Below are 57671 nucleotides of genomic sequence, written 5' to 3' on the forward strand. Positions count from 1 at the left end.
TATCTCTCCCCTCTTTTAAACTGCTTTCAAAAGGATGATCTGGATGTAATATAAAATCTTGAACGCAAATACCAGGTGAAAGTTGTACTATTTTATAATTCTTGAAATGTAAAAAATCCTCAAAAACAAGGGAATCAACTGCTACATCAAGTGGTTTATTTTTTACTAATTCAAGCAAATATTTAGCCCCTTTCGCTGTAACAGTATATCCAGCACATCCTGATTGTTTTACCGTAATGGGATAAACATTTCTATCACATTTTACAGATTGTGGTTTTTTTAAGAACATTTTGCCATTTGCTTCTAATTTTAAAACATGAATATCATCAGAAATATAATCAATTTCTAATAATTCTTTGGCATTTTCCCCTAGATGAATGTCATCTTCAAAAATATTGATATAGTTTAAATTATTCTCTAAGGCTAAATTCCACAAGACAATATGACTTAATGCACAACCAATTTCTCCATCTGATAACTTGGCTTGAGGAGAACGATCTAATGTAATATTAAATTTTTTAGCGGTTTCTTCAATAAGGTCAGGCGTGATAGCATCAAAGAATGCAAAGGGAATATTCTGCTTACCGAATTCTTCGGTAATGTGTTTTCGGCGTTTTTGTTCGGTAGTTAAACTGATAACATAATTGTGCTGAGCTGCATTATGCATAATAAGTAACCCAAATAAATAAAAAGGTGGAACAGTATAATATAAAAAGTGCGGTGAAAAATCATAGAAATTTTAACCACACTTTTCTCTCTAAAATTAAATATTATTTGCTAAACGATATTCAACCAAATCTTCAATGGTAAGCACAGAATAACCAAATTTCTTTGCAAATTCTACAATATCGGGGGTGCGAGCCATTGTGCCATCGTCGTTAGTAATTTCACAAATAACACCTGCTTCTTTAAATCCTGCTAAACGCGCTAAATCAACGGACGCTTCAGTGTGTCCGCGGCGAGTAAGTACGCCACCATTTGCTGCACGAAGTGGAAATATATGACCAGGACGATGCAAATCTGTTGGAAGTGCATTATCCGCAATCGCCATTTGAATAGTAGTTACTCGGTCTGCGGCAGATACGCCTGTAGAAACACCTTTCGCGGCTTCGATCGTTACAGTGAAAGCCGTTTTGTTTACGCTATTATTGTGTTCTACCATTGGCGGTAAATCGAGTTGTTGGCAACGTTCATCGGTAATACATAAACAAACGATACCACTGCCATAACGAATTAATTTTGCCATTTGTTCTGGCGTGATTGTTTCTGCTGGGAAAATTAAATCGCCTTCATTTTCACGATCTTCATCATCTAAAACTAATACGCCATTTCCCTTTTTGAAGGCATTAATTGCTTTAAGTACGCGTTCTTCAGCGGTATTGCCGAATGGAGATAAAATTGACTGATTCATAGTAATTTCCTAATTTGAGATTTCAATTAAATACCAGAATCAGGGCTGAGAAATGCAAATAAAATGAACGATTTGGGAACCCAATTCGTTTTATTCTCTTTCATCCAGACTTTACTGTCGGCTTTGGAATTTCACCAAATCTGCTGACTTTAAAAATGAATGTCAGGACAATTTCGCAGGGAAAATTTGCCAAAAATTGACCGCACTTTTAAACGCTCGTGGGCTTTACCACCGGTAGGGAATTTCGCCCTGCCCTGAGAATGCGTGCTAAGTATAACGCAAAATACCTAGGCACTAAATCAGAACGTGAAAAATATTTTCATTTATCCTACAATAAACACACTCAATTCTTACGCTATCAAGAGCGGATTATGTCAAAAGCAAAAGAAAAAAAAGTCGGTGTCATTTTCGGGAAATTTTATCCTGTACACACAGGTCATATAAATATGATTTATGAAGCGTTCAGTAAAGTCGATGAACTACACGTTATCGTGTGTAGTGATACGGAGCGCGATTTGAAATTGTTTTACGATAGTAAAATGAAACGTATGCCAACCGTGCAAGATCGTTTGCGTTGGATGCAGCAAATTTTCAAATATCAAAAAAATCAGATTTTTATTCATCATTTAGTTGAAGACGGTATTCCAAGTTATCCAAATGGCTGGCAATCTTGGAGTGAAGCGGTTAAAACCCTATTTCATGAAAAACATTTTGAACCTTCAATCGTATTTAGTAGCGAACCTCAAGATAAAGCACCTTACGAAAAATACTTAGGTTTAGAAGTTTCGTTAGTCGATCCTGACCGCACTTTCTTTAATGTGTCCGCCACTAAAATTCGTACGACACCATTCCAATATTGGAAATTTATTCCGAAAGAAGTTCGTCCTTTCTTTGCCAAAACGGTAGCGATTTTAGGAGGAGAGAGCAGTGGTAAAAGCGTGCTTGTGAATAAATTAGCCGCCGTATTTAATACCACTTCCGCGTGGGAATACGGACGTGAATTTGTATTTGAAAAGCTAGGTGGCAATGAGCAGGCCATGCAATATTCTGATTATCCGCAAATGGCTCTTGGTCATCAACGATACATTGATTATGCAGTTCGCCATGCACATAAAATTGCATTTATTGATACGGATTTCATCACTACGCAAGCGTTCTGTATTCAATATGAAGGAAAAGCCCACCCATTTTTAGACTCAATGATTAAAGAATATCCTTTCGATGTCACTATTTTGCTTAAAAATAATACTGAATGGGTGGATGATGGCTTGCGTAGCTTAGGTTCACAAAAGCAACGCCAACAATTTCAACAACTACTCAAAAAACTGTTAGATAAATATAAAGTTCCTTACATAGAGATTGAATCGCCAAGTTATCTTGAACGTTATAACCAAGTTAAAGCCGTCATTGAGAAAGTGTTAAATGAAGAAGAAATCAGTGAATTACAAAACACAACTTTTCCTATAAAGGGGACATCTCAATGATTTTATTTGCTGGTGATCCGCACGGAAGCTATGATCATATTTACCCTTTTATAAAAGAACAGGAAAATGTCGCACTGATAATTTTAGGCGATTTACAGCTCACGACAGCAGATGAATTGGATAAACTCGCACAACATTGTGATATTTGGTTTATTCATGGAAATCATGATAGTAAAACCATTAGTGCTTTTGATTCAATTTGGGGTTCTGAGTGGCAATCACGTAATTTACACAATCGCGTAGTTGATATTCAAGGAACCCGCATTGCGGGATTAGGCGGTGTATTCCGCGGGCAAATCTGGATTCCGCCAAATCGCCCCATGTTTTTTGATCCTATTCATTATTGTCAATATAGTCCACAAGAGAAAATCTGGCGAGGCGGTGTGCCTTTGCGTCATCGCACGTCAATTTTTCCATCAGATATTGAAATCTTAGAAAACCAACAAGCGGATGTGTTGATTTGTCACGAAGCTCCTAAGCCACATCCGATGGGTTTCCAAGTAATTAATGATTTGGCAATGAAGATGGGGGTTAAGCAAGTATTCCACGGACATCATCACGAAAACTTTACTTATCGAACAAACTACCCCTACAAAATCACAAATGTAGGTTTCCGCAGTCTTGCTGATGCAGAGGGAAATTATTTGCTACAAACGATCGACGATCGTGAAAAATAAATCTATTCCAAAATAAAAGCCGATTCAAATGAATCGGCTTTTTTACATTCAAAGTGCGGTATTATTCCGCATTGTTTTTCGATTTAATGACAGCGTAAACTACACCTGTTGATAAAGCACCAATCGCAATTGCACCAAGATATTTCAACGGCTCAGATACAAATGGAATGACAAATAATCCGCCGTGCGGAGCTTGTAATGTAATATTTAATCCCATTGAAATCGCACCAGCCACCGCACCACCAATCACAGAGCTAATAATGACTCGAATTGGATCTGCTGCCACAAATGGTAATGCGCCTTCAGAAATAAAGCATAAACCAAGGACAAATGATGCTTTCCCTGCATCGCGTTGGCTAACTGTGAATTTATTGCGAGCAATCCAAGTCGCAACTGCCATACCAATTGGTGGAACCATACCTGCTGCCATTGCCGCAGCCATTGGCGTATAAACTTGGGAAGCAATCAATCCAACCGAAAAAGTGTACGCTGCTTTATTTACCGGTCCGCCCATATCGATACACATCATTGCGCCGATAATTGCACCTAACACAATCGCATTCACTTCGCCCATTGAAGTAAGCCAATTACTTAACTCTTTCATAATTTCAGCCACTGGTGGATTGATGAGATAAATCATCGTCAAACCAACAATCATCGAACCTAAGAGCGGTAAAATTAAAATCGGTTTTAATGAAGTCAGGCTTGCTGGCAATCGAATAATCACATTCAGCCCTTTCACCACATAGCCCGCTAAGAAACCAGCAATAATACCGCCAAGAATCCCTGCACCCGATTCACTTGCCAACATCCCAGCAATCAAACCAACTGCAAGCCCTGGACGATCAGCGATAGAAAATGCAACGTAACCAGCAAACACGGCTATCATTAATTTAAACGCCACACCTCCGCCGATATTCATCAACATATCGGGAAGATCTTGAAAAACTCCTGTATTTTCAATTACATTAAAACTGAACATAAAGGAAATCGCGATCAACAACCCACCCGCAACCACTAACGGTAACATATGAGAAACACCAGTCATTAAGTGTTTGTACACACCTTTTTTCTCACGGCTTTCTTCTTTCGATTCCGAATTATTTCCACCATCAAAAATTTTGGCTTCTTTAAATGCTTGATCAAATTCTTGCTCGGTTTTCTTCAAGGCTAATCCTGTTGAAGTGCGGTACATTGGTTTACCTTTAAATTTATCTAAAGGCACATCAATATCTGCTGCAACAAATACCAAATCAGCCGCCGCGACTTCTTCTGCAGTAATTTCATTGCCAGCCCCAACTTGACCACGGGTTTCAACTTTTACATTCCAACCTTGTTTTTTCGCATAGGCTTCAATCGCTTCGGCAGACATAAACGTATGTGCAACGCCAGTTGGACAAGCAGTTACCGCAACAATATTTTTTACACCAGAAACACCCGTAAAACTTACCGCACTTTTCGGTGCAACATAATCTGCCCCATTGGCTAAGGCATTTGCCAGCGTTACTTCAGGAGAAATCATGGCGATAGCTTCACCGATAATAAAGACTTTTTTACCAACTAAAGCAGGGTTATTTGGTAATACAGAACCAAATACGAGAACAAGATCTGCTTCGGCTGGTGTTTCTACAATAAAAACATTCGCTTTTTGCGCAGCCGCTCGAAAAACTTCATGTAATAAATAGGCTTTCGCATCGCCTACATTAGCTGATTGGGTTAAAAATAACTTCATACTATCCTTCAATCATCGTTATTTGTACTTTGTCTAAAATGGGGTCAAGTAAACTCAAATCACTCACACCAACATTACTTTGAGACACTGCAAAAGCGGACACAGCCGTAGCAAAAGCTAAGGTTTCTGCTTTCGATAAACCTTTTTCAAAACCATAGATTAAGCCTGCTACCATGGAATCCCCTGCCCCAACGGTACTCACTACATTTTCACATTTTGGTGGTTCTGCTTTGAGCACTCCTTCATTATTAATCCATAAAGAACCTTTTGCGCCCATTGAAATAATCACGTTTTCAATGCCTTCCGCTTTGAGTTGCTGTGCAGCGGCAATAATTTCTTCAAGACGATTTAATGGATGACCAACCCAAGCCTCAAGTTCTCGATGATTGGGTTTTACTAGCCAAGGTTTCGCTTTTAATCCAGCGGTGAGCGCAGCATTGCTACTATCAAGCACCACTTTTACACCAGCTTTATGAAGCTGATTTAACCAATCAGCAAACAATTCAGGAGACACACCTCGAGGTAAACTGCCACAAACTGCGACAATGTCATAATCTAAACAATAAGCCAAAGAATCCGTCACAAATTGTTGCCAAACTTGTGGACTTATTTGATATCCCAAGAAATTTAAGTCTGTCACATCCGCTTCAGTCTCGGTAATTTTTACATTGATACGCGTTTTGCCATCAACACGGTGGAATTTATCTTCCAAACCGTGCTGATTAAACATTTGCTCGAAATCAGCTGAATTATCCTCGCCCAAGAAACCACCGACTGCAACATCAACGCCTAAATCTTTTAGTACTTTTGCAACATTAATGCCTTTCCCTGCAGGAAATAAGCCCAGCGTTTCTACGATATTTACTTCGCCAAGTTGAATACGTTTTAAACGCCCGACTAAATCATAAGCGGTATTTAAGGTAATTGTTACGACGTTTGCCATACTATTCCCCTAAACCCGATTCGATTACAGCACCGATTCCGTCAATAGCTTGTTGCGCTTCATCGCCCGTCGCAACAAAACGTAAACGAGTCCCTTTCACTACGCCTAATGCCACAATTTTCATCAAGCTTTTAGCACTGACTAATTGAGAATTACGATCAAGATTTTGAACTGCTACGGAAGCATTATATTTCTTCACTTCGTTTACCAATATCGCACTTGGGCGAGCGTGCAAACCTTGCTCATTTTTAATCACAAACACGGCCTCAATGGCATTTGCTGGCAAATTATCATCTTCTGTTACCGCAGATGTGTGAATTTGATCGCCCATAATCTCAATGGTATCGGGTTCAGACGGTGGCACTGCAGAAACATTCTCGCCCAAGCCATTGGCTATCGCTTTGCCCAATGATTCAATCGCTTGTTTGGCATCTTCTCCTTCAGCCACAAAACGTAAGCGATGCCCTTGCGTTACACCAAGTGCAACTATTTTCATCAAGCTTTTTGCACTGACGACTTCACTTTCACGAGTAAGATTTTGCACAGTAATTTTAGAAGTGAATTTTTTCACTTCATTAACCAAATTTGCACTTGGACGAGCATGTAAACCGTGTTCATTACGAATTGTAAAAGTTCCTACAACAGCACCTTCTACGGATTGAGTTTTAACATCACACGCTAAACCCAAAAGTGCGGTCAAAATTTCTGTTGAATTACCATTGAGCAAGGTTGTTTGAACCTCATCATCTAATAAACGCGCTAAAGTTGGATTAATTTGATCACTGACAGCTGCAACAGTTATCACGCCTTTTACGGCTTTGCCATTGTGGCTAAAGATCGTTTTGGCACGACTAAATGCTAAGGCATTTTTCACATTTCCTACGACAGAATCCGTTACCCATAATCCTTTGCCAAGCGGTAATGCCGCATTATTAATCACTTCAGAAATAAAGCGATTTTCTACCGCACTTTGCACCTGTAATTGCCCCGCATTAATCGCAACTAAAGTTAATAAACTTTGGGTATCTACGTCTAAACTGATATTGGCAGCAGGAATTTCAAATGGCTCAATTATCTCGCCCATTAAAATCGTGCGAAATTCATCCACATCAGTTATTTTTGCTAATTTCGCTGCGGTATCTTCATCGCTCAAAACCTGAGTAAGTTGGCGTAACAAAGACAAATGTTCATCAGATCGCGCCGCAATACCAATCACGACATAAGCAATATTGCCCTCGCCCCATTCTATGCCTTGAGGAAATTGAAACACTTGCACGCCCGTTTTCTTTACCATCGAACTAGTATCCAAGGTGCCGTGAGGAATCGCGATACCATTGCCTAAAAAGGTAGAGGTTTGCAACTCACGCGCTAACATTCCTTGCAAATAACCATTTTCCACATTGTCTGCTTGAACTAATGCGGACGCTGCCATTTCAATTGCTTGTTGTTTATCAGCTGCGTTAGCATTTAAATGAATGTTGCTTTCCGAAAGTTCTAACATTCTTGCTCCTTAATAATTTAAAAAGAAAGCTGCGGATGAAACAAATCGACCAGCAGCTTATTGAAAAACAATTATTTAGATGTACAGGCTTTCAGCAGCGCCTCACTACCTTGCACAATATATTCATCATTTTCTCCGCGAGCTTCGCCTTTTTGTAAATCACGCATCGCATCATAAATACCTTGAGCCATACTTTGCGAATCTACTTTTTCCCAACAGCTTACACTTAAACGTTTAAGATTAGCTTGCAATGCTTCCGCATGTAACACGCCACTATAATAAGCATATACATCAGAATCATGTCCGCCAGTGTAAAGTTTATCTTGAATTTGTTTCACAGGAACTAAAATACGACCTAAATACCAGTCATTCGCACCACTTGCAAAATTATCTACAAAGAAATTTTCATTCACGCGACCTTTATATGTCGCCACTGTCGCTTCATAAGCTGCTGCATAGGATTTCTGATCGATTTTATCCTTATCTAAATCAATCACTTTTTTATCATTCCCCATAAATGGAACATAATTAGTAATAGACGACCAAGAAGAACAACCTGCCAATATTAAGGTAAAAAATAAAACAGAGGTTTTTTTAAACATAGTCATACCTAATTGAGAATCAACAAAAACGCAGCCATTATACTGGCTGCGTGGGATTAAGCAAGGAAGCCTATAAGCCCCATTTAAACAAATGCTTAACTTCGTATAAAGTCAGTGAAGTCAGACCATTGCTCAATACGAAAAGCACGAATATCTCGTACCGACTGAGAAATCCACGCCAACTGTTTTAGCGAATTCATTGCCTGAAAAAGGTTTGCCATATCTTCATTTGTATTGGTATATAAACTTCCTTGTGTTCTAACAAAACCAAATTTTGCTAAAACCGCACCAATGTCTGTATAAGCCTGCTGAACACCTTTTGGATGATAATCTTGAGTGTCTTTTACAACTAAATCAAAAGCAATCGCGTACATAGTTTTCCTTATTCAGCTTCGGGATCTTCAAGTAAGTGAGATAAGCGATAAATATCTTTTTCTCCAGATTGTAACAATGTGATATTTACCAACGCATCGCCATCTGGCAAAAATTCCGCAACCTCGCCAACCACATAAGGCACGCCAAATTGCCCGAATTGTTTAATACAGCCCGTTGGAATTTGTTGTCTTAGTTCCATATTTAACCTCATATTTTTATGGTTTTATAACATAATTTTGTAGAAAAATGGATAAAAATTTACCGCACTTCTACTCCTGCTCTTTAACTAAAGACACCAAAATCTGATCGATTTTAAAGTTTTCTGTATCAATCACTTCAAACTTGTATTTTCCGTAAACCACAGAATCGGTTTTTTTCGGGATTTTACGTAACATATACATCATAAAACCACTGATGGTTTCGTAGTTTTCTTCATCGGGAAAATAAGCAATATCTAATACTCGAGTAACTTCTTCTAATGGCGTTGCGCCATCAATCAGCCACGAGTTTTCATCACGGCTCACAATATATTCTTCTTCGTTAGAAACCAATTCCCCCATAACAATGCTCATCACATCATTTAGTGTAACAATACCCACCACAAGAGCATATTCATTCACAATAATGGCAAAATCTTCGCCAGTAGATTTAAACAATTCCAACACTTCGTAAAGAGAAAGCGTATCAGGCACAAATAATGCTTTACGGAGTAGTTTAGGATCTGTGAGCACCACATTTTCATTTTGCAAATACATTGTGAGCAAGGTATGGGATTCGATATAACCTAAGATTTTATCAAGGCCATTGTCACAAATCACAATTTTAGAATGAGAATTACGAGAAAGCGTATCCATGACTTCTTGGCGAGAAAAAGTGCGGTCTAAATATACGATGTTTTCACGGGTTGTCATGGTGGAAGTTACTGTACGGGCTTGCATATCGAAAATGTTTTCGATCAAATAATGCTCTTGAGTTTTCAACACACCAGCTTCTGCGCCTGCTTCAACTACGGCGAAAATATCTTCAGAGGTCATGCCATCTTCACGCACAGTAGAAATGCGAAATAGACGGAAAAAGGCATTAGCAAGCGTATCAAATAACCACACAAGCGGTTTAAACACATACATACTAAAATTCATAATACCCACAACGCGCAAAGCCACCACTTCAGGATAAGTAATGGCAATACGTTTTGGAATAAGATCAGCAAATAAAATAAACAAACAAGTCACTAATATAAAAGCGATTGTAGAGGCGGTTGGCTCAATCCAACTTCCTTCAAAAGAACGATTTAAAATATCTGCAATGTAAGGACTTAGCGCACTTTCGCCAATTCCCCCACCCAAAATCGCCACCATATTCAACAAAATTTGAACCACCGTAATAAAACGACCAGGATGCTCTTGTAATTTAAGCACTTGAAGCGCACGCACGTCGCCTTCGTTCGCAAGAGATTGCAATTTTAACTTGCGAGAACTCGCTAGAGAAATTTCAGCAGAAGAAACAACTGCACTACTTAAAATTAAAGCCACAATTGCCAAAATAGTATGAAATAATTCCATAATCATTACTCAAAAATATAAAAGAAAACGACCGCACTTTGCGGCCGTTTGGGAGATTACTTGTCGCTGTCAAACCAGCCGCGAATAAATTGGATAGACAAAAATAATGTCGCCAGCAAGAATACATATAAAATCCACGAAACAATCGGATTGCTTGGTGTATCATCAACAGTAATTTCTTTAATTGAAGTTGCATTGCGATATTCATCTATCATCGTAATACGCCAACCATAGTATTTAATTTGCACAAGTTTGTTGTCATTCCCCAAAGCCTGCGCTTCAGCCTGTAAATTGGCTGAACCAAATTTGAAGTAGAACGGGAAACCCCAACGCGTATCTTCATTGCGATACACCATAATTTTGCCATCGTCATTTTGCGTATTGATGTAATACACATCACGTGTTGGGCCATTAGCTGGATTCGATTTGGTGATTGGCCCATCTTTATCAACACGTTTAACTTCTACGCCAGTAACACGTGTCACATCATAATGGGGGAACACATAATTCACCACAGAAAACATAAAACCGTGGAATAAAAAAACAACAATAAATAAGAAATATTTAAAAAACTTTCGCATACTTTTCCCTTGTCAGAACTGTTCATTTATTCTACACGAATTTTAAATAAACGCTCGAAATTTTTTGTAGTGATTTGAGCAAACGCATCGGCAGAAACGCCCTTTAAGGTTGCCACATATTCACAAACTTCTCTCGTATAAGCGGGTTGATTTTCTTTTCCTCGATAAGGCACTGGCGCAAGATAAGGCGAATCCGTTTCCACCAATAAGCGATCCATTGGTACATAACGAATAACCTCACGAATCGCTTCGGCATTTTTAAAGGTTACAATACCAGAACAAGAAATGTAAAAACCTAGATCCAACGCTTTTTTCGCAAATTCCATGGTTTCCGTAAAACAATGAATAACGCCACCGCACTTTTCAGCATGGTGTTGGCGTAACATTGCAATGGTGTCATCGCCTGCCGAACGTGTATGAATAATTACAGGCTTATCTAATTGGTTTGCAATATCGATTTGGCTGCCAAACACCGCTTGTTGTGCCGCTTTATTGTCTGAGCTGTAATAATAATCTAATCCAATTTCGCCAATCGCAATCACTTTCGGATCTTGCGCCAAACGCAATAAACGTTCTGCGTCATAAGGTTCTTCTTCAAAATCCAGTGGATGCACACCACAAGCAAGGGAGACATTATTAAATTCCCGTAAAGAGTCATAAGCCTGCTCAAAACGGCTTAAGGTTACACCAATGGCAAGCAAATGTTTCACATCACGTGCGCGCGCTTTTTCCACCACATCCGCGATATTTTTATGTAAATTTTCATAATCCAACGCATCTAAATGACAGTGAGAATCAACAATAAACATAATTATTTTCCTAATTTGTACCTTGGGTAAATTGATAATTAACCCTTAAACACTTCTGTGACTAATCGCGTCAAGCCATCTAATAGCATTAATTCAACATTCACACCATTAATTGTAAGCAAATCTGACCGCACTTTTTGCACAATTTTGATTGCTTGTAATAAACCAAGAGCAGTTTGCTCATCGCTGAATTGTTCAATACCACGCCCGAGATCAGCCACTTGTCGATAGCTATCAATTTCAAGTTTATGTTTTAAACAATCAGAAAGAAAAGCCAAGATCCAATCCACTTGCTGAACATAGCGTTCTTTGTCAAACAACGGAAGCAATTCCAATGGCGAACGTCGGCGATAGAACACCCAAAATTGACGTAAGAAGTTTTTACGCTGTTCAATCAGCCCTTGTTGTAACGTTTCTAAGGCTAAAAGCGGTCGCCCAAGATTCATCGCAAGTGCGGTCAAAATTTCCTGATTTTCAGCCGCACTTTCTGATTTCAACCAATCAACAGCCATTTGTTCATTAGGCACGGACAGATTCCACACTTGGCAACGACTGTAAATAGTTGCCAACAAACTAGCTGAACTATCCGCTTGAAGCAAAAAATAAGTATTTGGACGAGGCTCTTCCAATGTTTTCAATAACGCATTAGCAGCCGCTTCCGTTAAACGTTCCGCCCCTTGCACATACACCACTTTATTGCCGTTTTGTTGTGCGTGTTGAGCAACAATTTCATTAATATTGCGTACTTGATCAACGCCAATATCCTTACCGTCAATCGGGCTTAACTCGTGATAATCTGGATGGCTATGGGCTTGCATTAAATGACAAGAATGGCATTGACCACAAGGTTTATCGCCTTGAGCCACACACATTATTTTCTGTGTAAGTGCATCAAATAAACGTTCTACACCTACACCAGCATCCGCTTTAATCAGCACAGCATGATGCCCCAAACCTTCATCAAAGGTTTGAGCAATTTGATGATAAATTGGCATTAGCCAAGGATAAAGTGCGGTCATTTTTCGTTTAATTTCCACCAATTTTTAACCGCACTTTCTATATCAGCTTGAACAAGTTCAATACTCTGCTCTGCATTAATCATTACTGCTTTTGGATTATCTTTTACTAATGCTAAATAACTTGCTCGAGTACGATGGAAAAAATCCAAATCCATTTGTTCAATACGGTCTAACTCGCCACGTCCACGAGCTCGCGCTAAACCAACAATTGGATCTATATCCAAATAAATTGTGAGATCTGGCTCAAAATTGCCTAATACGGTTTCTTTCAAAGTAAGCATAAAATGCGGATCTAATTGACGTCCGCCACCTTGATATGCCTGAGATGACATATCGTGACGATCTCCCACTACCCATTTTCCTTGCATTAAAGCAGGCTTAATCACATTTTCCACCAACTGAATACGTGCTGCATAAAGCATTAATAACTCTGCTTTATCTGTCACGGGTTCTTCGGTTTCATGTTTAATTAGATGGCGTAATTTCTCTGCCAATGGCGTTCCACCAGGCTCGCGAGTAAACACCACATCTTTAATCCCCAGTTCATGCAAAACTTGCACAACAGACTGATGAGCGGAGCTTTTCCCCGCACCTTCCAAGCCTTCAATGACAATAAATTTTCCTTTCATATTTTCTTCCGCACTTTTATTTGGCATTTTTCTGGCTGCGATACCAACGTAAATATTCTTGTACCGCTTTATTATGTTCATTCAAATTGCGGGTAAATTTATGCCCACCAGAACCATCTGCCACAAAATAATAGAAATCTGTTTTTTCTGGGTGCGCAACAGCCTGTAACGAACTGCCACTTGGCATAGCAATTGGCGTTGGCGGTAATCCATCAATCACATACGTATTATAAGGCGTTGGCATTTCTAAATCTTTTTTGCGAATATTACCATTGTAATTTTCGCCCATCCCATAAATTACCGTTGGATCCGTTTGTAATTTCATTTTTGCTTTTAAGCGGTTGAGAAATACCGATGCCACTTTTGCTCGCTCAGCAGCAATGCCCGTTTCTTTTTCTACGATAGACGCCAGAATCAACATTTCATAAGGATTGACTAAAGGTAAATCCTCGTCACGCTCGCTCCAAGCCTTATTTAACGCCTTTTTCATTCCCTCAGCCGATCGCTTAAGTAACTCGAAGTCTGTCGATTTAGGCGTATAGTTATAAGTATCAGGATAAAGCCAACCTTCCACATTTTTTAGTTCAAGATTTTGACCGACATCTGGCAAATCAAGTAATGAGAAAATTTCTTCGTTACTCTTATCTTTCAAGGTTTGCACCAAGTGCGGTGCATTTTCGAGATCTTTTCGCCAATCCTTGAAGGTCTTTCCTTCAATCCATTTTACATTGAACTGCACTTCCTTACCTGAATTAAGCAAATCCAGTAAATCTTGCACAGTTTTAACATTCTCAAGAGAATAAGTCCCTGCTTTTATTTTATTTAGCTCGGGTTTCAATTTAAGCAAATAAGGTAATAATTTCCCATCATCAATTAATTTTTCTTGCTCAAAAAGTGCGGCTAATTTTGAACCTGTTGTGCCACGTTCAATAGTTAAAAGTTGATCTGCCAGCGCATTTACTGGTGTTTTTACAAATTCAGTCATTTTGTAATAACCAAAACTAGCCACGCCCGCTAAAATCAAAATTAAAAGTAAAATCGCAATTAAAAATTTCTTCATAAGGTATAAGAAAGAGAAAATAAAAAACAACAAAAGGGGCAATTAAGCCCCTTTGTTTTTGATACTTTGTTATTTATTAAAATACTGAATATTCGCTCTTTTACGCAATGCTTTGACCCAATCGTTCGTCGCATCTTGTAATTGAGTATTTACTAAACGTTCATATGCTTTTTGGGTGTAGGCTTCTGATGTAAGATCGCCATCACGTGTGCCAGTTACTTCCAAAATATGCCAACCAAACTCAGTTTTAAATGGTGCAGAAATCACACCTTGTTTACTTTTCACAACAGTTTGCGCAAACTGTGGTGCATAAGTTTCTGGGAACGCATAACCTAAACTACCGCCATTCGCCCCCGATAAATAATCTTTAGAATATTTTAAAGCCGCATCTGCAAAAGTTATTTTACCTGCAATAATATCAGAACGAATTTTAGCTAATTGTTTTTTTGCTTGAGCATCATTTAACAATGGATTAAGTTTTAACAAAATATGGCGAACTTCATATTCTTTACCTGTAACTTTTTGTGCCGTACCCTTTTCTTTCGCTTCTTCTAACATTTTTTGACCGAGTGCGACAACTTCTTCACGCGTCACATCAATGCTTTCTTGAATAGCTTTGTTGCGTACAGCCCCCATCATCATTTGATTGGCAATTTGCTGACGAAATGCATTTAATGAAATACCTTGATAATCCAGTGCATCTAAAAATTGACCATAAGTTAAGCCATTTCTAGCTGCGGTGTCTTCCACAACATGATCAATTTCACGAGGATCAATTTTGACTCCCGATTCTTGAACTGCTTTTTGCACCAAAATATCATCAATAATTTTATCAATCGCGCTTTGGCGATCACCTTTTTTACCCATATTCGCACGTACTTGACTTTCTAATACAGGAATACCATCCACTGTTGCTACAACACGTTCCTCCGCTTGTGCCATAGAAACGAAAGCGACACATCCCAAAGCAGCCAATAAAAAAGATCTTAAAACAAATTTTTTCATTTTCATTTCATCCAAAAAAGAGTCAATAACGTTGGTTAGAGTAACAATTCTACTGAAGGTTCACAATAGACAAAATTTATTTCCCTAATATAACGACTTCGTAACTGTCATCTTGTTTTTCAGTGCGAACTTGGACAAGTTCATCACGACTTGTTGGCACATTTTTACCTACGTAATCAGCACGAATTGGTAATTCACGATGACCACGATCAACAAAAATCACTAATTCAATTTTTGCCGCTCGTCCAAAATCAGTCAGTGCATCCATTGCCGCTCGAATGGTTCGACCAGTAAACAACACATCATCAACCAAAATGACGGTTTTATCTTGAATATTCAAATATTGTGATGAACCACTATAAACTGGCATTTTATCTTCCTGATCCACCAAAGTTAAATCATCGCGATAAAAAGTGATATCCAGCTCCATTGAGGGTAAATTTATACCACTTAATTCTTCAACTCGACGTTGTAATAATTCAGCAATTTCCGCACCACGGCGTTTAATCCCAACAATAATAAGATCATCCAAAGATTGATGCTTTTCAATAATTTCGTGAGAAATACGCGAAATCGTGCGAAGAAAACGATCGTGGTCGATAATAATTTTTTCCATTTTTCCCAGCTTTATCAATAATGTTTTAATGCGCAAAGTATAAAGAAAATACGCCTAAAAAGCGATGGTATTTGCACCATTTTTATCCTTCGTTATACTATCCAAAACATTCCATCAAAGGAAATAAAATTATGCGCTACTCCATTCAAGATTTTATTCAACTCATTGCCCAACTTCGTAATCCAAATGGCGGATGCCCTTGGGATTTAAAACAAAATTATCAATCCATGATTCCTTGCTTAACGGAAGAAACTTACGAAGTAATCGAAGCGATTGAGAAAAAAGACATACCAAACTTACGCGAAGAATTAGGGGATTTATTGTTACAAGTCGTTTTCTTCAGCCAGCTTGCTACAGAGGATAAATACTTTACTTTTGACGATGTGTTGCAAGATGTCGCTGAAAAGATTGTGCGCCGTCATCCTCACGTGTTTGGTGATGCAAAAGCGGGGGACGAAACAGAAGCCCTTTCCCGTTGGAACGAAATGAAAGCCAAAGAAAAACAAGGTAAAAGTGAAGAAACCTCTATTTTAGATAATGTGCCTCGTGCTTTTCCTTCTCTTACGCGAGCGGCAAAATTACAAAAACGTTGTTCAAAAGTAGGGTTTGATTGGGAAGAAATTTCACCCGTATTTGACAAAGTGCGGGAAGAATTAAAAGAAGTTCAAGCTGAAATTAACCGTACTTCGATTGAACAAAATAAAGTGGAAGAAGAAATCGGCGATTTATTGTTCGCAACTGTCAATCTTGCTCGCCACTTAAAATGTGATCCTGAAGATGCATTGCGGAAAGCAAATTTAAAATTTGAACGTCGTTTTCGAGCAGTAGAACAAGCGGTTCAACAACAAGGCAAGCAAATTAATGATGTGCCACTTATTGAGTTAGATTTGTTGTGGGATGAAGTGAAAAAACAAGAAAATTAATTGAAAAGTGCGGTAAAAATTAGCACAATCAAACAATCATCAGATTAATATTTCTCATCTAAATTATTTATTAAAGACTTTAACAAATAATAATAGAAAGCAAAAAACCGCTAAATTTATTTAGCGGTTTCTTTGAATTTGGCTCCTCCTGCGGGACTCGAACCTGCGACATATGGATTAACAGTCCACCGTTCTACCGACTGAACTAAGGAGGAAATGGTGCCTCGAGGCGGAATCGAACCACCGACACGGGGATTTTCAATCCCCTGCTCTACCGACTGAGCTATCGAGGCGTTATCGTTATTGGCTACTGCCTGACAACGGGGCGTATTAAACTATTTTTTCGGTTTTCGGTCAATAACTAAATTCAAAAAAAATGGAAAAAACATTTCATTTGAATAGTTAATCATCAATATGTTTATTAAAACAACGAAATAATAAAAACTATTTTAAAATTTGCCGCACTTTTTTAATAAAAAATGCTCGATGGTGTTAGCCAACGAGCATTTTGATTATCTGAAAAAATTCAATTATCGTCTTACACGAAATTTTTTCTGTGCTTTATCTACTTTCAACAAATAATTGCGAGCTTGTGATGATGGGTGAGCAGTCGTTAGAATGCGATAAACTTGCTCTGGATACATTTGGTTGATTTTGTAAATCGCCATATCCTTATCATTATCAAAAACACGTAACACTGCACCTGCACCACTATTATATGCAGAAATCATTGCGAAACGTTTTGAGGTTGGATTTGTAATACCATCTAAATATTGATTTTGCAAAATCCATAAATAAGACACGCCAGCATCAATATTATTTGCAGGATCATATAAATAACGCGTTGATGGCTGTCCACCTTTGCCTTTCATTGTAAATACATCTCGACCCGCAGTGTGAGGCACCACCTGCATTAAACCAATGGCATTGGCATAGCTAATCGCATATGGGTTAAAACTTGATTCCGTTTGCATAATACCCAAAATCAAACTTTCATCGATACCATAACGTTGTGCAGCTTTACGAATTAATGGTAAATATTTTCGTGCACGCACCTCTACGTGGTTTGCAATCATAGGAACAGAGACAAATTGCACAGTATGCCCGTTTTGTAATCGACGTGTTTGCAATTTATTTTGAATCAAATAAGTGGCGAAATTACTTGCGATAACTTGATTAGCAATTTGTTGCCCTTGATGATCCACAACCTGCCCTAAAAGGAATGGGCGAGAGCTAATCGGCACATCGCCAGAAGCAAATAAATCAATACCTTTTGCATCAGCACCCATTAACAAGGTATGAACAATCGCATTATGTAAACGATTTAGATCTCGCTGGGTTTCAATAACGATATTACCTTCATCAAAACTCACGTGGCTACGCGTATAAAAGGAATCTGTATATTTCACATAATCTTTACGGCTTGCCACTAACAATTCATTTACGCCCCAAATGCGGTCAATATTATGCGAGAATTGCCCAGTGAGAATATCTAACCCTTGCGTGTCTTTAGCAAAGGCTTCATCATAGTTAATACCTTGATTCAGTGAGTTACTACAAGCATACAAAAAAGGCAACAATGCCAATAATAAATATTTTTTCATTGTAGGATAGATAACTAATTTGATGGTGGAACATAGCCTTCAATATGAACATCTTTACCTTCAAACAAAAAATTAACCATTTCTTGTTCTAATAATTTACGGTGCTCTGCATTCATCATATTAAGTTTTTTTTCATTCACAAGCATCGTTTGTTTCTTAATCCATTCGCTCCAAGCCTGTTTACTTACTGAATCAAAAATACGCTTGCCCAACTCTCCCGGATAAAGTTGGAAATCTAAGCCTTCCGCTTCTTTTTTGAGATATTCACAAAATACTGTTCTTGCCATAATGATTCCTTACAAATTGTATTAAAAGATTTTTCACAGGCTGAGCCAGCCCGATCGATTCAGGATTTTGCGGATCATACCAATATTTGACCGCACTTGATAGGTTTGATTGGTATTCTTTTGGACTTTCCATCACTTTTCGCCAGTCCAAATTAGCCTGCTCCACACATAAAGTACTCTCCATTTCGGCGTAAATTGGATGAATATCTAAATGAAAATGGCTGAATGTATGTCGAAAACTCGACCATTCTTGATAATGCGTGACTTTTTCTTGGGCTAAAAAACGAAGCAACGAGGCTTTATCTTCAAATTGTGGAAAACAAAATAATCCGCCCCATAATCCCGAGTTTTCTCGCTGTTCCAAACATACTTTGCCATTTTTCGACAAAATTAAAAAATAGGTAGTTTTTTCTGGCATCACTTTTTTAGGTTTTTTAGCTGGAAATTTTTCCCAGTTTGCATTTTTATAAGCCAAACAATCAATATTTAACGGACAAAGATCGCATTTGGGCTTAGTTCGCGTGCAAACCATTGCACCAATGTCCATCATTGCTTGATTAAAATCTGCCACACGCGCTGTAGGTGTTACTTGCTCCGTTAATGTCCACAAGCGATTTTCTACTTTTTTCTCGCCACTCCATCCCTCAACAGAAAAATAACGCGCCAACACACGTTTCACATTACCATCTAAAATTGGATAAGGCTGATTTAAAACAGAAGATAAAATGGCACCAGCAGTCGAACGTCCCACTCCAGATAATGCCCAAACTTGCTCAAAATTTGTTGGGAAATTTCCATTAAATTCATCCCGCACTTTTTGAGCAGCTTTATGTAAATTACGCGCTCGTGCATAATAGCCCAAGCCCGTCCATAAATGTAACACTTCATCTTGTGAAGCATTGGCAAGTGCGGTGATATTTGGAAATGTTTTGATAAACCGCTCAAAATAAGGAATTACCGTCGCAACTTGCGTTTGTTGCAACATCACTTCAGAAAGCCATACACCATAAAGCGTTTTATTTTGCTGCCAAGGCAAATGCTTGCGCCCAAACTTGTCATACCAAGCTAAAACAGATTTGGCAAATGGCGCATTGATGGAAGATTTTGCTAACATAAAAAGAAAAGTGCGGTAAAAAATGCTGATGATTTTACACGAAAATAGAGCTTGTTTATCTGTATTTTTTCAGTATAATTCGCAACCTATTTGGTGCCAATTATGGCGTATTATTCACTCACGCGGTGTAGGGAGAAAGTTCCTATAGCGGCGTGGCTTCATTTTGAGGTTTTCTATGAAACAAGGTATTCATCCAGAATATAAAGAAATTACTGCGACTTGTTCTTGCGGTAATGTGATCAAAACACGTTCAACTTTAGGCAAAGACATCAACCTTGATGTGTGTGGTAACTGCCACCCATTCTACACTGGTAAACAACGTGTTGTTGATACTGGTGGTCGTGTTGAGCGTTTCAACAGCCGTTTCAAAATTCCAAGCACAAAATAATTTGGACTTGTTTAAAAACCCCGCCAATTTGCGGGGGTTTGTTTTATAAAGCTAGCACTACAATACGTTGAACTTAATTAAAGATAATAATGTTCTACGTAATTTAATTTATCATCAAGTTTTAAAACTAAAGGCTGACCTGTTGGAATTTCAAAATCCATAATTTCAGCATCAGAAATACCAATAATATGTTTTGCCAACGCACGGAGTGAGTTACCGTGAGCAACCACTAAAACACGTTTGCCAGAAAGCATTGCCGGCGCAATTTGATCTTCCCAGAATGGAAGTGCGCGTTCTAATGTTAATTTTAAATTTTCTGCGTTTGGCACAACATCAGATGGAACATTAGCATAACGGCGATCATTGTGTGCAGAGTTTGGATCTTGTGGATCTAAATCTGGTGGAGAAATATCATAAGAACGACGCCAAATATGAACTTGTTCGTCACCGTATTGCTCCGCAGTCGCTTTTTTATCTAAACCTTGCAAAGCACCGTAGTGACGTTCATTTAAACGCCAGTTTTTCACTTGGGGAATCCATAATTGATGGGATTCTTCTAATACAATATTACAAGTTTTGATTGCTCGAGTTAAAACAGAGGTAAATGCGATGTCAAATTCATAACCTTTGTCTAACAGTTTTTTACCCGCTGCTTTTGCTTCTTCTACGCCGCGTTCTGTTAAATTTACATCACGCCAACCCGTGAATAAGTTTTTCGCATTCCATTCACTAAAACCGTGACGGATAAATACTAATTCCATAAGAATCTCCTAATGTTTTCAAATAAAAAGAACGCACATTTTATAGCAAAAAATCCTTAGCTTTAAAAGTTAAAAGGGATGATTTCCTGATCTTTAGCAAAAAATAACCATCAAACTTTTTCGCCTTTTCACAAATATGATAAGATTTGCGAGTTTTACGGATTTAGGATGAATTATGTTGCGTTTAGGCGTTAATCAAAAAACATCATTATTATTAACCGCACTTTTAAGCTGCGGTTTATTAATATTTTCGCCTGTCAGCCAATCTTCAGATCTCAATCAAATTCAAAAACAAATTAAGCAACAAGAATCTAAAATTGAGAAGCAAAAACTTCAGCAAGCTAAGTTGCAAGCGAATTTAAAAAAACACGAGAGTAAAATTAACAGTGTTGAGGGCAAACTGCTTGAAACAGAAATAAGTTTAAAGGAAATTCGTAAGCAAATTGCCGATGCAGATAAGCAGCTCAAACAATTAGAAAAACAGGAACGTGAGCAAAAAAAACGATTAGCTAAACAAATGGATATAATTTACCGTTCAGGCATTAATCCATCGCTGATTGAACGAATGTTTGCCCAAGATCCAACAAAAGCAGAGCGAATGAAAGTTTATTATCAGCATTTAAATCAAGTTCGGATTGAAATGATTGATCATTTAAAAGCAACGCAAGCACAAATTGCAGTACAAAAAGAGGCGATTCTCGCTCAACAAAAAAACCACCGAAATCAACTTTCCACACAAAAAAAACAACAACAAGCATTGCAAAAAGCACAGCAAGAGCATCAATCTACGCTGAATGAACTCAATAAAAATTTAGCCCTAGATCAAGATAAATTGAATGCATTAAAAGCAAACGAACAAGCACTTCGTCAAGAAATTCAACGAGCAGAACAAGCAGCGTGCGAACAAGAAAAACGTGAAAGAGAGGCACTTGCGCAACGCCAAAAAGCTGAAGAAAAACGAACATCAAAACCTTATCAACCAACTGTGCAAGAACGACAATTACTTAATAGTACAAGCGGTTTAGGGGCAGCAAAAAAACAATATTCCTCACCAGTTTCTGGTTCAATTTTGCATACTTTTGGTTCTATCCAAGCAGGCGAAGTACGTTGGAAAGGTATGGTAATTGGCGCATCAGCAGGCACGCCTGTTAAAGCAATTGCAGCTGGACGCGTTATTTTAGCGGGATATTTAAATGGTTATGGTTATATGGTTATTGTTAAACACGGCGCAACTGATTTAAGTTTATATGGCTTCAATCAAGCGGTGTCAGTGAAGGCTGGTCAGCTTGTTTCTGCAGGGCAGGTTATTGCTCAAGTAGGAAATACAGGGGAAATATCACGTTCTGCGCTTTATTTTGGTATTAGCCGTAAAGGAACGCCAGTAAATCCTGCAGGGTGGGTTCGTTGATGAATATTCTGATAAAAAGTGCGGTAAAAAATTTCATCATTTTTTCTACCGCACTTTATGCCTCTTTTTCTTTTGCTCAAAGCAAACTTGCGATTGTCATTGATGATGTAGGCTATCATTCCAAAGAAGATGCAGCTGTTTTTGCAATGCCACGTGAAATTTCCGTAGCAATTATTCCTGCCGCACCCTATGCTCGAGTACGTAACCAAGAAGCAAAATCTCAAGGCAGAGACATTTTAATTCATATGCCGATGCAACCAATTAGTGCAATTAAAATCGAAGACGGTGGATTACATTTAGGAATGTCTGCGGCACAAGTAAATGATCGCGTTAATACCGCTAAAAATATTGTACGTGATGCCATCGGTATGAACAATCATATGGGCAGTGCAGCAACGGCCGATCCCCAATTAATGACTTATTTAATGACCGCACTTCAAGAAAAACATTTATTCTTTTTAGATAGTCGAACAATAGGAAAATCTGTCGCAGGAAAAATAGCAAAAGAACAAGGCGTGCGTTCATTAGATCGCCATATATTTTTAGATGATAGTAACGAATTCGCAGACGTTCAGCGTCAATTTAAAGCAGCAATTCACTATGCAAGGAAACATGGTACCGCGATTGCGATAGGACATCCTCGTCCAAATACCATTGCGGTGTTACAAGCAGGACTTCGTAATTTACCCGAAGATATTCAATTAGTCGGAATGGGAAATTTATGGCGAAATGAAAAAGTTATTCCGCCCAAGCCATTTATTTTATTATTCAGCGAAATGCCTGCGCCAACCTCAATGGGACCTTTTGAGCCTGTAGGATTATTACGTGGAGTTCCAAAATAAAACAGTTGCTAATATTTAAAAATAAACATTAACAACTGCTTTGTCTACTATATCAATTTATCAATGGAATAAGTTATAAATACGTCTTTTAATATTAGTTTTTAGATTAAACAACTCTCTCATAATCACTATTTTTAATGATTTCTGTTTCTTTTGTTTCTCATAAATAGTTGATTCTATCTCGCCATCATCTTCTAAGCAAAATGGTACTATTGCATAAGGTGGCACTTTATTCTCAAAAAAACGATCCATTGTCACATCCACGGTTAAATACCACTCCTTGCTTTGTGTTAAAAATTTCCTTGCTGCTTGGGGAGTTAAATAATAACCTGTAGCACCAGCGAATCCTTTACTAAATTGATATATCGAAAGATTACCGAAATTAGAGATCAATTTTCTTTTATTTTTCAAACGATCAGGTTGTAACCAGAAAAATTCAAACGTATTTTTATCGCTATTAATAAAATCAAGTACTTCTAAGAAATTATTTTTAAATTTAGCATCATCTTCTAATACAATAATAGGGTAATCTAATTCTACACATTTCTCCCACATAGAATAATGGCTCGCATAACAGCCTAATTGACTCAAGGTTAAAGGATACCCCTTTGCATTCAACCGCTTATTTTCATTGTAACGTTGAAACAATGGGTAATTTGGATTTGATTTTCCATAAATAGCATTAAAAAAGTGAATTTCTTGTATTAAATTATTCGAAAATAACTGTTCAAACTGTGCTTGCATATAAGCTTTTCGATCTGTAGATTTTTCTAGATTAATAACGAAGATAGGTGTAATAAACATAATCTCTCCATAGTTATTTAAATGGAACGATAAATTTCTGCTTATTTTGTTTAGCAGTAATTCTTTTATGTTTAGTAAACAATCTTATTATTTTTTCTAATATTGTTCTCTTTTCTTTTACCTTATTTATTTCTTGAAGAATAATTTGTTTGCTTTGTGATGTACTATTTAAGTCACTCTTGCTTGCTTGCTTGCTTGCTTGCTTGCTTGCTTGCTTGCTTGCTTGCTTGCTTGCTTGCTTGCTTGCTTGCTTGCTTGCTTGCTTGCTTGCCAAGACTATCTAAAATTTCATTTCTTATTATCAAGTTATTATTAATATGTGTTAATGTGATTAACATAATTCCACCTTCATAAAATATTTATTTATAAAAAGACAAATCGTAAACGATGTGATTTGTTTAGTTATGGTAGATAATTATACCCCTACCTATTCATTTTACAAATACGTAAATTCCGTTTTAAAAGTAACGCACACAGTGAAAATCTGCTAGATTTCCACCGCACTTTTTTAGCGTTCAAGTCCATTTATTTCTCTAAAATACCATTCTTGCATTTCTGAATAATCTCATCCACGCACCGTCTTCTGTCCAGTTTTCGGGGTGCCAAGAGTTACTCACAGCACGGAACACGCGTTCAGGGTGTGGCATCATAATAGTAACTCGCCCATCAAGATTTGTAATTGCAGTAATGCCCTCCACAGAGCCATTCGGATTGGCAGGATATAGTTCGGTAGAGTTACCGTTATTGTCGATGTATTGTGCAGCAATGATGCCTTGTGCTTTTAAGCCTACAAGCTGTTCAGCTGATTTAAACTTAACTTGCCCTTCCCCGTGGGAAACCGCAATGGGCATATGTGAGCCAGCCATTCCTGCAAACCAAACTGAAGCCACTTCATTAATTTTCACTAAACTCACACGAGCTTCAAAGCGTTCAGATTTGTTGCGTACAAAATGCGGCCAGTTTTCTGTACCTGGGATAATTTCCGCCAAGTTAGAGATCATTTGACAACCATTACATACACCTAAGGTCAGTGTGTTTGGATTGATAAAAAACTGGCTGAATTGCTCGTGTAATTTCGGGTTAAATAAGATGGATTTTGCCCAACCACCCCCTGCGCCAAGCACATCCCCGTAAGAGAAACCGCCACAAGCAACCATTGCATTGAATTCAGCTAAATTGCGACGGCCAGTCATTAAATCAGACATATGCACGTCAATTGCATTAAAGCCTGCACGATCAAATGCTGCTGCCATTTCATAATGGCTATTTACACCTTGTTCACGCAAAATTGCAATGGTTGGTTTTACACCTTTATTGATAAATGGTGCAGTAATATCTTCGTTCACATCGTAAGTCAAAAATGCGGATAAACCTTTGTCGTCAGGGTTTTTCTTCACCATAAATTCTTGCTCAGCACAATCTGGATTATCGCGTAAGCGTTGCATTTGGTAAGTTAATTCCGCCCAAATACTACGTAATTCAGAGCGTTTTTCGCTGAATAATTTATGGCTGCCGCGGCTGATCTCAAAGCGATCATCAGCAGTTACCGTACCAAGTTCGTGGGTAATGCCAAGCAAATTGTGAGCATTTAACACTTCACGCACGCATTCTAATTGGCTGTCAGCAACTTGGATAACCGCCCCCAATTCTTCGTTAAATAATACCGCTAAATCATTGTTGCCTAAGGCGGAAATATCCACTTCTACCCCACAATGCCCAGCAAACGCCATTTCTGCAAGAGTTGTGATTAAACCACCGTCCGAACGGTCGTGATAGGCAAGTAATTTTCTTTCTGCGACTAAAATTTGCATTGCGTTGTAGAAATCTTTTAAGCGTTGAACCTTTACCACATCGGCAGGCTTGTCACCTAACTGTTTGTACACTTGAGCAAGTGCGGTCGCACCTAATCGATTATTGCCTTCGCCTAAATCAATTAATAATAAACGCGATAAACCTTTGTCGATACGAAGTTGTGGCGTAAGCGTTTTACGTACATCTTCTACACGAGCAAAAGCGGAAATTACTAATGAAAGTGGAGCGGTCACTGATTTTTGTTCGCCATTGTCGATCCAAGTGGTTTTCATCGACATTGAATCTTTACCCACAGGAATAGTTAAGCCTAACGCAGGACAAAGTTCTTCGCCCACAGCTTTTACTGCTTCATAAAGTCCTGCATCTTCGCCTGTGTGACCTGCTGCACTCATCCAGTTAGCAGAAAGTTTAATACGTTTCATCTCGCCAATATGGGTGCCTGCAATGTTAGTAATCGCCTCCGCCACCGCTAAACGAGCAGAAGCCGCGAAATCTAGCAAGGCAACTGGAGAGCGTTCGCCCATTGCCATTGCTTCACCGTGATAGCTATCTAATGAAGCTGTAGTAACTGCCACATCAGATACAGGAATTTGCCAAGGCCCCACCATTTGATCACGGGCTACCATTCCTGTTACCGAGCGATCACCAATAGTAATTAAGAAAGTTTTTTCTGCGACAACAGGTAAACGTAATACACGATAGAATGCTTCTTTTAATTGAATATTTTCCGTTGTAATCGGTTGATTTTCCACCGTTTTTGAGGAAACCTCACGTGTCATTTTAGGCGTTTTACCTAATAACACATTCATTGGTAAATCAATTGGATTATTATCGAAATGACTATCGTGCAAGATTAAATGTTCTGCTTGTGTTGCTTCGCCAATCACTGCAAAAGGGGCTCGTTCACGCTCACAAAGTGCGGTAAATAATTCGAGTTTTTCTGGCGCAACCGCTAATACATAACGTTCTTGCGATTCGTTACACCAAATTTCCAATGGCGACATACCTTTTTCATCACAAAGAATAGAACGCAGATCAAATTTTCCTCCACGCTTGCCATCGTGTACCAATTCAGGCATTGCATTAGATAAACCACCCGCCCCCACATCGTGAATAAACAGGATTGGATTTTCTTCCCCTAATTGCCAACAGCGGTCAATAACTTCTTGGCAACGGCGTTCCATTTCTGGATTTTCACGTTGAACAGAAGCAAAATCTAAATCTTCTTTTGATTTTCCACTATTCATCGAAGAAGCAGCGCCACCGCCCAAACCGATATTCATCGCTGCCCCACCCAGCACAATCAATTTAGCTCCAACTGGAATTTCGCCTTTTTGAACCTGTTCGCCACGAATATTACCGATTCCGCCCGCCAACATAATCGGCTTGTGATAACCACGCACTTCTTTACCAGCAAAACTGTTTACTGTTTCTTCATAAGTACGGAAATACCCCAATAATGCTGGACGACCAAATTCATTATTAAATGCCGCACTGCCTAAAGGCGCATCTATCATAATTTCTAAGGCTGAAGCAATGCGATTTGGTTTAGACAATGGATTTTCCCAAGATTGTTCAAAGTTTGGAATAGCGAGGTTAGACACCGAGAAACCTGTTAAACCCGCTTTGGGTTTTGCTCCACGCCCCGTTGCCCCTTCATCACGAATTTCTCCGCCCGAACCTGTTGCCGCACCGGGAAATGGCGAAATGGCAGAGGGATGGTTATGAGTTTCTACTTTCATTAAAATGTGCGCATCTTCTTGATGAACACGATATTGTCCATCTGGATCAGGAAACCAACGCCCAACTTTCGAACCTTCCATTACTGCAGCATTATCTTTATAAGCAGAAAGCACAAAATCAGGCGTTTGCTCAAAGGTATTTTTGATCATTTTAAACAGCGATTTATCCTGTTTTTTGCCATCAATAATCCAATCGGCATTAAAAATTTTATGGCGACAATGTTCCGAATTTGCTTGTGCAAACATATAAAGTTCGATGTCGTGTGGATTGCGGTTTAAGGCCGTGAAGTTTTCGACTAGATAGTCCATCTCATCATCTGCCAACGCCAAGCCCAAGGCAATATTCGCCTGTTCTAATGCTTGACGACCACCATTTAAAATATCAATGGTGGTTAATGCTTTAGGTTCTTGTTGAGTGAAAAGCAAGGCTGCTTCTGTTTCGTGATTTAACACGGTTTCTAACATACGGTCGTGTAATAAATCTTTCAGCGTAGCCAATTCTGCTTCGGTTAAATTACGTTCAATATTGAAATAATAGGCTATACCACGTTCAATACGATTTACCTTTGACAAACCACAATTGTGAGCGATGTCTGTCGCTTTTGAAGACCAAGAGGAAATTGTCCCCACTCGTGGAGTCACAATTAAACAATATTCTGTGGGCTTGAGTTCAGAAAACATTGATCCATAATGCAACAATGCTTGTAATTTAACGATTTCATCTTCTACAAGCAATGTTTTTTGTTCAACAAAATGCAAATACTCTGTGTAAACTGACGTAATAGGCAATTGATATTGCTGACATTTTTGTTGAAGCTGAGTTAAACGAAATTCAGAAAGCGCAGGCGAGCCACGAAAGGTTTTGACAGTCATATTGCAGTTCCGTATAAAAGAAAAGTAAAAAAACGGACGCATTATAACGAACAAAGCAAACGTTTGCATTCAAAATAAAACAATAAGATTTATGTTCAAACATACTTCCTATTTTTCCAAAAATACTATCCCCAACCATCTCAACACGGAAAACTTTGCTTATCACACAAAATATAAACTCTTCAAAAAGGAAATTCATAAATACATTATATAAATGACGCTAAAAAATAGAGCTTTCACTATTACCAAACTTACACAATTCATTTCCAATATTCAGCAATCCTCACTTTACGTCTCATTGACACACTCTAATCTTTCATCATTTAATAGTTTCTCTTTTTATATAACACTTTTTATTTCTTCCTTTTTGCTCTTGGGTGTGTTTGATCATACACTTCCGCTAAATGTTGAAAATTTAAGTGGGTATAAATTTGTGTGGTGGAAAGGTTACTATGCCCGAGCAATTCTTGTACCGCACGCAAATCAGAACTAGCTTCCAACATATGCGTCGCAAAGGAATGACGCAGTTTGTGCGGATTGAGGTGGATATTTAAGCCTTGGCGAATGCCCCAGGTTTCCAAACGTTTTTGAATGGCTCGATGAGAAATGCGATTTCCAAGCTGGCTAACAAATAACGCCTCATCTTTTGGGTTAAATAACGACCGCACTTTTAACCATTCCTGAATGGCATGCGAAGCATAACGCCCAAACGGCACTACACGCTCTTTTTTGCCTTTCCCGATAACGCGCACTTCCCGCACTCGGGTATTAATGCTGTTTAAATCTAAGCCTTGTAATTCAGATAAACGTAAACCTGAACTATACATTAATTCCAAAATCGCACGATCACGTATATCAATCGGCTCTTTGCTATCGTTTGCAAGCAGCTGTTGAACTTGCTCGCCATCCATATTTTTCGGTAAATGCTTGCCTTGTTTTGGTGCGGAAATACCTGTGGCAGGGTTTACTTTCAATTCTCCCTGTTGCACTAAAAAACTGAGAAATCGACGCAATGCGGATAAACGTAAAGCCAAGCTTTTTTCTTTTAGGCCTTGTTTTTTGCTTTCCGCCAAAATAAAGCGCACCACGCTGGGTGTCACTTGTGCCCAAGCATGAATGTCTTGTTGTGCTAAGATTTTGATGATGGCATCAAGTTGATGTTGATAATTGGTGAGCGTGTGAGGGCTCATTTGGCGTTCAATCCGCAAATAATCCCAATAACGATTTAACGCAGTTAGCATTACAGACTCAATTCAAATAAACGTTCTTTTGGGTTCAATTTAAACCCTTCCGATTCCAACATTGAATATTGATTTTGCGCTAATTCCGCTACTAAACGATTTGATTGCGTAAAATGTACAAAGTCTTTTGCTTTAGAAATCAACGCCGCATAAATTTCTGTTTGTTGAGGATGTTCTAACACAAAAATATCGGTAATTTGCCAATAGCGTTGTAATTGTAAAGAAGAAAGGCGAGGGAAAAGCTGCACAAAGCCAATAGCCTTTTCATTTTCATCCACCGCAATAAAAAACAGGCTTTCATTAAAACGCATACGATTAGTTAAAAAAGCCAAGGTGCGTTCTGGATTCTCTGCTTGTCCATAGGCTTGGCGATAGGCTTCAAAAAGAGGAAGAAGCACGTCAATATTCCATTGTTCAGCTTTGAAAAGTTTCATAATTGGTTATTTTTTATTGGTTCCATACAGGTAATTGTAGCTTTTTAGCACAAGATAATCATCTTTCTATGAGAATTTTTTTAATTTTATGATCTTCTGCAAAGAATCGTGGTGAAATTTTGGTATAGTAAGCAAGTTAATTTTATCAACTATGGAGAAACAAAAATGGTACGTCGTCCTTTAGTTATGGGTAACTGGAAATTAAACGGTTCCAAAGCGTTCACCAAAGAATTAATCGAGGGATTAAAAGCAGAATTACATGATGTAACAGGTTGTGATGTAGCAATTGCCCCCCCCGTTATGTATTTAGGTACGGCTGAAGCAGCACTTTCTGGTTGTGGTTGCAGCTGTGGCGGTAAAAGTGTGGTTCAATTAGGCGCACAAAACGTTGATGTGAACGTAAAAGGTGCATTTACTGGCGATATTTCAACTGAAATGTTAAAAGATTTCGGGGCAAAATATATCATTATTGGACACTCTGAACGCCGCACTTATCATAAAGAAAGCGACGAATTTATCGCGAAAAAATTTGCCGCACTTAAAAAAGCAGGTTTAGTGCCAGTATTATGTATCGGTGAATCGGAAGCAGAAAATGAAGCAGGCAAAACAGAAGAAGTGTGTGCACGTCAAATTGATGCAGTAATCAACGCATTAGGTGTAGAAGCATTCAATGGTGCAGTGATCGCATACGAACCAATCTGGGCGATCGGTACTGGTAAATCAGCGACCCCAGCACAGGCGCAAGCCGTTCACGCATTTATCCGTGGTCACATCGCTGCCAAATCTCAAGCCGTGGCAGAGCAAGTGATTATCCAATACGGTGGTTCTGTAAATGATGCAAATGCCGCTGAATTATTTACTCAGCCAGACATCGACGGTGCATTAGTGGGTGGCGCATCATTAAAAGCTCCTGCATTTGCAGTAATTGTAAAAGCAGCGGCAGCAGCAAAAAACTAATTTTCAGTTAATTAGAATAACAACAAAAGTGCGGTAAATTTTTACCGCACTTTTTTATATCTTATATGTTTTTGATGAAATGGGTTAGTAAGCGGTATCAATCGGCAATTCTGCTCTGCACCATCCATCAAATCCGCCAATCATACTAAATACATTTTCATAGCCTTGTTCCACGAGAAAAGTCGCTACATTTCGACTACTCACGCCGTGATAACAACTCACAATAATAGGCGAGTCAAAATCGGCTAACTCTTCAAATTCCAAAAAACTTTGGTTGGTTAAATGAAAAGCACCTTTAGGATGTGAATAAGCAAAGCGCATATTATCTCGAATATCGACTAATATCGCGCCTTGTTGCATCATTTCCCAAGCTTTCTGTGGGATTATTTCTTTAAATGACATTTATAAACTTCTTTTTGCGTGTTGTTTGTACACGCCATCAATCATAACAAGAATCATCGCGATGACTAAACAAATAAAAAGTGGGTAGCTTTCGCTATCAATTTGTTCTCCGATCAAAAATGATACGCATAGCATCATAATAGTTTCAACATAACCAAGCAGACCGAGTAAACTCATAGGAAGCATATTACTGGCTATTACATAGGCAATTAACGCAGTACCGCTGATTAATCCTAGCAATACAAGCAACCCCCAAATAAACGGATTGGTTTTTTGTACTGTCGCGAAATCTGTTTGTAAAGCAAAATAAATACTGACAGGAATAAGGCTTAACATTTCTAAACAAAAGGAAGCAAGATCGGTATTTTTTAACGCTTTTCGGATAGAAAAATACGCGGTGTAACCTAAACAGATAACAATGGCTTCCCAAGAAAGACCGCCTTTTAACACAATATTAGAAATTACGCCTAATGTTGCAATGATAACTGCAATAAATTTGAATGTTGAAATGCGTTCTTTAAAAAACACGCGACCTGCTGCCACCATTACAATTGGTAAAAGTAGATAACCAAAAGATACACTTAATGAACTGCCATTATTCGGAGCCCAAAGAAAAAGCCACATTTGAAAGCCCATTAATAATCCGCAAAGTAAATATGACAATGCTAAGTGCGGTCGTTTTTGAATGCGTTTTAAACGTTCAATTAAAGCCGCTTTTTGTTTAAATAATGTGACGGACAACAGGACAAAAGGAAAAGTAAATATCATCCGATAACCGAAAATATCTGTACCACTCAAAGGTTTGAGTAACGTAGAAAAATAATACATATAGCCAAATAGAAAAGAGGCTAATAATGAAACGAGAATACCTTTAAACATAAGAAATCCTTATTTTAAACCATTATTTATTCTATTCTAACATCGCCCAAAATGCACGGACTAGGGGCTGTTCGAGATTTCTTTTTTGGGTGCAAATACCTAATTCAAAAGGCTCAATAGGCTTATCAAGATTGAGTTTGGAAATTTGGTTATTCATTGGGCTGCTGTCAATTACTGCATCAGGTAACATTGCTAATCCAAATCCTAATCCCACCATCGGCACAATTCCTTCGTGCCCCGCAACAGTGGCATAAATTTTCGGATGTTTAATTTGTTTCTCTCGTAGCCATTGTTCAATCCGCTGCCGAGCGTGTCCTTCAACAGGGAAAATAAAAGGCATTTGCTGCCAATCAATTGGTTTTTCTTGCAGTAATTGTGTCGCCAAACAAGCCACCCGTGGGGCAATTAGGGACAAACTAATATCATCTATTTTATGAAACACTACACTAGACGGCAGATTATTCGGTTTGCCCGCAAGTGCGAGATCGACTTGTTGTGCTTGAATTAACTCTAGTGCTAACGCTGGATCACCCGTAGTCAGTTGAATTTCCACTTTAGGATAACGCTGGCGAAACTGTTTAAGCACCTGTGGAAGATGGCTATAGGATGCGGTTACAGAGCAAAAAAGTTTAATTTCACCGCAAAGTTCATCGGATTCATCTTGAAGTTGTTGTTTAAATTGTTGCCAGTTTTGCCATTCTGTTTTAGCAAATTGCAAAAATTTCTCGCCATATTCAGTAAGTTTGACTTGCCGATTATCACGAATAAAAAGTGTCTTCCCTAACTCGTTTTCCAATCGTTGAATTTGACGGGAAAGTGTGGAGGGGGACATGTGGTTTTGGGTGGCGGTTTTAGCAAAGTTTTTTGTGTCACTGAGATGAATGAATATTTGTAGGTCAGTAAATTCCATAATTTCTTCTTTTATTTTATTTAATTTCGGGTTTCGCCGATGGTGACCTACTTTCTTTTACACGAGTAAAAGAAAGTAGGTCGCTCATCGAGCGAAATACGATACCAATCCACAAAAAAACAACATGATTGCACAAATCGCAACATTACATTCCCATAATATCACTTTACGCAATCATAAAAAATCCTATAATCAAACCACAACAAAAAAATATGCAAACACAACATCATACAATTATCAACCTTACACAATTAAGGACAAAAAATGGCTAACTATTTCAACACTTTAAATTTACGTCAAAAATTAGACCAATTAGGTCGTTGTCGTTTTATGGATCGCGAAGAATTTGCAGATGAAGCAAACTTCTTAAAAGGCAAAAAAATCGTTATCGTGGGCTGTGGTGCACAAGGTTTAAACCAAGGTTTGAATATGCGTGATTCTGGCTTAGATATTAGCTATGCCTTACGCCCTGAAGCAATTGCAGAAAAACGTGCGTCATTCCAACGTGCAACCGAAAATGGTTTTAAAGTGGGTACTTATGAAGAATTAATTCCAACTGCAGATTTAGTCGTAAACTTAACGCCAGACAAACAGCACTCTAAAGTAGTTGTTGATGTGATGCCTTTAATGAAAAAAGACTCTGCATTTGGTTATTCACACGGTTTCAACATTGTTGAAGTAGGCGAAGAAATTCGTAAAGACATTACTGTTGTGATGGTTGCACCAAAATGCCCGGGTACTGAAGTACGTGAAGAATACAAACGTGGTTTCGGTGTGCCAACATTAATTGCGGTTCACCCTGAAAATGACCCGAAAGGCGAAGGTATGGCGATCGCAAAAGCATGGGCTGCTGCAACTGGCGGTCATAAAGCAGGTGTTTTAGAATCTTCATTCGTGGCAGAAGTAAAATCCGACTTAATGGGTGAGCAAACTATCCTTTGCGGTATGTTACAAGCAGGTTCTATCGTATGTTATGACAAATTAGTGGCAGACGGTAAAGATCCTGCATACGCAGGTAAATTAATCCAATACGGTTGGGAAACCATTACCGAAGCGTTAAAACAAGGTGGTATCACATTAATGATGGATCGCCTATCAAACAGTGCAAAATTACGTGCATTTGAACTAGCTGAACAAATCAAAGAAAGCCTTGGTTTCTTATATTACAAACACATGGATGACATCGTCAGCGGTCACTTCTCTGCAACCATGATGGCAGACTGGGCAAATGGCGATAAAGATTTATTCGCATGGCGTGAAGCAACAGGTAAAACCGCCTTTGAAAATGCACCAAAATATGATGGCAAAATTAGCGAACAAGAATACTTTGATAACGGTGTATTAATGATTGCAATGGTTAAAGCTGGTGTAGAATTAGCCTTTGATGCGATGGTTGCAAGCGGTATTTATGAAGAATCAGCTTACTATGAATCACTTCATGAATTACCATTAATTGCGAACACCATCGCACGTAAACGCTTATACGAAATGAACGTAGTAATTTCAGATACCGCAGAATATGGTAACTATTTATTCTCTAACGTAGCAACCCCAATTCTTGCAAAAGAAATTATCCCTAACCTTCAAAAAGGTGACTTGGGCGAGCCAACTCCAGCAGCGGAAATCGATAACATTACCTTACGCGATGTAAACGATGCAATTCGTAACCACCCTGTTGAATTAATCGGTCAAGAATTACGTGGTTATATGACAGATATGAAACGTATTGCTGTTGCAGGTTAATGTTAAATTGAACTGAATTAAAAACCGACTTTATCAATATAAAGTCGGTTTTTTCATAGATAAAATTAATCATAAAAATGCACGTTAATTACAACGTGCATTTTTCTTATTTAAGCATCCATCGACATACAAAGTAAAGTTAATGGATGAATACAGGTCACGTTAGATGACATATCAATTTGCCATTTACAGGTTTGACATTCAGATATAACGTAATCAAATCCACCCTCGTTAATATTATCGAATAGATTTTTACCAATAGATTGTGAAATTTCATAGTTTTCTGATTTAAAACCGTAAGTCCCCGCAATACCACAGCATTGGCTAGGTAACATAATGATTTCTAAACCAGGAATTTTTTTCAACACTTCCAAAGTATAAGGTGCCCAGCCCGCCTTATCTACGTGACAAGCAGTGTGATAAGCCACTCGGAGTTTGAGTGGTTTCAACGGTAATGTTTTACCCTCTTTGAAAAGCTGATATAAAAATGGGGTTACCATATGGATATGCGGACGGACTTTGGCGTTATCGATACCTAAAATATGATGATATTCGTCGCGTAAATTAAGCGAGCAACTTGATGCCTCACTAATCACATCTATTCCATTTTCATCTACCATTTTTCCTATATAATCGGTATTGAATTGTGCAATATTACGAGCGCGATTAGGAAAACCGTTTACCATTAATGGTAAGCCACAGCATTTTTCTTTTTCTAATAACATTACCCCAATGTTCATTGCATTGAACACTTTAAGAAATTCTTTGCCAAGCTGTGGATTATTATAATTAACATAACAACCGTGGAAATATGCTACTTTTCGCTCAAATTTTTGTTGGTCTTGTAACGCATTTTTCATATACCAGCTACGGAATGTACCAAACGCATATTTAGGTAAAGTACGTTCTTTACTGATTTTAAGTGTTTTTTCCAACATAAATTTAGTGGCTTTCAGACCCGTAATGGTGTTCACAATGGGAGCAAGTGGAGTATTAATTTTACCCATTACATCTGTGTTACTTAAAATCGCATCACGCAATTTATTCATTAACGGTTTTTTAGACTGCGCTAAGTGATTATTACGCGCACGTACAATTAAATCGCCAATTTTCACATCAGACGGACACGCCACTTCACAACGTTTACAGTTGGTGCAATATTTAAGTGCTTCATCATAAAGTTCAGCAGATTTTAAGCGTAAACGCTCGCCATCAGGCCCTGATTGTTTTGGCCCTGGATAAAGCGGATTGTTGCGTGAAACCGGACAAACAGCAGTACAAGCCGTACATTTAATACAGCTTTCAAAACTTTCGTCGATATATTTATGGCTTTCAGGCGAATTAAGGGATTGTTTTGCACTATCAATGAGTCGTTGAATATTATTATCCATATTATTCCCCCTTATTTCGCTAAGATTTCATCTGCCACTGCCAAGGCAGTTACAACTGCGACACCCGAACCACAACCAAGCTCAAGGGCATTAAAACCACCAATCACATTACCGACGGCATATAAATTCGTTAAAAATTGACCGCACTTTTGCACTTGGCATTGAGCATTAATTGCTACGCCTGCTGATTGATAAGGTTGTGGATGTGCAAAGCGATGAACAGTCCAAGTGAAACGATCTTTCTGGTTGAAACCTTCAACACCGATAATATCGGATTCAAAAACAGGTTCATAAATTTTATCAAATTCGGAAATAAGCCCTTTACTGAAGAAACTTCCTGAAGCTAGTACGAAATTATCTGCAGTAATTTCTTCATCTTCGAGTAAACGAGTATTGATACAACGTACTTTATTTCCTTCAAATGTTGCATTCAATGCACTGTCGCCATTAATCATTAAACCACCAAGGGATTCAAATTTATGGCGTAATTGAATACGTTGGCGCATACCGAGCAATGATGGTGGCAGCGTTGGTAATTCAAATAATGCAAGTTTAGTTGCATCACGAAGTGCGGTCATAAATTCTTGGTTTTCTAAACCAAAGCAAGCAGGTAAAAATACCGCTTCTGCACCTTGCGATGATTCTATGATTTCTTTCACTAAATCTTTAAAAGCGAGTTTGTGTTCTAGAAGTTGAGAGATATTCACACTACGGAATTCTCGGGCATTTTTACGAAGCTCGTCTAATTGTGGAATATTCAAGAAACCACTTGTTACTTCACAATATTCAAATTGTGGATTTAACACCAAATTTGCCGCTAAAAGTTGAGGTTGAAAATCGTGATAACCTTCAATACCAAGCACCGCAATACGTTTATGCGGAAAAAGTTCATTGCCTTGCACAGTTGGCACGCTATTTGGCGAAAGCCACGCACCGCGTAAACTGCCTAAGCCTGTTACACGCCAATGGTTCTTTTCCGTAGAACCAATTAAATCAAGATGTAATTCATTGGCTAAACGTTCAAAATCTTGTGCTTTAGCAAGCACTTTCTCAGCACCCAATAAACTATAAGGGTGGGCAGGTAATTCATTACGAAGTGCGGTGATATTTTCTTTTAAATTTTCTACCGCGCGACTTTCCCCATATGTCGTTGATGGCATACGGCTTAATAAATCTAAAGAGCCAGATGCAAAATCAATGGCTGCTTGACCGTTGTTGATAATCACGCAACGTTTACCGCATTGTTGAAGGGCGATGCCACAGGTTAAACCCGCCAAACCACCGCCAATAATGGCTACATCAAAATTCATTGCTATCCGTCCCTTGTTGTGCTTGTTCATCAAGCGGTTTCACATCATTTAAACCTAATACGCTACCATACATCCAAGAAGTAAATTCGGCTTCGCGAATAGCTTCCCCCCAAGCAATTGGTTCAATACCACGCCAGCGTTCTTCCATAAAAGCAGAAAGTTGAGTGGTTGATTGACGTGGTGTTGCCACTTCAAAACGATTCATTAGTCCTGCAGCACGACAAGCACAGAGTTCAGCTTGACAAGTTCCCATTCCAACTCGGGAGCGACGACGTAAATCGACGAGATTATTTACATCCAGTTCATCAACAGCGTAACGAACTTCCCCCGCTGTTACCGCTTCACATTCGCAAACCATTGAACGATCTAAACGTTCTTTTTCAAGCAAACGAGTAGCCCGTGAACCGTGACGATATACGGCAGAATAACGAATAGTACTTGGTAATGAAATAACTTTTTGATTAGTTTCTTGGCGGCTTTCAGTCGAACCTGGTAGAGCCTGTTCAGCAGTAACACAACGAGCCGTTTTATTGAGTTTTTTACAAACAAGGTCAGTCGCCCATTCAGCCATTAAACGATAAGTCATTAACTTACCGCCAGTGATTGTAATAAAGCCATCTAAGCCATCACGCTCTGCGTGGTCAAGTAGTACAATACCACGGCTCACATTTCGACCTGATGGATCATCATCACTCGCAACTAATGGTCGCACCCCAGCATAAGCACGTAATACGCGAGTATGACGTAAGCTCGGTGCAAGTTTTTCTCCCTCACGGAAAAGAATATCCACTTCCTCTGGCGTTACTTCCATATTATCAATTTGATCATAAGGAATGCGGCTAGATGTTGTTCCTATAACACAAATTGTATCGCCAGGTACGAGAATATCCGCATCAGCAGGTTTACGGCAGCGGTTAATCACAAGTTTATTAATGCGATGGCCCATTACGAGCAATGCGCCTTTTGCAGGGAACATTTTAATTTTGAGATCGGCATATTCCGCAATCCCTTGTCCCCAAATACCACTAGCATTTACAACAAGCGGTGCAAAAAATTGGCGTTCTCTGCGATTTTTGTGATCGTACACATTTACGCCAATCACTTTTCCACCTTCACGAATCAAATTTTTTACTTCGCAATAAGTGAACATTTTTGCACCGTTTTCTGTCGCATCCATCATATTAGAGGCGGTTAAACGGAATGGGTCAATAGAACCATCTGGCACAACAACAGCGCCCACTAAATCAGGGTTTACTGAAGGTTCCATAATTTTAGCTAGTTCAGGATCAATGGCTTGCGCATCAATTCCAGATTTTGCACAGCTCTCAAGGAAGGTTTTTTGATAGTCGAGCGAATCTTCAGGCAAAGTGATAAATAAGCCTTCCGTTTCATCTACGCAATGACGTGCAATTTTGCGCAAAATGCGGTTTTCTTTAATACATTCTTCAGCAGATTCTTGGTCGTTCACGGCGTAACGCGCACCACTGTGTAATAATCCGTGGTTACGTCCTGTGGCGCCTGTCGCAATATCTCGACGTTCCAATAAAATACAATCAATGCCACGAAGTGCGCAATCGCGCGCAATACCTGCTCCTGTTGCGCCACCACCGATAATGATCACATCAGTGCTAAGTGACGAAAGATCTCCAACATCTTTATAGATACTAGGCGATAATCCCATTGTTTACCCCCGATTCCCAAAATGTAATAAAAAATAATATAAAAAGTGTAATCATTGTAGAGAAGTGCGGCAAAATTAACAACATTTTGAGCGTAAAAGAAAACTATTTTGTGATATTGATCACAATAATTTTCGCATTCGCTCAAGCGGTGTAAAAATTTTGTGAAACACTTCAAATTTTTGATTTTTTTTACTTTCTTATTTTTTATTTTCTTTTATGATTCACAAACCCCTTACTGTTTCAAAAGGGGAAATTTAGATGACACATAATTAAAAAGTTGGAGAAAAAATTATGTTTGGACCATTCAAACCCGCTCCGCATATTGCGGAACTTCCAGCGGAAAAAATTGATTCCACGTATAAACGCTTACGTTGGCAAGTGTTTGCAGGGATCTTCTTCGGTTATGCTGCATATTATTTTGTGCGTGCAAACTTTGACTTAGCACAACCAGGTTTAATTCAAGCTGGCTTGTACTCAAAAGCGGAACTAGGTGTTATCGGATCAGCGGCTGGTCTTGCTTACGGTTTATCAAAATTCGTTATGGCAGGTATGTCTGACCGTTCTAACCCTCGTGTATTCTTACCGTTTGGTTTATTGCTCTCTGGTTTATGTATGACCTTAATGGGTCTATTCCCATGGGCAACTTCAGGCATTGCCATTATGTGGGTAATGATCTTCTTAAATGGTTGGTTCCAAGGTATGGGTTGGCCTCCATGTGGTCGTACTATGGTGCATTGGTGGTCTAAATCTGAACGCGGTACTATCGTGTCAATTTGGAATACTGCGCACAATATCGGTGGTATGGTGCCGGGTGCGATGGTGCTATTAGCAAGTGCAATTTTCTTCAGCACTCACGGTATTGAAGCGCAGGCGAAAGATGTTTGGCAACAATCATTATACTTCCCAGGCATTGCTGCAATGATCTGTGCAATTCCTGTGTATTTCGTGATGCGTGATACGCCACAATCTTGTGGTTTACCATCAATCGAAAAATGGCGTAATGATTACCCAGATGACTATAACGAAAAAACTTATGAAAACGATTTAACTGCAAAAGAAATCTTTGTCACTTATGTATTAAAAAACAAATTGTTATGGTACATCGCACTGGCTAACGTATTTGTATATTTAATTCGCTATGGCGTATTAAAATGGTCTCCGGTTTACTTAAGTGAAGTAAAACACTTCAACATCAAAGGTACTGCATGGGCATACACAATCTATGAATTAGCAGCGGTTCCAGGTACGTTATTATGTGGTTGGGTATCAGATAAAGTATTCAAAGGTAAACGTGGTTTAACTGGTTTCATCTTCATGATCTTAACCACTGCAGCAGTTGTTGCATACTGGATGAATCCTGCGACACCAGAAGCTGAATTAGCGAACTACAGCACATGGTATCAAAACCCATACCAATTAACTGACTTCGTATTAATGACTTTAATCGGTTTCTTAATCTATGGTCCTGTAATGTTAATCGGTTTACATGCGCTTGAGTTAGCACCGAAAAAAGCAGCAGGTACTGCAGCAGGTTTCACCGGTTTATTCGGTTACTTAGGTGGTACAGTTTCTGCATCAGCAGTTATCGGTTGGGCTGCTCAACATTATGGATGGGACGGTGGTTTCTTCGTCATGATCGGCGGTGGTGTATTAGCAGTGTTATTACTCTTAATCGTAATGGTTGAAGAAGGAAAACACAAAGCGAAATTAGGCGATACTTACGGTACTAAATAATTAGCTTAAAAAAGGCGGTGGGCAAATTGCTTAGTCGCCTTTTTTGTAACTAAAATCTAAAAACCTCATAAAAATTTACCGCACTCTCAAGGAGAAAATACTTATGAAACTTAAAACTTTAGCACTTTCTTTATTAGCAACTGGCGTACTTGCAGGTTGTAGCAGCCATTCATCAAGCATGGCAAATACCCAAATGAAATCTGACAAAATCATCATTGCTCACCGTGGTGCTAGCGGTTATTTACCAGAGCATACGTTAGAATCTAAAGCACTTGCGTTTGCACAGCACGCTGATTACTTAGAGCAAGATTTAGCAATGACTAAAGATGGTCGTTTAGTGGTTATTCACGATCACTTTTTAGATGGCTTGACTGATGTTGCGAAAAAATTCCCACATCGTCACCGTAAAGATGGTCGTTACTATGTTATCGACTTTACCTTAAAAGAAATTCAAAGTTTAGAAATGACAGAAAACTTTGAAACCAAAGATGGCAAACAAGCACAAGTTTATCCTAATCGTTTCCCCCTTTGGCAATCCCATTTCCGTATTCACACCTTTGAAGATGAAATTGAATTTATTCAAGGTTTAGAAAAATCGACGGGCAAAAAAGTAGGGATTTATCCAGAAATCAAAGCACCTTGGTTCCACCATCAAAATGGTAAAGATATTGCTGCTGAAACGCTCAAAGTGTTAAAAAAATATGGCTATGATAAGAAAACCGATATGGTTTACTTACAAACTTTCGATTTTAATGAATTAAAACGTATCAAAACGGAATTACTTCCACAAATGGGAATGGATTTGAAATTAGTTCAATTAATTGCTTATACAGATTGGAAAGAAACACAAGAAAAAGACCCAAAGGGTTATTGGGTAAACTATAATTACGATTGGATGTTTAAACCTGGTGCAATGGCAGAAGTGGTTAAATATGCCGATGGTGTTGGCCCAGGTTGGTATATGTTAGTTAATAAAGAAGAATCCAAACCTGATAATATTGTGTACACTCCGTTGGTAAAAGAACTTGCACAATATAATGTGGAAGTGCATCCTTACACCGTGCGTAAAGATGCACTACCTGCGTTTTTCACAGACGTAAATCAAATGTATGATGCCTTATTGAATAAATCAGGGGCAACAGGTGTATTTACTGATTTCCCAGATACTGGCGTGGAATTCTTAAAAGGAATAAAATAATTTCTATTATAACCGTAGGTAAACATACCCACGGTTAACTAGGTTTCTATATCGTAGAAACTAAAAATCTACTCTAACAGAGTAACATCATAATCAATCTAGGTGTTCTAACCTAGAATTCAAATAAGGAGGCTATTTCAAAACACTCCGTATTCTTTTTTAATAAATTCTTCCCCTTTACTTAGGGAAAACACTCTTCATTTCAACCGCACTTCTAAGGAGTGATCTATGGATAAATCATTAAAAGCGAACTGTATTGGCGAGTTTTTAGGTACAGCCTTATTGATTTTCTTTGGTGTGGGCTGCGTTGCAGCACTAAAAGTAGCAGGCGCTAGTTTTGGCTTGTGGGAAATCAGCATTATGTGGGGGATGGGCGTTGCACTTGCAGTATATGCAACAGCGGGTTTATCTGGCGCACATTTAAACCCTGCAGTAACCATTGCCCTTTGGAAATTTGCTTGCTTTGATGGCAAAAAAGTAATTCCTTACATCATTTCACAAATACTCGGCGCATTCTTTGCTGCCGCATTAGTTTATGCCTTATACCGCAATGTTTTTATCGATTATGAAACAGCCCACAATATTGTTCGTGGTACACAAGAAAGTTTAAGCCTTGCGGGTACATTCTCCACTTATCCTCATCCAAGTTTAAGCATTGGTGGCGCCTTTGCTGTGGAATTCGTGATTACTGCAATTCTTATGGCATTAATTATGGCATTAACTGACGATGGAAACGGAGTACCTCGTGGTCCACTTGCCCCATTATTAATCGGTATCTTGATAGCCGTTATTGGTGGTGCTATGGGACCACTAACTGGTTTTGCCATGAATCCAGCACGTGACTTCGGACCAAAATTCTTTGCTTATCTCGCTGGCTGGGGCGAACTCGCTTTAACTGGCGGACGCGAAGTCCCTTATTTTATCGTTCCAATGGTTGCACCTGTTTTAGGCGCATTAGCTGGTGCATGGTTATACAAAAAAGCAATTGGCGGCAATTTACCTTGTAATTGCGGCTGCGAATAATTATTTGAAGGAGTAATACTATGACAGACAAAAAATACATCATTGCATTAGACCAAGGCACAACAAGCTCTCGCGCAGTATTATTAGATCATAATGCGAATGTGGTTGAAATTGCACAACGTGAATTTACCCAAATCTACCCTCGAGCTGGTTGGGTAGAACATAACCCAATGGAAATTTGGGCAACTCAAAGCTCAACCTTAAACGAAGTCGTTGCAAAATCGGGCATTACATCTGATGAAATCGCTGCTATCGGTATCACCAACCAACGTGAAACCACCATTGTATGGGAAAAATCAACGGGTACACCTGTTTACAACGCTATCGTTTGGCAATGCCGCCGTACTGCAGAAATTACCGATAAATTAAAAGCCGATGGCCATGAAGAATATATTCGTAATACCACAGGCTTAGTGGTTGACCCTTACTTCTCTGGTACAAAAGTAAAATGGATTTTGGATAACGTTGAAGGAGCACGAGAAAAAGCTGAACGAGGCGAATTATTATTTGGTACCGTTGATACTTGGCTTGTATGGAAATTGACTCAAGGCCGAGTGCACGTAACCGATTATACCAACGCATCTCGTACCATGTTATTTAACATCCATACTAAACAATGGGATGACAAGATGCTTGAAATCTTGAATATTCCTCGTTCAATGTTACCTGAAGTACGTAATTCTTCTGAAATTTACGGCCAAACCAATATCGGTGGTAAAGGTGGTGTGCGTATTCCTGTTGCAGGGATTGCTGGTGACCAACAAGCCGCTCTTTACGGACATCTTTGCGTACATGCAGGCCAAGCCAAAAACACTTACGGCACAGGTTGCTTTATGTTACTCCACACGGGTAACAAAGCTATTACATCCAAAAATGGACTACTCACAACCATTGCTTGTAATGCAAAAGGCGAACCAGAATATGCCTTAGAAGGTTCAGTATTTATCGCAGGTGCATCAATCCAATGGCTCCGTGATGAACTCAAAATTGTTCACGATAGTTTTGACTCTGAATACTTTGCACAAAAAGTGACTGATAGTAATGGCGTATATGTTGTTCCAGCTTTCACAGGCTTAGGTGCACCATATTGGGATCCATATGCGCGCGGTGCGATTTTTGGTCTTTCTCGCGGTGCAAACTGTAATCATATTGTTCGAGCAACCTTACAATCTATTGCTTACCAAACCCGTGATGTCTTAGAGGCTATGCAATCAGATTCGGGTGAACGATTACAATATCTCCGTGTAGATGGTGGTGCGACAAACAATAACTTCTTAATGCAATTCCAAGCTGACATTTTAGATGTAAATGTAGAGCGCCCAGTTGTGAAAGAAGTGACCGCTCTAGGTGCAGCTTATCTTGCTGGTTTAGCAACAGGCTTCTGGAAAGATTTAGACGAGCTTCGCGATAAAGCCCGTGTAGAACGCACTTTCAGCCCAGACAGCGACAATGAAAAACGTGAACGTCGCTACAAAGGCTGGAAAAAAGCAGTTAAACGCTCATTAGAATGGGCAAAAGAAGATGAAGAATAATTTATAAATTAATTCTCATACAAAAAGAGCGGTCAAAACTTCTTTTATTTTGACCGCTCTTTTATTCTGTATCTGTATAAAAATTATTTTCTAGAGAGAGGTGGAACAAAGGTTAAACCTAAATCCCAAGGTTGCTCAATCCAAGTATTTTGTGGAATATCAATTACGTAATCATCCACTAATTCCGCACCTGCAGGTTTTGCAAATACAGTGACAAATTTTGCATTAGGGTACATTTGACGAATCGCACGCGCAGTATTACCCGTATCAACTAAATCATCTACCACGATAAATCCTTCGCCACCATTTGGCACTTGGGCTGCATGAAGAACTTGTAGTTCTCCCTGGTTGTTATGATCGTGATAACTTGCGATACAAACGGTTTCAATATGACGAAGACCCAATTCACGAGCCAATACAGCCGCTGGAAATAAACCACCGCGACTCACCGCAATAATACCTTTCCATTGAGAAGCTGGAAGTAAACGTTCTGATAATTTTCGGGCATGCATTTGAAACATATCCCAAGTTACCACATATTTTTCGCTCATAATTGCACCTTAGTTTAAATTTTGCGTAAAGATGCACTACCCGCGTTTTTCACAGACGTAAATCAAATGTATGATGCCTTATTGAATAAATCAGGGGTAACAGGTGTATTTACTGATTTCCCAGATACTTGCGTGGAATTCTTAAAAGGAATAAAATAATTTCTATTATAACCGTAGGTAAGTTTACTTACGGTTATTAATGCCGTCTATGATGAAATTATCTTTTCAATTGAAAAGTGTTTTTCAGAAAGACTTACTATATCCTTAATGAATAGGAACATAATATGAAAACAACGTTAAAAATGACCGCACTTACGGCTCTTTCTGCTCTTGTCTTAGCTGGCTGTGGTGCACACCAAATGAAATCAGAAGAACAAGCAAATATGCAATTACAACAACAAGCTGTTCTTGGCTTAAACTGGATGCAAGATTCTGGCGAATATAAAGCATTAGCTTATCAAGCGTACAATGCGGCAAAAGTTGCATTTGATCACGCAAAAGTGGCAAAAGGTAAGAAAAAAGCGGTTGTGGCTGATTTAGATGAAACTATGTTAGACAACAGCCCTTATGCTGGCTGGCAAGTTCAAAATAACAAACCATTCGATGGTAAAGATTGGACTCGTTGGGTAGACGCACGTCAATCTCGTGCCGTTCCGGGTGCGGTAGAATTTAATAATTATGTAAACAGCCACAAAGGTAAAGTGTTCTACGTAACAAACCGCAAAGACAGCTCTGAAAAAGCAGGCACTATTGATGATATGAAACGCTTAGGTTTCAATGGCGTGGAAGAATCTGCATTTTATTTGAAAAAAGACAAATCAGCTAAAGCGGCTCGTTTTGCAGAAATTGAAAAACAAGGCTATGAAATCGTACTTTATGTAGGCGATAACTTAGATGACTTCGGTAATACCGTATATGGCAAATTAAACGCTGACCGCCGTGCATTCGTTGATCAAAACCAAGGCAAATTTGGTAAAACTTTCATCATGTTACCTAACGCAAACTACGGTGGCTGGGAAGGCGGTTTAGCTGAAGGGTATTTCAAAAAAGATACACAAGGCCAAATCAAAGCTCGTTTAGATGCAGTACAAGCTTGGGATGGTAAATAATTTTCCATTAAAAAGATCGATTTAAATATTGATTCTAAAAATTTAGTTTGGGGGCTAAGCTCAGTTTTTACTGGCTTAGCCTTTTTAGTTTTTCAGGTTCACTCAAGTAATCATCATTACTACAGGCTGAAGTTTTGTTATGATGTTACAAATCTTTCAAAATAGAAATCTAATTCAATGAAGAAAAATTTTTCGGCAGGAAAATTGCCGTCTAAAGGAAAAAGTGCGGTTAATTTTCACCGCACTTTTAAGCCAAAATCAAAACCTAAAACGCTGTCATTGGATGAAACCAAAGCTGTGTTATTCAATAAACCTTTTGATGTACTCACGCAATTTACCGACGAACAAGGGCGCGCCACTTTAAAAGATTTTATCTCAATTCCAAATGTTTATGCTGCAGGTCGATTAGATAGAGACAGTGAAGGGTTACTGATTTTAACCAATAATGGCGAATTACAACATCGTTTGGCAGATCCAAAATTTAAAACAGAAAAAACCTATTGGGTGCAAGTGGAAGGTATCCCTGAAGAAACCGATTTAGCACAACTCAGAAAGGGTGTAGAACTCAAAGATGGTATGACTAAACAGGCTCAAGTGCGGTTAATTTCAGAGCCAGATTTATGGGAACGCAATCCACCTATCCGAGAACGGAAAAATATTCCCACAAGCTGGTTAGAAATTAAGATTAGTGAAGGGCGCAACCGCCAAGTGCGGAGAATGACTGCGCATATTGGTTTCCCCACTTTACGATTAGTGAGAGTAAGTCAGGGCTCATTATCTATTGATGGATTAGCAAACGGTTCATTTAGATTATTATCATTGGATGAAATAAAAGCATTATTTCAGACCGTCAAATTATAAAAATAGGGCAAGTATTTTGCTTGCCCTAAATTTTTCGCTCAAAAACATTGAGCAGAAAGATAATTAATAAAAAACTAAACTGCTTTCAAACTCTTTCAGAAGATTACTTTCAGCTCGCAATTCATTCCAAATTAACGGGTTACGGTCTAAGTATCCGCTTTCAAAATTCAATGTCCAATCATTCAAAGTGCGGTGCATTTCAAGGGTGAAATTTTTTGCTGTTTCTGTTGCTTGACGGGATTTATTGAAAATAACCGCAAGACGAAGCAATCGCATTAAAGCCATCACATCTTGCTCGCTATAACGTGCAAATTTAAAAAATTCAGCAGGTTTAATCGTGCCAATATGCCAACGTACTAACGCGGTAAGCAAACGTTGCTGTTCACGATCAAAACCTGGTAATTCCATATTTTGTAAAATGTAAGCAGAATGTTTTTGTAAACCTTTGTGATTAATCACAATGCCTACTTCATGCAAGCGCGCTGCCCAAAGCAGGATTTCGCGCATTTCTTCAATAAATTCTGTCGATTGCCAATTTTGATATTGCGTGCTGAGTAAATTTGCACTATCCGCAACGCGATGAGCTTGGGCTTGGTCAATATTGAATTGTTCACTTAATCCCCAAGCTGTGCGCGCTCGAATATCTGCTACTTGAAAGTTTTTCTCTAGGCTATAAATGACGCCTTCACGCAATGCACCGTCAGAATAGCGCATTTGTTGAATATGAAAGACTTCAAATACCGCACTTAAAATCGCTAAACCCGGTACAAAAACATCTATGCGGTCTTGGTTTAAACCGTTAATATTTAGCTCAGTAAAATGCTTCGCTTGTAGCGTTTGCTCAATTAAAGCATTTAATCGCTCGGCTGTAATGGTTCCATTTGGATCAAGATTAGTCGAAATGACTTGCGCTACAGTTTTAATCGTCCCCGATGAACCTAGCACAGATTGCCAACCTAATTTGCGATATTCAAAGCCTAAATCTTCGATTTTATTGACCGCACTTTGACGCGCGCGTTGAAAGTTTTCTGGGGAAATGACGCCATCGGTAAAAAATTGAGTCGCAAAACTCACACATCCCATGTGGCGGCTTTCAGCCATAAGCGGCGTGAAATCATCGCCGATGATCATTTCTGTCGAACCACCACCAATATCCACAACGAGCTTACGGCCTTTTTCTGGTTGAGTATGGCATACGCCTGCGTAGATGGTTTTAGCTTCCGTTTGCCCACTAATAATATCAATGGGATAGGGGAAAACTTTGGCTGCTTGACGTAAAAATTCATCATTATTGATGGCTCTGCGTAAGGTATAAGTGCCAACTACATTGACATTTTCAACGGAAAAACCTTGTAAACGTTCAGCAAATAAGGCTAAGCAATTCACGCCACGCGTGATAGCCTCTTGATTAAGCACAGCATTTTCGTCTAAACCTTCCGCGAGTTTAACTTTTTGTTTTAAGCGCGAAAGCACTTGGATTGAGCCGTTTACAATGCGTGCAACAATCATATGAAAGCTGTTTGAGCCAAGATCAATCGCAGCAATTTCACGTACATTGCCACGATGCTTGGGTTCTAAAATAGCGTCATTCATAACATTCCTAAAATTCAAATTTATAAAGCAAATCAAACACTTGGTTTGTGCTAGAAACGGATTGAAAATAAAGCTGTGGCATTAGGCGATAACGTAAGGTGACTTCTGCTAAACCATCAAATAAACCTACGCCATATTTTATTTGTAAGCGATTGGTAATATTTCCACTTACTGTAACCTTAGATTTATCGCCCACGCCAGATGTACCAAGGTTTAAGTCTTGAATACCAAAAACTTCGCCAATACTGCCCACTAATTTACCGCTCTTTGAAATGCCTAAACCAATCAATGCTGCGCCAATCGAACCACTGGAGCCAGCTTCACCGCTACTTTCTAACGAACGACCTGTTAATAAATAAGAAAGTGCTTGATCTTGTGGTTTGCTTGGTTCACTGAAAATAGTGACTTCTGGGCTATCGGCTATGCCAATCACTCTCACTCCAGCAGTAATTTTGCTGTCTTCCATTGTTTCAGGATTACGAATAGCCTCAATATTCAACGTAGGTTGTGCCGCTTGCCCAGAAAAACTAATAAGCCCTTTACGAATGAGTAAATCTTGTCCGAAAGAAGCATAGCGACCTTTGGTTAAATTGATTTGCCCGAATAAACCTAAATTGCCTTTGTCTTGTTTCACAGAAAGTAAACCATCAAGATTGGTTTTTAAGCCATAGGCATCAAGGCTGACGTCTTTACCAATATTGATGCGTAAATCAGAGCGAATATCCATTCCTGATTTCGTTTTTGCGGCAAATTCACGTTTAATCAGTTCTTCTTTGCTCTTGTGCGGGCCGTTTAAAATCACTTCATCTTCGCTGACTGGCTCAGCAGTATCTGGCAGACTGTCAATTTTAATACGCGCCCAAGGAATATCCACTGTTCCGCTTAAATTCAATTCCTTAGGATTGGCTTTTATCGTGATATCTGGACTGAAACGTAGCTTCGCCATAGATGGAATATCCACGTTGAAATTATTTGCTTGTGCATTCAATTCTGTCGTCCAATGTTCAATATTCGCCCAGTTTGCACGTCCAGTTAAGTTTAAGTGACTATCTACTGTTTCGATTTTCCCTTGCAATGTTGAACGGTTACCATTGAAACGTAGGGCAATATCGCCATCAGTAATATTTACTGGCATAGATTTCAATTTGGTACGAATATTACGAATATTGAAGTCACCATTTAATAATGGTTTCTCTAAATTCCCGCCGAAACTCAACTTCGAGACTACCTTACCATTCACTGATTCACCGCTAGTAAGTAGCTGATTTGCGATCGACAAGTTTAATCGTTCTATCGCAAGGGTTCCGCCAAGTTGGCGAGTTTTAACAAAATCATTTAAACGAATATCGCCTACAATTCTGCCTTGATTATGCAAATTGATGTCTGTTTTTAAAACCAAATTATTATTTTGAATGTCGGCATTAAGGGTTAATTTTGGAATATCTAATTTAAACGTGCGGTAATCCAATTTTTGAGAGAAAGCTAAATGATTGCCATCTACTTTTGTGCTAAATTGGAATGGTTTATCCGTAAACCAAGCCACATTACCTTGCACTTGCAAGTTTCCTTTGAGGCTATCTTGTTCGATAAGTTTATTCACTAAATCCAAATTAACACGTTTGAATTGGAAAGGAATATTGCCTTGCTTGCCTGCATTGAATGCTTGTGGGAAACATAATTCTATATCTGTGTTTTGCCAGCAATGTGCGGCAATATTGGCTTGTGTTTGTTTGTTATCGTAAAACACCGCAATCGCTTGGTTAGATTTTACATCGCCAATCGGGGTTTCAAATTTTGCTTGTGAAAGTGTGCCTTTCCACTGTTCCAAAGTGCGGTCAAAATGTCCATTAATTTGTAAATTTGCAGCAACTGGCTCGCCTTGAGATTTTAGGATTAGTTTGTGATTTTGTTCATCGCCTGATAAATCAAGATCAAGTAAATGAAGTTTAATATTTTCGCCATAATGAAGTTGTTCTGATTTAATATTCAATTTTCCACTCGAGAGTGGGGTATTGTTTATATGACCTTTTATACTTGCTTTGGCTAACTGAAAACCTTGTAAATGTAAATTGGATGAAGTTAAATCAATATCAAGATTAGGTGTCGTAATTTGACCAGAAATCGATACACGACCATCCACTCGCCCTTTTAAATCTGACCATAAACCACGTAAATTTGGCGCATCTATATCTAGCACAAAATCAGAATGATCATCTAATACGCCACTGGCTTTAAGATAATTTTCGCCATATCTAATCTGTAAATCAGGCACGGTTAGAAGTACCTTTTGATTGAGCGTTGCAGAACCTTTTAAACTGATAGGTTTTGCAGAAAGCGTTCCGTTTAAATCGGCTACTGGCACTTCCACTTGCCAACCTTGAGAGTCCGCAAAACCGCGAGAATGTAATTTACCCGATAATATTGCAGGCATAACTGGAACAAAAAAACCAATATTCATTTTTTCTAAATCGGCTTGAATATCCCAGTTTGCACCATTTTTCCAATTCGCATTACCCGCAAATTCACTTTTACCATCTAACGAAACTATCCCCAATTTATTTACGGTGACTTCATAAAGTTTGCCGTCGGCATTAAGTTCTACTTGAGATGCGGGAATATAATTCATTCCTGCTACATTGCCCTTAAGTTCAGCGTGATAATTTAGTAAATCCCCCGTGAGTTTAAGCGTCACATCATTAATTTTGAGTGGTACCATTGTGTTTACAAAAGCGTATTGTCCTTTTGCTACATTTAATGTGAGGTTTAAGGGCATTTTGTCTTGTGCTAATTGCACGTCGCCATTCAGTTCAGCATCTACTACACCTTTTGTTTTCAAAGAAAGTGCGGTGGATTTTTTCAATGATCCCGAAAGTGTAAGATCCACATCACTCGCTAGCAGAATTTCTTTTCCAGCGGATTTCAACGGCTCCAAATGGGATTTTAAAGTTAAATCTAATGGCATATCGCCATCAAGTTGTAATTTACCTTGTGAATAAAGATTACCCAACGAACTTTCAACCGATAATTTTTGTAATTGCAGTTGGTTATCGACGGTATCCGCCTGTACAATTAAACTAGATATTTCAACAGATTGAAGCGTTTCGTCTTTTTCATTCACTGCTTGATACTGCCAGTTTTTGCCTGAAATTTCAGGAATATGTAAATCAAAAGGAAGAATGATTTCTGATACATTACCTAAAAAAGCAGGCGTTAAAGATTGCTCAATCGCAGCCCAATCTACAGGTTTATTCGGTTGTTTGGCTTTCAGCTCAGGTTTAACTTCAGGCAATTTTTTTGCAACCACTGAAATATCGTTAATTTCAGTCGGCGCAATAGTTAAGCCTTTTTCATTATTTAAACGTACCGCACTTTTAAAATTTCCAAGCGTAATATTAGTCTGATCAACATTTACGGATAAATCTTGCACCAGTAAATTTTCTGCATTGATACTAATTGGCAAGGAAATACGCTTCATCGGGCTAGACTTGGGATTATCAGGCGTTGATGGCGGTAGCAATGCGGTATTAATCGCAATTGTCGGTTTATTTAGAGTAAAGTCTCGTAAACAAACTTCACGTGAAAGCAAACAACCAAAATCGAGCTGTAAACGTGCTTGTGCAATATGTGTCTCAATCCCAGCGGTTTGATAACGAACATTCTTTAACACCAAGCCATTTTGTAATCCGCCTTCAATTTGCTCAACGGAAAAACTATCGAGCATTTTGTCGGCTAGTTGAATTAAACTTTTTTGTCCCGCATCGAAAGAAATCACCCCAGCAACACCTAAAACAGGTATAAAAATGACCGCACTTCCAATACAAATAACTTTGCGTACCCAGTGTTTTTTATTTGCTTGTTTTGGTGCTTTTGGTGAAGTATCTGATGGTTGTAGTTGTTTTGTCATAAATTCACCTTAAATTTCTGTACCAAGTCCAATGTAAAATTGAATATTTTTGCTGTTATCTTTATCGCGAATGGGTGTGGCAATATCAAATTTAATCGCACCCACTGGCGATGCCCAACGCACACCAACGCCTGCGCCATAACGCAGCTCTTTTGCTGTGTAATCATTAGCGGCTAATCCACTATCTGCAAAAGTTGCCGCCCACCAATTTGGATAAACTTGATATTGATATTCTAAAGAACCTGTAAGCAAACGTGAGCCACCCACCAATTTCCCATTTTTATTTTTAGGCGCAATTTTTTTATAGCCGTAACCGCGCACACTGCGATCGCCACCAGCAAAGAAACGCAGTGTAGGCGGAATTTTTTCAATATCTTTTGTATGTAAATACCCGATTTCAGCACGAGCAACAATACGATGATTTTCTGCATAAGTACGAATCCACGCACTAGATGCTTGCACTTTTATAAAAGAAGATTCTGATAGCCAAATTCGTTTGCTTAAATCAAAAGTAATTTTTTGCACATCGCCCCAAGTGGCAAAGGAACCACCACGTAATCGAGTACGAGTAAATCCAACAGTTGGATAAAGAAGTAAGGTTTTATCAGTGATATCCGCTTGTGTAAAACTATCGTATCTTGCTCGAAGTCCGCCAAAATATTGCCAACCACGCGCATTATTCCAATAACGTAACGCTGACAACGTAAGCGCTCTCGTATTGGTATCGTTCTCTTTTTCCCCTTCCCAACCGACGGCAAAATCATAGTAATAATTTAATGGATTTTTCAGCAATGGTATTCGATAAGTGGCTTCTAACGTTTGTTTCGGTGCGGAGAGATAAAGATTTGAACGCAAACTATGTCCACGGCTATTAATCCAAGGTTTTGTCCAGCCTATTTGTCCGTGAACTCCGCCATCAGTGTCAAAGCCCACACCCAGTTCCATCGCATTTTTTTTACGTGGATAAAGAATGATTTCTATATCTACCGTTTTACTTTTATGATTGATATTAGGTTGAACTAAAACTGAATTAAACCAATTTGAAGATGAAAAATTGCTGGTTAAATCCGACAAATTATTCATTAAATATGGATCGCCAGATTTTATGTTAAGAATATTATTGAGATAATCGTCGCGGATTTGTGAATGGCTAAAAGTAATATTGCCATAATGATAACGAACGCCGCTATCAAATAACATTCGCCACCACGCTTGATGGGTTTCTGGGCTGATTTCTAAACGTGAAATTTTAAATTCCCCATCAAAATAGCCTCGATTTAATGCTAAACGTGAAATCGCTGTTTTGTAATCATCGTAAGTTTGGTGTTCAACCAAAACGCCTTCTTTCGGTAAGTTTTTACGTAACGCATTAAAATTTTCATCTTGAGCGGCTTCCCCCTCAATTTGCACATCAGTGCCTGCAATTTTTGTTGGCTCGCCTGGTGTAACGTGCGCAATCAACAAATCGCGTTTGCCTTGACGCTGTTTTCGTTCGAAACGCACGGAAGATTCATAATAACCAAACACACGCAAACCACGATCCACGGCTTGAGTGACTAAATGCTGATAGCGTTCAGAGCCATCCATTTCTTCTTTATTGATCAAATTAACATTCAGATCCGTATTACGAACAGCACGGAAACCACGGATACCTTGAACTTCAATATCAACGGTTTGTTCAGCAAAGGCAGGAAAGCAATTTAATGCTAAAAAAAGTGCGGTAAGTTTTAGCAGTGTTTTATTCATTTTAGGACTAAACGTTTTGAGTGTATTGCCCTATAGTCTACCGAGAAGTTCGACAGGATCCAAGATTTTCAACAGATTTTGTCTGGTTTTAATAAAGAAATACCGCACTTCATTGCTAAAGTGCGGTAAATTTTTGGGCTGTTTTAATTAGTGACCGCCACAACCACAGCTGCCGTGATTATGTTCGTGATGATGACCGCCACAGCCACAACCGTGACCTTCTTCGTCATCATCGTGGGTGTGCGCACCGTGAACGTGACCGTGTGCGATTTCTTCTAACGTTGCTTCACGGGTTGCGACAACCTCAACCGTGAAATGTAATTCTTGACCGGCTAACATGTGATTTCCATCAACCACAACTTCATCGCCATCGATTTCAGTAATCACTACTGGAACTGGGCCAATGTCAGTATCCGCTAAGAAACGCATACCCACTTCAAGTTCATCAACACCTTGGAATACATCTTTTGGTACACGTTGAACCATATTTTCGCTGTATGCACCATAACCTTCTTCAGGTTGAACGCGTACTTCAAATTTGTCGCCTACTTCTTTACCTTCAAGCGCTTTTTCAAGACCGATCACTAAATTATTATGGCCCTGTAAATATTCTAGTGGTTGATTCGCTGGAGCTTCATCTACCAATACGCCATCTTGTGTGCGAACTTGGTAAGCAATGCTCACCACTACATTTTTTGCTACTTTCATTATGTTTTCCTTATAAAAATCGGTTAAAAAAGCCGTATCATTGTAACGAAAATTATTCCTCGCGCAATGCTAAAATTTAATAGCCTTTCATTATTTAACTTTAACAAATTTTAAATTAATGTGGCTTTGTTTTTAAATTTAGGCTGTGTTATCAAGGTCAACACTTGCAAAGCTAGCCTGTTATACGGCAAAATCAAATAATTATATTAACAAGCAAGCAGAAAAATTATGGCCGAAATCACCAAAGAAACTTTGTTTTCATCAAACACCCAAGCTGAAAACGAACAGCTAAGCATATTAAAACGCCATTTCCCAAATTGTTTTGATAAACAAGGCGCATTTTTGCCTGAAAAAATGGCGGAAACGTTGCAATCAAACGGCATTAAAACAGAAAAAGAAAGCTACAGCCTCAATTGGCTGGGCAAATCCTATGCCAAAATTTTAAAAGACAGGCAGCCTGAAACGCTTTTAGCGGAAGATATTGAACACAACCAAAAACCGGAAAATCAAAATAGCGAAAATATCTTAATTCAAGGCGATAATTTGGAAGTGTTAAAACATCTGAAACACGCTTATAAAAATCAGATCAAGATGATTTACATCGATCCGCCGTACAACACAGGTTCAGACGGTTTTGTTTATCAAGATGACAGAAAATTTACGCCGCAGCAGTTGGTTGATTTGGGGATGGATTTGGAAAAAGCCAAGCGTGTGCTGGAATTTACTGCTAAAAAATCCAATTCACACAGTGCGTGGCTGACGTTTATGTATCCGCGTTTGTATATTGCGCGTGAATTGTTGCGCGATGACGGCGTGATTTTTATTTCTATTGATGATAATGAACAAGCACAATTAAAACTACTTTGTGATGAAGTGTTTGGGGAAGAGAATTTTATAAAAGACCTAATTATTAATACATCTGAAGGTGGTGGTAACGCAAAATATGTAGTTAATGGTCATGAAACCGTTCTTGTATATGCTAAGAATATTGATAATTTTGATAATTTAAAACGACCTAAAGATATTCGTGGTAAAAAAATTGTTATAAATGATGAATTATATTGGATTCAAGAAGATGCTATTCGAGAGCAATTTGGTAAATATGGTAATTTACATTACGAAGATATCGAAGAAATCAAAGGTATTGAATTTAAGAAAAAAATTGATGATGGAATCGCTAATAATGAATATGTCTTAGTTCCAAAAACTTATGGCAAAACCGTGATTGGAAAATTAAGAAAAATATCAGATGATTTTTCAAAATTCCATAGTATTTTAAATATTGGAAATATTAATAAACATTTGACTGCTGATGGTATTCGTGAATTGGAAGAGTTATTTGATGTGGCTAAAGGACTATCTCCCTTTAGAACACCCAAGCCATTAGATTTATTGAAAAGACTAGTCCTTTCATTAACTTTTAAAGGAAATCAGAACGATATAATTCTAGATTTTTTTGCAGGTTCTGGCACAACCGCTCATGCTTTGATGCAACTTAATGCCGAAGATAAGGGTAATCGTAAATTTATTTGCGTACAATTAACTGAAAATTTAGACGAAACATTAGAAAACGTAACACAGGAAGCCAAAAAGAATATTCAAATTGCAATAGATTGGTTGAATGAACACAATAAACCACACAGTTTATTTGAAATAACCAAAGCGAGAATAGAATTAGCTGCAAAGAAAATCCAAACTGAAAACCCTGATTACACAGGCGATTTAGGTTTTAAAATTTTCAAAACCGAACCGCACTTTCAGACGGCATTGAATACTGATTTTGACCCACAAATTGATTTCTTGCCGAAAAACAACTTAACCGATGAACAACTCCACCAGCTTTTAACCACTTGGCGAGTGTTTGACGGTTGTAGGCTGACTGAAAAAGTGCAAAACATTGATTTAGTAGGTTATACCGCTTATTACTGCCGTCAGCATTTATATTTATTGGCAAGCGGTTTTACATCAGAGAACGTGAAAGCCTTGATTGAACGCTTGGATAACGATAAGGATTTTGTGCCTGAACGCATTGTGTTATTTGGCGAAAATATAGATAGCGTGATGCAAAAAGAATTGGCACAAGCAGTGAAAACCTATGCCAATAAAAAAGGCTTGAACAATTTAAGCGTATTGGCGAGGTATTAAAATGGCAGGTTTTACTTACGAAAAAAATTTGCCCCATCAAGAGCGAGCGATTGA

The 57671-nt window shown here is 38.6% G+C and carries 52 protein-coding genes, 2 tRNA genes, 2 pseudogenes and 1 riboswitch (2 of these 57 cut by a window edge); of the genes and pseudogenes, 18 read left to right on the forward strand and 38 right to left on the reverse strand.

Features of this window, described 5'->3' with window-relative positions:
• Window positions 1-667, reverse strand: partial view of a glycosyltransferase family 25 protein gene (locus ACPT8Q_RS00885; RefSeq protein ID WP_050948741.1) — the 5' portion only. The gene continues 104 nt to the left of window position 1, outside the view; 667 of the gene's 771 nt are visible here — the first part of the coding sequence; its start codon is at window positions 665-667; its stop codon lies off the left edge, out of view.
• A 96-nt stretch (window positions 668-763) separates the two neighbouring features.
• Window positions 764-1411, reverse strand: coding sequence for a 3,4-dihydroxy-2-butanone-4-phosphate synthase (gene ribB / locus ACPT8Q_RS00890; protein ID WP_050948742.1), 648 nt, complete (start codon window positions 1409-1411; stop codon window positions 764-766).
• An 88-nt stretch (window positions 1412-1499) separates the two neighbouring features.
• A riboswitch (FMN riboswitch) is annotated at window positions 1500-1677 on the reverse strand.
• Here ribB and nadR point away from each other — a divergent pair.
• Both nadR and ACPT8Q_RS00900 read left to right on the forward strand, forming a co-directional pair.
• A pseudogene (nadR, locus tag ACPT8Q_RS00895) lies at window positions 1654-2895 on the forward strand (multifunctional transcriptional regulator/nicotinamide-nucleotide adenylyltransferase/ribosylnicotinamide kinase NadR); the annotation flags it as partial. Its footprint overlaps the riboswitch before it by 24 nt.
• The gene (locus tag ACPT8Q_RS00900; RefSeq protein ID WP_021034689.1) at window positions 2892-3572 is read left to right on the forward strand and encodes a metallophosphoesterase family protein; all 681 of its coding nucleotides are present in this window, start codon (window positions 2892-2894) and stop codon (window positions 3570-3572) included. The pseudogene nadR and the gene ACPT8Q_RS00900, both read left to right, overlap by 4 nt.
• Window positions 3573-3633: 61 nt before the next feature.
• On the opposite strand, the gene ACPT8Q_RS00905 is transcribed toward ACPT8Q_RS00900, so the two are convergent.
• From ACPT8Q_RS00905 to pyrR, 14 genes are all read right to left on the reverse strand, one after another.
• A complete protein-coding gene (locus ACPT8Q_RS00905) occupies window positions 3634-5304 on the reverse strand; it encodes a fructose-specific PTS transporter subunit EIIC (RefSeq protein WP_050948743.1) in 1671 nt (556 codons plus the stop codon).
• Window position 5305: 1 nt separating this feature from the next.
• Window positions 5306-6247 carry a 1-phosphofructokinase gene (gene fruK, locus ACPT8Q_RS00910; RefSeq protein ID WP_050948744.1) on the reverse strand — a complete coding sequence of 314 codons (942 nt, stop codon included), beginning with the start codon at window positions 6245-6247 and terminating at the stop codon, window positions 5306-5308.
• Window position 6248: 1 nt separating this feature from the next.
• Window positions 6249-7748, reverse strand: a complete 1500-nt coding sequence (gene fruB, locus ACPT8Q_RS00915; protein ID WP_050948745.1) for a fused PTS fructose transporter subunit IIA/HPr protein — start codon at window positions 7746-7748, stop codon at window positions 6249-6251.
• Between the two features lie 71 nt (window positions 7749-7819).
• On the reverse strand, window positions 7820-8350 hold the full coding sequence (locus tag ACPT8Q_RS00920; RefSeq protein ID WP_050948746.1) for a hypothetical protein: 531 nt from the start codon (window positions 8348-8350) through the stop codon (window positions 7820-7822).
• A gap of 95 nt (window positions 8351-8445) precedes the next feature.
• Entirely contained in the window at window positions 8446-8724 is a 279-nt protein-coding gene (gene vapD / locus ACPT8Q_RS00925; RefSeq protein WP_050848517.1) for a virulence-associated protein VapD, read from the reverse strand.
• Between the two features lie 8 nt (window positions 8725-8732).
• Complete coding sequence (locus ACPT8Q_RS00930; RefSeq protein WP_012055040.1) at window positions 8733-8924, reverse strand: DUF5397 family protein; 192 nt, start codon at window positions 8922-8924, stop codon at window positions 8733-8735.
• Window positions 8925-8994: 70 nt separating this feature from the next.
• Window positions 8995-10293 carry a hemolysin family protein gene (locus ACPT8Q_RS00935; protein WP_050948747.1) on the reverse strand — a complete coding sequence of 433 codons (1299 nt, stop codon included), beginning with the start codon at window positions 10291-10293 and terminating at the stop codon, window positions 8995-8997.
• A 50-nt stretch (window positions 10294-10343) separates the two neighbouring features.
• Complete coding sequence (locus ACPT8Q_RS00940; protein WP_050948748.1) at window positions 10344-10868, reverse strand: DUF1523 family protein; 525 nt, start codon at window positions 10866-10868, stop codon at window positions 10344-10346.
• Between the two features lie 26 nt (window positions 10869-10894).
• Window positions 10895-11677: a YchF/TatD family DNA exonuclease gene (locus ACPT8Q_RS00945; RefSeq protein ID WP_050948749.1), complete on the reverse strand. Its 783-nt coding sequence runs from the start codon at window positions 11675-11677 to the stop codon at window positions 10895-10897.
• Between the two features lie 38 nt (window positions 11678-11715).
• Complete coding sequence (locus tag ACPT8Q_RS00950) at window positions 11716-12696, reverse strand: DNA polymerase III subunit delta' (protein WP_050948750.1); 981 nt, start codon at window positions 12694-12696, stop codon at window positions 11716-11718.
• Window positions 12693-13325: a dTMP kinase gene (tmk, locus tag ACPT8Q_RS00955; RefSeq protein WP_050948790.1), complete on the reverse strand. Its 633-nt coding sequence runs from the start codon at window positions 13323-13325 to the stop codon at window positions 12693-12695. Before tmk ends, ACPT8Q_RS00950 begins: the two co-directional genes overlap by 4 nt.
• A 16-nt stretch (window positions 13326-13341) precedes the next feature.
• A complete protein-coding gene (mltG, locus tag ACPT8Q_RS00960; protein ID WP_050948791.1) occupies window positions 13342-14385 on the reverse strand; it encodes an endolytic transglycosylase MltG in 1044 nt (347 codons plus the stop codon).
• Between the two features lie 69 nt (window positions 14386-14454).
• Window positions 14455-15390, reverse strand: a complete 936-nt coding sequence (locus ACPT8Q_RS00965) for a peptidylprolyl isomerase (RefSeq protein ID WP_050948792.1) — start codon at window positions 15388-15390, stop codon at window positions 14455-14457.
• Window positions 15391-15466: 76 nt separating this feature from the next.
• Complete coding sequence (pyrR, locus tag ACPT8Q_RS00970; RefSeq protein WP_425622279.1) at window positions 15467-16006, reverse strand: bifunctional pyr operon transcriptional regulator/uracil phosphoribosyltransferase PyrR; 540 nt, start codon at window positions 16004-16006, stop codon at window positions 15467-15469.
• Between the two features lie 131 nt (window positions 16007-16137).
• On the opposite strand from pyrR, the gene mazG reads away from it, so the two are divergent.
• Window positions 16138-16929: a nucleoside triphosphate pyrophosphohydrolase gene (gene mazG / locus ACPT8Q_RS00975; protein ID WP_050948751.1), complete on the forward strand. Its 792-nt coding sequence runs from the start codon at window positions 16138-16140 to the stop codon at window positions 16927-16929.
• A gap of 139 nt (window positions 16930-17068) precedes the next feature.
• Here mazG and ACPT8Q_RS00980 read toward each other — a convergent pair.
• The 5 genes from ACPT8Q_RS00980 to mutY form a co-directional block, all read right to left on the reverse strand.
• Window positions 17069-17144 (reverse strand) — tRNA-Asn (locus ACPT8Q_RS00980).
• Between the two features lie 2 nt (window positions 17145-17146).
• Window positions 17147-17222 (reverse strand) — tRNA-Phe (locus ACPT8Q_RS00985).
• Between the two features lie 237 nt (window positions 17223-17459).
• Window positions 17460-18533: a membrane-bound lytic murein transglycosylase MltC gene (mltC, locus tag ACPT8Q_RS00990; RefSeq protein WP_050948752.1), complete on the reverse strand. Its 1074-nt coding sequence runs from the start codon at window positions 18531-18533 to the stop codon at window positions 17460-17462.
• 14 nt (window positions 18534-18547) lie between these two features.
• Window positions 18548-18820, reverse strand: a complete 273-nt coding sequence (locus tag ACPT8Q_RS00995) for an oxidative damage protection protein (RefSeq protein ID WP_005690347.1) — start codon at window positions 18818-18820, stop codon at window positions 18548-18550.
• Window positions 18798-19934, reverse strand: coding sequence for an A/G-specific adenine glycosylase (gene mutY, locus ACPT8Q_RS01000; protein WP_050948753.1), 1137 nt, complete (start codon window positions 19932-19934; stop codon window positions 18798-18800). Before mutY ends, ACPT8Q_RS00995 begins: the two co-directional genes overlap by 23 nt.
• 175 nt (window positions 19935-20109) lie before the next feature.
• Between mutY and rpmE the strand changes: the two genes are divergently transcribed.
• Window positions 20110-20322 (forward strand): 50S ribosomal protein L31, encoded by a 213-nt coding sequence (gene rpmE, locus ACPT8Q_RS01005; protein ID WP_005625828.1) that lies wholly within the window; start codon window positions 20110-20112, stop codon window positions 20320-20322.
• 77 nt (window positions 20323-20399) lie between these two features.
• Here rpmE and ACPT8Q_RS01010 read toward each other — a convergent pair whose 3' ends face one another.
• Entirely contained in the window at window positions 20400-21083 is a 684-nt protein-coding gene (locus ACPT8Q_RS01010) for a 2,3-diphosphoglycerate-dependent phosphoglycerate mutase (RefSeq protein WP_021034671.1), read from the reverse strand.
• 175 nt (window positions 21084-21258) lie between these two features.
• Here ACPT8Q_RS01010 and envC point away from each other — a divergent pair, with 175 nt between their 5' ends.
• Both envC and ACPT8Q_RS01020 read left to right on the forward strand, forming a co-directional pair.
• Window positions 21259-22491, forward strand: a complete 1233-nt coding sequence (gene envC / locus ACPT8Q_RS01015) for a murein hydrolase activator EnvC (protein WP_050948754.1) — start codon at window positions 21259-21261, stop codon at window positions 22489-22491.
• The gene (locus ACPT8Q_RS01020) at window positions 22491-23333 is read left to right on the forward strand and encodes a divergent polysaccharide deacetylase family protein (RefSeq protein WP_050948755.1); all 843 of its coding nucleotides are present in this window, start codon (window positions 22491-22493) and stop codon (window positions 23331-23333) included. Before envC ends, ACPT8Q_RS01020 begins: the two co-directional genes overlap by 1 nt.
• 60 nt (window positions 23334-23393) lie before the next feature.
• Here the strand turns inward: ACPT8Q_RS01020 and ACPT8Q_RS01025 are convergent, their stop codons facing one another.
• The 5 genes from ACPT8Q_RS01025 to ACPT8Q_RS01045 all read right to left on the reverse strand — a co-directional run bounded on the left by ACPT8Q_RS01025 (window position 23394) and on the right by ACPT8Q_RS01045 (window position 30239).
• Entirely contained in the window at window positions 23394-24137 is a 744-nt protein-coding gene (locus ACPT8Q_RS01025) for a glycosyltransferase family 25 protein (RefSeq protein WP_050948756.1), read from the reverse strand.
• A 173-nt stretch (window positions 24138-24310) separates the two neighbouring features.
• Entirely contained in the window at window positions 24311-24475 is a 165-nt protein-coding gene (locus ACPT8Q_RS01030; protein ID WP_425627535.1) for a hypothetical protein, read from the reverse strand.
• A 195-nt stretch (window positions 24476-24670) separates the two neighbouring features.
• A complete protein-coding gene (gene purL, locus ACPT8Q_RS01035) occupies window positions 24671-28564 on the reverse strand; it encodes a phosphoribosylformylglycinamidine synthase (protein WP_425622281.1) in 3894 nt (1297 codons plus the stop codon).
• 353 nt (window positions 28565-28917) lie between these two features.
• Window positions 28918-29805: a tyrosine recombinase XerC gene (gene xerC / locus ACPT8Q_RS01040; protein ID WP_021034665.1), complete on the reverse strand. Its 888-nt coding sequence runs from the start codon at window positions 29803-29805 to the stop codon at window positions 28918-28920.
• Window positions 29805-30239: a GNAT family N-acetyltransferase gene (locus tag ACPT8Q_RS01045; protein WP_021034664.1), complete on the reverse strand. Its 435-nt coding sequence runs from the start codon at window positions 30237-30239 to the stop codon at window positions 29805-29807. The genes xerC and ACPT8Q_RS01045 overlap by 1 nt, the downstream gene beginning before the upstream one ends.
• Before the next feature lie 165 nt (window positions 30240-30404).
• On the opposite strand from ACPT8Q_RS01045, the gene tpiA reads away from it, so the two are divergent.
• Window positions 30405-31196 (forward strand): triose-phosphate isomerase, encoded by a 792-nt coding sequence (tpiA, locus tag ACPT8Q_RS01050; protein WP_050948758.1) that lies wholly within the window; start codon window positions 30405-30407, stop codon window positions 31194-31196.
• Between the two features lie 84 nt (window positions 31197-31280).
• On the opposite strand, the gene glpE is transcribed toward tpiA, so the two are convergent.
• From glpE to ilvY, 3 genes are read right to left on the reverse strand one after another with little or no spacing between them, the layout of a single operon-like run.
• Window positions 31281-31598, reverse strand: a complete 318-nt coding sequence (gene glpE / locus ACPT8Q_RS01055; protein ID WP_050846532.1) for a thiosulfate sulfurtransferase GlpE — start codon at window positions 31596-31598, stop codon at window positions 31281-31283.
• Window positions 31599-32477, reverse strand: coding sequence for an EamA family transporter RarD (gene rarD / locus ACPT8Q_RS01060; RefSeq protein WP_050948759.1), 879 nt, complete (start codon window positions 32475-32477; stop codon window positions 31599-31601).
• A gap of 31 nt (window positions 32478-32508) precedes the next feature.
• On the reverse strand, window positions 32509-33387 hold the full coding sequence (gene ilvY, locus ACPT8Q_RS01065; RefSeq protein ID WP_050948760.1) for an HTH-type transcriptional activator IlvY: 879 nt from the start codon (window positions 33385-33387) through the stop codon (window positions 32509-32511).
• A gap of 124 nt (window positions 33388-33511) precedes the next feature.
• Here ilvY and ACPT8Q_RS01070 point away from each other — a divergent pair, with 124 nt between their 5' ends.
• Complete coding sequence (locus ACPT8Q_RS01070) at window positions 33512-33676, forward strand: hypothetical protein (RefSeq protein WP_021034659.1); 165 nt, start codon at window positions 33512-33514, stop codon at window positions 33674-33676.
• A complete protein-coding gene (gene ilvC, locus ACPT8Q_RS01075; protein WP_050948761.1) occupies window positions 33652-35130 on the forward strand; it encodes a ketol-acid reductoisomerase in 1479 nt (492 codons plus the stop codon). The genes ACPT8Q_RS01070 and ilvC overlap by 25 nt, the downstream gene beginning before the upstream one ends.
• A 110-nt stretch (window positions 35131-35240) precedes the next feature.
• On the opposite strand, the gene glpC is transcribed toward ilvC, so the two are convergent.
• Genes glpC through glpA form a run of 3 tightly spaced genes read right to left on the reverse strand, consistent with a single transcriptional unit; the run spans window position 35241 to window position 39512 of the window.
• The gene (glpC, locus tag ACPT8Q_RS01080) at window positions 35241-36521 is read right to left on the reverse strand and encodes an anaerobic glycerol-3-phosphate dehydrogenase subunit GlpC (protein WP_021034657.1); all 1281 of its coding nucleotides are present in this window, start codon (window positions 36519-36521) and stop codon (window positions 35241-35243) included.
• Between the two features lie 11 nt (window positions 36522-36532).
• Window positions 36533-37831 (reverse strand): glycerol-3-phosphate dehydrogenase subunit GlpB, encoded by a 1299-nt coding sequence (glpB, locus tag ACPT8Q_RS01085; protein WP_050948762.1) that lies wholly within the window; start codon window positions 37829-37831, stop codon window positions 36533-36535.
• Window positions 37821-39512 carry an anaerobic glycerol-3-phosphate dehydrogenase subunit A gene (gene glpA / locus ACPT8Q_RS01090; protein ID WP_005667659.1) on the reverse strand — a complete coding sequence of 564 codons (1692 nt, stop codon included), beginning with the start codon at window positions 39510-39512 and terminating at the stop codon, window positions 37821-37823. The genes glpB and glpA overlap by 11 nt, the downstream gene beginning before the upstream one ends.
• 292 nt (window positions 39513-39804) lie before the next feature.
• Between glpA and glpT the strand changes: the two genes are divergently transcribed.
• From glpT to glpK, 4 genes are all read left to right on the forward strand, one after another.
• The gene (gene glpT, locus ACPT8Q_RS01095; protein WP_038440425.1) at window positions 39805-41247 is read left to right on the forward strand and encodes a glycerol-3-phosphate transporter; all 1443 of its coding nucleotides are present in this window, start codon (window positions 39805-39807) and stop codon (window positions 41245-41247) included.
• A 103-nt stretch (window positions 41248-41350) separates the two neighbouring features.
• Window positions 41351-42445, forward strand: coding sequence for a glycerophosphodiester phosphodiesterase (gene glpQ, locus ACPT8Q_RS01100; protein WP_038440423.1), 1095 nt, complete (start codon window positions 41351-41353; stop codon window positions 42443-42445).
• A gap of 228 nt (window positions 42446-42673) precedes the next feature.
• Window positions 42674-43468, forward strand: a complete 795-nt coding sequence (locus ACPT8Q_RS01105; RefSeq protein ID WP_038440421.1) for an MIP/aquaporin family protein — start codon at window positions 42674-42676, stop codon at window positions 43466-43468.
• A 20-nt stretch (window positions 43469-43488) separates the two neighbouring features.
• A complete protein-coding gene (gene glpK, locus ACPT8Q_RS01110) occupies window positions 43489-45000 on the forward strand; it encodes a glycerol kinase GlpK (RefSeq protein ID WP_050948763.1) in 1512 nt (503 codons plus the stop codon).
• A gap of 83 nt (window positions 45001-45083) precedes the next feature.
• Here the strand turns inward: glpK and gpt are convergent, their stop codons facing one another.
• A complete protein-coding gene (gpt, locus tag ACPT8Q_RS01115; RefSeq protein WP_005632242.1) occupies window positions 45084-45551 on the reverse strand; it encodes a xanthine phosphoribosyltransferase in 468 nt (155 codons plus the stop codon).
• Between the two features lie 21 nt (window positions 45552-45572).
• On the opposite strand from gpt, the pseudogene ACPT8Q_RS01120 reads away from it, so the two are divergent.
• From ACPT8Q_RS01120 to ACPT8Q_RS01130, 3 genes and pseudogenes are all read left to right on the forward strand, one after another.
• Window positions 45573-45710: pseudogene (locus ACPT8Q_RS01120) on the forward strand (glycerophosphodiester phosphodiesterase family protein); the annotation flags it as partial.
• A gap of 125 nt (window positions 45711-45835) precedes the next feature.
• Window positions 45836-46660, forward strand: a complete 825-nt coding sequence (gene hel, locus ACPT8Q_RS01125) for a lipoprotein e(P4) (protein WP_011272171.1) — start codon at window positions 45836-45838, stop codon at window positions 46658-46660.
• Between the two features lie 177 nt (window positions 46661-46837).
• On the forward strand, window positions 46838-47521 hold the full coding sequence (locus ACPT8Q_RS01130; RefSeq protein WP_048942484.1) for an rRNA large subunit pseudouridine synthase E: 684 nt from the start codon (window positions 46838-46840) through the stop codon (window positions 47519-47521).
• Between the two features lie 63 nt (window positions 47522-47584).
• Here ACPT8Q_RS01130 and ppx read toward each other — a convergent pair whose 3' ends face one another.
• The 4 genes from ppx to slyD all read right to left on the reverse strand — a co-directional run bounded on the left by ppx (window position 47585) and on the right by slyD (window position 55472).
• Window positions 47585-49114 carry an exopolyphosphatase gene (ppx, locus tag ACPT8Q_RS01135; protein WP_050948764.1) on the reverse strand — a complete coding sequence of 510 codons (1530 nt, stop codon included), beginning with the start codon at window positions 49112-49114 and terminating at the stop codon, window positions 47585-47587.
• A 7-nt stretch (window positions 49115-49121) separates the two neighbouring features.
• The gene (locus ACPT8Q_RS01140) at window positions 49122-53018 is read right to left on the reverse strand and encodes an autotransporter assembly complex protein TamB (RefSeq protein ID WP_061671293.1); all 3897 of its coding nucleotides are present in this window, start codon (window positions 53016-53018) and stop codon (window positions 49122-49124) included.
• Window positions 53019-53027: 9 nt separating this feature from the next.
• Window positions 53028-54764, reverse strand: coding sequence for an autotransporter assembly complex protein TamA (locus ACPT8Q_RS01145; protein ID WP_050948766.1), 1737 nt, complete (start codon window positions 54762-54764; stop codon window positions 53028-53030).
• 147 nt (window positions 54765-54911) lie between these two features.
• Window positions 54912-55472, reverse strand: a complete 561-nt coding sequence (gene slyD, locus ACPT8Q_RS01150) for a peptidylprolyl isomerase (protein ID WP_050948767.1) — start codon at window positions 55470-55472, stop codon at window positions 54912-54914.
• Between the two features lie 228 nt (window positions 55473-55700).
• Here slyD and ACPT8Q_RS01155 point away from each other — a divergent pair, with 228 nt between their 5' ends.
• Window positions 55701-57617 (forward strand): site-specific DNA-methyltransferase, encoded by a 1917-nt coding sequence (locus ACPT8Q_RS01155; RefSeq protein ID WP_050948768.1) that lies wholly within the window; start codon window positions 55701-55703, stop codon window positions 57615-57617.
• A 1-nt stretch (window position 57618) separates the two neighbouring features.
• On the forward strand, window positions 57619-57671 hold the beginning of the coding sequence (locus ACPT8Q_RS01160) for a type III restriction-modification system endonuclease (protein ID WP_050948769.1). The gene runs 2923 nt beyond the window's last position; 53 of the gene's 2976 nt are visible here — the first part of the coding sequence; it begins with the start codon at window positions 57619-57621; its stop codon lies beyond the right edge, outside the window.

The sequence above is a fragment of the Haemophilus sp. HN_Hi10 genome (assembly GCF_049821985.1).
GTDB classification, from domain to species: Bacteria; Pseudomonadota; Gammaproteobacteria; order Enterobacterales; family Pasteurellaceae; genus Haemophilus; species Haemophilus influenzae_D.

What these genes read in the sequence shown, in the direction of transcription:
- ACPT8Q_RS00940 (WP_050948748.1), bottom strand. Translation starts at nt 10,868, where the DNA reads ATGCGAAAGTTTTTTAAATATTTCTTATTTATTGTTGTTTTTTTATTC.
- xerC (WP_021034665.1), bottom strand. Translation starts at nt 29,805, where the DNA reads ATGCTAACTGCGTTAAATCGTTATTGGGATTATTTGCGGATTGAACGC.
- ACPT8Q_RS01070 (WP_021034659.1), top strand. Translation starts at nt 33,512, where the DNA reads ATGATTGCACAAATCGCAACATTACATTCCCATAATATCACTTTACGC.
- ACPT8Q_RS01020 (WP_050948755.1), top strand. Translation starts at nt 22,491, where the DNA reads ATGAATATTCTGATAAAAAGTGCGGTAAAAAATTTCATCATTTTTTCT.
- ACPT8Q_RS00920 (WP_050948746.1), bottom strand. Translation starts at nt 8,350, where the DNA reads ATGTTTAAAAAAACCTCTGTTTTATTTTTTACCTTAATATTGGCAGGT.
- ACPT8Q_RS00950 (WP_050948750.1), bottom strand. Translation starts at nt 12,696, where the DNA reads ATGACCGCACTTTATCCTTGGCTAATGCCAATTTATCATCAAATTGCT.
- ACPT8Q_RS00965 (WP_050948792.1), bottom strand. Translation starts at nt 15,390, where the DNA reads ATGAAAAAATTTGTTTTAAGATCTTTTTTATTGGCTGCTTTGGGATGT.
- gpt (WP_005632242.1), bottom strand. Translation starts at nt 45,551, where the DNA reads ATGAGCGAAAAATATGTGGTAACTTGGGATATGTTTCAAATGCATGCC.
- ACPT8Q_RS00995 (WP_005690347.1), bottom strand. Translation starts at nt 18,820, where the DNA reads ATGGCAAGAACAGTATTTTGTGAATATCTCAAAAAAGAAGCGGAAGGC.
- ppx (WP_050948764.1), bottom strand. Translation starts at nt 49,114, where the DNA reads ATGAATGACGCTATTTTAGAACCCAAGCATCGTGGCAATGTACGTGAA.
- mutY (WP_050948753.1), bottom strand. Translation starts at nt 19,934, where the DNA reads ATGTTAGCAAAATCTTCCATCAATGCGCCATTTGCCAAATCTGTTTTA.
- vapD (WP_050848517.1), bottom strand. Translation starts at nt 8,724, where the DNA reads ATGTACGCGATTGCTTTTGATTTAGTTGTAAAAGACACTCAAGATTAT.
- ACPT8Q_RS00930 (WP_012055040.1), bottom strand. Translation starts at nt 8,924, where the DNA reads ATGGAACTAAGACAACAAATTCCAACGGGCTGTATTAAACAATTCGGG.
- ACPT8Q_RS01140 (WP_061671293.1), bottom strand. Translation starts at nt 53,018, where the DNA reads ATGACAAAACAACTACAACCATCAGATACTTCACCAAAAGCACCAAAA.
- ribB (WP_050948742.1), bottom strand. Translation starts at nt 1,411, where the DNA reads ATGAATCAGTCAATTTTATCTCCATTCGGCAATACCGCTGAAGAACGC.
- ACPT8Q_RS01145 (WP_050948766.1), bottom strand. Translation starts at nt 54,764, where the DNA reads ATGAATAAAACACTGCTAAAACTTACCGCACTTTTTTTAGCATTAAAT.
- ACPT8Q_RS00935 (WP_050948747.1), bottom strand. Translation starts at nt 10,293, where the DNA reads ATGATTATGGAATTATTTCATACTATTTTGGCAATTGTGGCTTTAATT.
- glpB (WP_050948762.1), bottom strand. Translation starts at nt 37,831, where the DNA reads ATGAATTTTGATGTAGCCATTATTGGCGGTGGTTTGGCGGGTTTAACC.
- ACPT8Q_RS01030 (WP_425627535.1), bottom strand. Translation starts at nt 24,475, where the DNA reads ATGTTAATCACATTAACACATATTAATAATAACTTGATAATAAGAAAT.
- glpT (WP_038440425.1), top strand. Translation starts at nt 39,805, where the DNA reads ATGTTTGGACCATTCAAACCCGCTCCGCATATTGCGGAACTTCCAGCG.
- ilvY (WP_050948760.1), bottom strand. Translation starts at nt 33,387, where the DNA reads ATGGAATTTACTGACCTACAAATATTCATTCATCTCAGTGACACAAAA.
- ACPT8Q_RS00900 (WP_021034689.1), top strand. Translation starts at nt 2,892, where the DNA reads ATGATTTTATTTGCTGGTGATCCGCACGGAAGCTATGATCATATTTAC.
- ACPT8Q_RS01130 (WP_048942484.1), top strand. Translation starts at nt 46,838, where the DNA reads ATGAAGAAAAATTTTTCGGCAGGAAAATTGCCGTCTAAAGGAAAAAGT.
- ilvC (WP_050948761.1), top strand. Translation starts at nt 33,652, where the DNA reads ATGGCTAACTATTTCAACACTTTAAATTTACGTCAAAAATTAGACCAA.
- fruK (WP_050948744.1), bottom strand. Translation starts at nt 6,247, where the DNA reads ATGGCAAACGTCGTAACAATTACCTTAAATACCGCTTATGATTTAGTC.
- glpA (WP_005667659.1), bottom strand. Translation starts at nt 39,512, where the DNA reads ATGGGATTATCGCCTAGTATCTATAAAGATGTTGGAGATCTTTCGTCA.
- ACPT8Q_RS01155 (WP_050948768.1), top strand. Translation starts at nt 55,701, where the DNA reads ATGGCCGAAATCACCAAAGAAACTTTGTTTTCATCAAACACCCAAGCT.
- hel (WP_011272171.1), top strand. Translation starts at nt 45,836, where the DNA reads ATGAAAACAACGTTAAAAATGACCGCACTTACGGCTCTTTCTGCTCTT.
- ACPT8Q_RS00945 (WP_050948749.1), bottom strand. Translation starts at nt 11,677, where the DNA reads ATGTTTATTGTTGATTCTCACTGTCATTTAGATGCGTTGGATTATGAA.
- ACPT8Q_RS01105 (WP_038440421.1), top strand. Translation starts at nt 42,674, where the DNA reads ATGGATAAATCATTAAAAGCGAACTGTATTGGCGAGTTTTTAGGTACA.
- mazG (WP_050948751.1), top strand. Translation starts at nt 16,138, where the DNA reads ATGCGCTACTCCATTCAAGATTTTATTCAACTCATTGCCCAACTTCGT.
- rpmE (WP_005625828.1), top strand. Translation starts at nt 20,110, where the DNA reads ATGAAACAAGGTATTCATCCAGAATATAAAGAAATTACTGCGACTTGT.
- slyD (WP_050948767.1), bottom strand. Translation starts at nt 55,472, where the DNA reads ATGAAAGTAGCAAAAAATGTAGTGGTGAGCATTGCTTACCAAGTTCGC.
- glpE (WP_050846532.1), bottom strand. Translation starts at nt 31,598, where the DNA reads ATGTCATTTAAAGAAATAATCCCACAGAAAGCTTGGGAAATGATGCAA.
- mltG (WP_050948791.1), bottom strand. Translation starts at nt 14,385, where the DNA reads ATGAAGAAATTTTTAATTGCGATTTTACTTTTAATTTTGATTTTAGCG.
- purL (WP_425622281.1), bottom strand. Translation starts at nt 28,564, where the DNA reads ATGACTGTCAAAACCTTTCGTGGCTCGCCTGCGCTTTCTGAATTTCGT.
- ACPT8Q_RS01045 (WP_021034664.1), bottom strand. Translation starts at nt 30,239, where the DNA reads ATGAAACTTTTCAAAGCTGAACAATGGAATATTGACGTGCTTCTTCCT.
- glpC (WP_021034657.1), bottom strand. Translation starts at nt 36,521, where the DNA reads ATGGATAATAATATTCAACGACTCATTGATAGTGCAAAACAATCCCTT.
- tmk (WP_050948790.1), bottom strand. Translation starts at nt 13,325, where the DNA reads ATGAAAGGAAAATTTATTGTCATTGAAGGCTTGGAAGGTGCGGGGAAA.
- rarD (WP_050948759.1), bottom strand. Translation starts at nt 32,477, where the DNA reads ATGTTTAAAGGTATTCTCGTTTCATTATTAGCCTCTTTTCTATTTGGC.
- fruB (WP_050948745.1), bottom strand. Translation starts at nt 7,748, where the DNA reads ATGTTAGAACTTTCGGAAAGCAACATTCATTTAAATGCTAACGCAGCT.
- tpiA (WP_050948758.1), top strand. Translation starts at nt 30,405, where the DNA reads ATGGTACGTCGTCCTTTAGTTATGGGTAACTGGAAATTAAACGGTTCC.
- ACPT8Q_RS00905 (WP_050948743.1), bottom strand. Translation starts at nt 5,304, where the DNA reads ATGAAGTTATTTTTAACCCAATCAGCTAATGTAGGCGATGCGAAAGCC.
- glpK (WP_050948763.1), top strand. Translation starts at nt 43,489, where the DNA reads ATGACAGACAAAAAATACATCATTGCATTAGACCAAGGCACAACAAGC.
- ACPT8Q_RS01025 (WP_050948756.1), bottom strand. Translation starts at nt 24,137, where the DNA reads ATGTTTATTACACCTATCTTCGTTATTAATCTAGAAAAATCTACAGAT.
- envC (WP_050948754.1), top strand. Translation starts at nt 21,259, where the DNA reads ATGTTGCGTTTAGGCGTTAATCAAAAAACATCATTATTATTAACCGCA.
- pyrR (WP_425622279.1), bottom strand. Translation starts at nt 16,006, where the DNA reads ATGGAAAAAATTATTATCGACCACGATCGTTTTCTTCGCACGATTTCG.
- ACPT8Q_RS01010 (WP_021034671.1), bottom strand. Translation starts at nt 21,083, where the DNA reads ATGGAATTAGTATTTATCCGTCACGGTTTTAGTGAATGGAATGCGAAA.
- glpQ (WP_038440423.1), top strand. Translation starts at nt 41,351, where the DNA reads ATGAAACTTAAAACTTTAGCACTTTCTTTATTAGCAACTGGCGTACTT.
- mltC (WP_050948752.1), bottom strand. Translation starts at nt 18,533, where the DNA reads ATGAAAAAATATTTATTATTGGCATTGTTGCCTTTTTTGTATGCTTGT.